This window comes from Actinoallomurus iriomotensis (genome assembly GCF_030269445.1).
Classification (GTDB): domain Bacteria; phylum Actinomycetota; class Actinomycetes; order Streptosporangiales; family Streptosporangiaceae; genus Actinoallomurus; species Actinoallomurus iriomotensis.
The window spans coordinates 1-55,963 of sequence record NZ_BSTJ01000014.1; the positions used below are offsets into that span (position 1 = coordinate 1).

General features: G+C 72.0%; 54 protein-coding genes and 1 riboswitch. Of the genes, 28 read left to right on the top strand and 26 right to left on the bottom strand.

The annotated features are described in order from the left end of the window. Window positions 1–166 precede the first annotated feature (166 nt). The 5 genes from QSK37_RS42400 to QSK37_RS42420 all read right to left on the bottom strand — a co-directional run bounded on the left by QSK37_RS42400 (window position 167) and on the right by QSK37_RS42420 (window position 5,257). Window positions 167–1,369, bottom strand: a complete 1,203-nt coding sequence (locus QSK37_RS42400) for an MFS transporter (RefSeq protein ID WP_285577914.1) — start codon at window positions 1,367–1,369, stop codon at window positions 167–169. Continuing rightward, window positions 1,366–2,541 (bottom strand): hypothetical protein, encoded by a 1,176-nt coding sequence (locus QSK37_RS42405; protein ID WP_285632946.1) that lies wholly within the window; start codon window positions 2,539–2,541, stop codon window positions 1,366–1,368. Before QSK37_RS42405 ends, QSK37_RS42400 begins: the two co-directional genes overlap by 4 nt. After that, window positions 2,538–4,166 (bottom strand): DUF4135 domain-containing protein, encoded by a 1,629-nt coding sequence (locus QSK37_RS42410; RefSeq protein ID WP_285632948.1) that lies wholly within the window; start codon window positions 4,164–4,166, stop codon window positions 2,538–2,540. The genes QSK37_RS42405 and QSK37_RS42410 overlap by 4 nt, the downstream gene beginning before the upstream one ends. A 78-nt stretch (window positions 4,167–4,244) precedes the next feature. Beyond that, complete coding sequence (locus tag QSK37_RS42415) at window positions 4,245–4,571, bottom strand: hypothetical protein (RefSeq protein WP_285632950.1); 327 nt, start codon at window positions 4,569–4,571, stop codon at window positions 4,245–4,247. Between the two features lie 89 nt (window positions 4,572–4,660). Then, on the bottom strand, window positions 4,661–5,257 hold the full coding sequence (locus QSK37_RS42420) for a protoglobin domain-containing protein (protein WP_285632951.1): 597 nt from the start codon (window positions 5,255–5,257) through the stop codon (window positions 4,661–4,663). A gap of 137 nt (window positions 5,258–5,394) precedes the next feature. Here QSK37_RS42420 and QSK37_RS42425 point away from each other — a divergent pair, with 137 nt between their 5' ends. The 3 genes from QSK37_RS42425 to QSK37_RS42435 all read left to right on the top strand — a co-directional run bounded on the left by QSK37_RS42425 (window position 5,395) and on the right by QSK37_RS42435 (window position 8,729). Then, complete coding sequence (locus tag QSK37_RS42425) at window positions 5,395–6,966, top strand: alpha/beta fold hydrolase (protein WP_285632953.1); 1,572 nt, start codon at window positions 5,395–5,397, stop codon at window positions 6,964–6,966. 28 nt (window positions 6,967–6,994) lie between these two features. Then, entirely contained in the window at window positions 6,995–7,486 is a 492-nt protein-coding gene (locus QSK37_RS42430; protein ID WP_285632956.1) for a hypothetical protein, read from the top strand. A 160-nt stretch (window positions 7,487–7,646) separates the two neighbouring features. Then, on the top strand, window positions 7,647–8,729 hold the full coding sequence (locus QSK37_RS42435) for a calcium:cation antiporter (protein WP_285632959.1): 1,083 nt from the start codon (window positions 7,647–7,649) through the stop codon (window positions 8,727–8,729). Between the two features lie 54 nt (window positions 8,730–8,783). Here the strand turns inward: QSK37_RS42435 and QSK37_RS42440 are convergent, their stop codons facing one another. The 3 genes from QSK37_RS42440 to QSK37_RS42450 all read right to left on the bottom strand — a co-directional run bounded on the left by QSK37_RS42440 (window position 8,784) and on the right by QSK37_RS42450 (window position 13,365). Beyond that, window positions 8,784–9,464, bottom strand: a complete 681-nt coding sequence (locus tag QSK37_RS42440; protein WP_285632962.1) for an esterase/lipase family protein — start codon at window positions 9,462–9,464, stop codon at window positions 8,784–8,786. 92 nt (window positions 9,465–9,556) lie between these two features. Beyond that, on the bottom strand, window positions 9,557–12,367 hold the full coding sequence (locus QSK37_RS42445) for an AAA family ATPase (RefSeq protein ID WP_285632965.1): 2,811 nt from the start codon (window positions 12,365–12,367) through the stop codon (window positions 9,557–9,559). A gap of 116 nt (window positions 12,368–12,483) precedes the next feature. After that, entirely contained in the window at window positions 12,484–13,365 is an 882-nt protein-coding gene (locus QSK37_RS42450) for an RpnC/YadD family protein (protein ID WP_285632968.1), read from the bottom strand. A 587-nt stretch (window positions 13,366–13,952) separates the two neighbouring features. Between QSK37_RS42450 and QSK37_RS42455 the strand changes: the two genes are divergently transcribed. Beyond that, a complete protein-coding gene (locus QSK37_RS42455) occupies window positions 13,953–15,284 on the top strand; it encodes an MFS transporter (protein ID WP_285632971.1) in 1,332 nt (443 codons plus the stop codon). 10 nt (window positions 15,285–15,294) lie between these two features. On the opposite strand, the gene QSK37_RS42460 is transcribed toward QSK37_RS42455, so the two are convergent. Together QSK37_RS42460 and QSK37_RS42465 are read right to left on the bottom strand one after the other, a co-directional pair. After that, entirely contained in the window at window positions 15,295–15,477 is a 183-nt protein-coding gene (locus tag QSK37_RS42460; RefSeq protein ID WP_285632974.1) for a hypothetical protein, read from the bottom strand. Between the two features lie 130 nt (window positions 15,478–15,607). Beyond that, window positions 15,608–16,375, bottom strand: a complete 768-nt coding sequence (locus tag QSK37_RS42465; protein WP_285577889.1) for an acetate uptake transporter family protein — start codon at window positions 16,373–16,375, stop codon at window positions 15,608–15,610. A gap of 437 nt (window positions 16,376–16,812) precedes the next feature. On the opposite strand from QSK37_RS42465, the gene QSK37_RS42470 reads away from it, so the two are divergent. Continuing rightward, window positions 16,813–17,259, top strand: coding sequence for an SPW repeat protein (locus tag QSK37_RS42470; RefSeq protein WP_285632977.1), 447 nt, complete (start codon window positions 16,813–16,815; stop codon window positions 17,257–17,259). A gap of 26 nt (window positions 17,260–17,285) precedes the next feature. Here the strand turns inward: QSK37_RS42470 and QSK37_RS42475 are convergent, their stop codons facing one another. Continuing rightward, window positions 17,286–17,807: a MarR family winged helix-turn-helix transcriptional regulator gene (locus tag QSK37_RS42475; RefSeq protein WP_285575360.1), complete on the bottom strand. Its 522-nt coding sequence runs from the start codon at window positions 17,805–17,807 to the stop codon at window positions 17,286–17,288. 280 nt (window positions 17,808–18,087) lie between these two features. Between QSK37_RS42475 and QSK37_RS42480 the strand changes: the two genes are divergently transcribed. Next, complete coding sequence (locus tag QSK37_RS42480; RefSeq protein WP_285632980.1) at window positions 18,088–19,110, top strand: alpha/beta hydrolase; 1,023 nt, start codon at window positions 18,088–18,090, stop codon at window positions 19,108–19,110. Then, complete coding sequence (locus QSK37_RS42485; protein ID WP_285632983.1) at window positions 19,107–19,409, top strand: hypothetical protein; 303 nt, start codon at window positions 19,107–19,109, stop codon at window positions 19,407–19,409. The genes QSK37_RS42480 and QSK37_RS42485 overlap by 4 nt, the downstream gene beginning before the upstream one ends. On the opposite strand, the gene QSK37_RS42490 is transcribed toward QSK37_RS42485, so the two are convergent. Together QSK37_RS42490 and QSK37_RS42495 are read right to left on the bottom strand one after the other, a co-directional pair. Continuing rightward, on the bottom strand, window positions 19,303–20,538 hold the full coding sequence (locus tag QSK37_RS42490) for a GAF domain-containing sensor histidine kinase (protein ID WP_285633512.1): 1,236 nt from the start codon (window positions 20,536–20,538) through the stop codon (window positions 19,303–19,305). The two genes, QSK37_RS42485 and QSK37_RS42490, sit on opposite strands and share 107 nt — an antisense overlap. Window positions 20,539–20,730: 192 nt before the next feature. Continuing rightward, the gene (locus tag QSK37_RS42495; protein ID WP_285575352.1) at window positions 20,731–20,919 is read right to left on the bottom strand and encodes a hypothetical protein; all 189 of its coding nucleotides are present in this window, start codon (window positions 20,917–20,919) and stop codon (window positions 20,731–20,733) included. A gap of 348 nt (window positions 20,920–21,267) precedes the next feature. On the opposite strand from QSK37_RS42495, the gene QSK37_RS42500 reads away from it, so the two are divergent. Together QSK37_RS42500 and mgtA are read left to right on the top strand one after the other, a co-directional pair. Continuing rightward, the gene (locus QSK37_RS42500) at window positions 21,268–21,621 is read left to right on the top strand and encodes an ArsR/SmtB family transcription factor (protein WP_285632985.1); all 354 of its coding nucleotides are present in this window, start codon (window positions 21,268–21,270) and stop codon (window positions 21,619–21,621) included. Then, entirely contained in the window at window positions 21,605–24,334 is a 2,730-nt protein-coding gene (gene mgtA / locus QSK37_RS42505; protein ID WP_285632988.1) for a magnesium-translocating P-type ATPase, read from the top strand. The genes QSK37_RS42500 and mgtA overlap by 17 nt, the downstream gene beginning before the upstream one ends. On the opposite strand, the gene QSK37_RS42510 is transcribed toward mgtA, so the two are convergent. Continuing rightward, window positions 24,294–25,286 carry a dipeptidase gene (locus tag QSK37_RS42510; protein WP_285632991.1) on the bottom strand — a complete coding sequence of 331 codons (993 nt, stop codon included), beginning with the start codon at window positions 25,284–25,286 and terminating at the stop codon, window positions 24,294–24,296. The two genes, mgtA and QSK37_RS42510, sit on opposite strands and share 41 nt — an antisense overlap. 307 nt (window positions 25,287–25,593) lie before the next feature. On the opposite strand from QSK37_RS42510, the gene QSK37_RS42515 reads away from it, so the two are divergent. The 3 genes from QSK37_RS42515 to QSK37_RS42525 are packed head-to-tail and all read left to right on the top strand — an operon-like array spanning window position 25,594 to window position 29,296. Beyond that, on the top strand, window positions 25,594–26,931 hold the full coding sequence (locus QSK37_RS42515; RefSeq protein ID WP_285632994.1) for a hemolysin family protein: 1,338 nt from the start codon (window positions 25,594–25,596) through the stop codon (window positions 26,929–26,931). Beyond that, a complete protein-coding gene (locus QSK37_RS42520; protein WP_285632997.1) occupies window positions 26,928–27,944 on the top strand; it encodes a hemolysin family protein in 1,017 nt (338 codons plus the stop codon). The genes QSK37_RS42515 and QSK37_RS42520 overlap by 4 nt, the downstream gene beginning before the upstream one ends. 14 nt (window positions 27,945–27,958) lie before the next feature. Beyond that, window positions 27,959–29,296 carry an acyltransferase family protein gene (locus QSK37_RS42525; RefSeq protein ID WP_285633000.1) on the top strand — a complete coding sequence of 446 codons (1,338 nt, stop codon included), beginning with the start codon at window positions 27,959–27,961 and terminating at the stop codon, window positions 29,294–29,296. A 24-nt stretch (window positions 29,297–29,320) separates the two neighbouring features. Here QSK37_RS42525 and QSK37_RS42530 read toward each other — a convergent pair whose 3' ends face one another. Further along, complete coding sequence (locus tag QSK37_RS42530) at window positions 29,321–29,596, bottom strand: hypothetical protein (RefSeq protein WP_285633003.1); 276 nt, start codon at window positions 29,594–29,596, stop codon at window positions 29,321–29,323. Window positions 29,597–29,744: 148 nt separating this feature from the next. On the opposite strand from QSK37_RS42530, the gene QSK37_RS42535 reads away from it, so the two are divergent. Both QSK37_RS42535 and QSK37_RS42540 read left to right on the top strand, forming a co-directional pair. Next, the gene (locus tag QSK37_RS42535) at window positions 29,745–30,368 is read left to right on the top strand and encodes a TetR/AcrR family transcriptional regulator (RefSeq protein WP_285633006.1); all 624 of its coding nucleotides are present in this window, start codon (window positions 29,745–29,747) and stop codon (window positions 30,366–30,368) included. Between the two features lie 46 nt (window positions 30,369–30,414). Beyond that, a complete protein-coding gene (locus QSK37_RS42540; protein ID WP_285633009.1) occupies window positions 30,415–31,611 on the top strand; it encodes an acyltransferase family protein in 1,197 nt (398 codons plus the stop codon). 16 nt (window positions 31,612–31,627) lie between these two features. Here QSK37_RS42540 and QSK37_RS42545 read toward each other — a convergent pair whose 3' ends face one another. After that, window positions 31,628–32,839, bottom strand: a complete 1,212-nt coding sequence (locus QSK37_RS42545) for an RNA polymerase sigma factor (protein ID WP_285633012.1) — start codon at window positions 32,837–32,839, stop codon at window positions 31,628–31,630. Next, a complete protein-coding gene (locus tag QSK37_RS42550; RefSeq protein ID WP_285575335.1) occupies window positions 32,836–33,207 on the bottom strand; it encodes a YciI family protein in 372 nt (123 codons plus the stop codon). The genes QSK37_RS42545 and QSK37_RS42550 overlap by 4 nt, the downstream gene beginning before the upstream one ends. Before the next feature lie 217 nt (window positions 33,208–33,424). On the opposite strand from QSK37_RS42550, the gene QSK37_RS42555 reads away from it, so the two are divergent. The 5 genes from QSK37_RS42555 (at window position 33,425) to QSK37_RS42575 (ending at window position 39,050) form a co-directional block, all read left to right on the top strand. Further along, on the top strand, window positions 33,425–34,918 hold the full coding sequence (locus tag QSK37_RS42555; RefSeq protein ID WP_285633015.1) for an MFS transporter: 1,494 nt from the start codon (window positions 33,425–33,427) through the stop codon (window positions 34,916–34,918). Between the two features lie 123 nt (window positions 34,919–35,041). After that, the gene (locus QSK37_RS42560; protein WP_285633017.1) at window positions 35,042–35,794 is read left to right on the top strand and encodes a GntR family transcriptional regulator; all 753 of its coding nucleotides are present in this window, start codon (window positions 35,042–35,044) and stop codon (window positions 35,792–35,794) included. A 69-nt stretch (window positions 35,795–35,863) separates the two neighbouring features. Continuing rightward, complete coding sequence (locus QSK37_RS42565; protein WP_285633019.1) at window positions 35,864–36,631, top strand: sulfite exporter TauE/SafE family protein; 768 nt, start codon at window positions 35,864–35,866, stop codon at window positions 36,629–36,631. A gap of 202 nt (window positions 36,632–36,833) precedes the next feature. Further along, window positions 36,834–38,024 carry a cytochrome P450 family protein gene (locus tag QSK37_RS42570; protein WP_285633021.1) on the top strand — a complete coding sequence of 397 codons (1,191 nt, stop codon included), beginning with the start codon at window positions 36,834–36,836 and terminating at the stop codon, window positions 38,022–38,024. Window positions 38,025–38,204: 180 nt separating this feature from the next. Beyond that, the gene (locus tag QSK37_RS42575) at window positions 38,205–39,050 is read left to right on the top strand and encodes a helix-turn-helix domain-containing protein (protein ID WP_285633023.1); all 846 of its coding nucleotides are present in this window, start codon (window positions 38,205–38,207) and stop codon (window positions 39,048–39,050) included. On the opposite strand, the gene QSK37_RS42580 is transcribed toward QSK37_RS42575, so the two are convergent. Then, window positions 39,047–40,189 carry an FAD-dependent oxidoreductase gene (locus tag QSK37_RS42580; protein WP_285633025.1) on the bottom strand — a complete coding sequence of 381 codons (1,143 nt, stop codon included), beginning with the start codon at window positions 40,187–40,189 and terminating at the stop codon, window positions 39,047–39,049. The two genes, QSK37_RS42575 and QSK37_RS42580, sit on opposite strands and share 4 nt — an antisense overlap. 44 nt (window positions 40,190–40,233) lie before the next feature. Continuing rightward, a complete protein-coding gene (locus QSK37_RS42585; RefSeq protein WP_285633027.1) occupies window positions 40,234–40,923 on the bottom strand; it encodes a TetR/AcrR family transcriptional regulator in 690 nt (229 codons plus the stop codon). 470 nt (window positions 40,924–41,393) lie between these two features. Here QSK37_RS42585 and QSK37_RS42590 point away from each other — a divergent pair, with 470 nt between their 5' ends. Together QSK37_RS42590 and QSK37_RS42595 are read left to right on the top strand one after the other, a co-directional pair. Then, window positions 41,394–41,858, top strand: a complete 465-nt coding sequence (locus QSK37_RS42590; RefSeq protein ID WP_285633029.1) for a TetR/AcrR family transcriptional regulator — start codon at window positions 41,394–41,396, stop codon at window positions 41,856–41,858. Window position 41,859: 1 nt separating this feature from the next. After that, a complete protein-coding gene (locus tag QSK37_RS42595; protein WP_285633031.1) occupies window positions 41,860–42,213 on the top strand; it encodes a hypothetical protein in 354 nt (117 codons plus the stop codon). Window positions 42,214–42,261: 48 nt separating this feature from the next. On the opposite strand, the gene QSK37_RS42600 is transcribed toward QSK37_RS42595, so the two are convergent. From QSK37_RS42600 to QSK37_RS51935, 3 genes are all read right to left on the bottom strand, one after another. Further along, window positions 42,262–42,384 carry a hypothetical protein gene (locus QSK37_RS42600; RefSeq protein ID WP_285633033.1) on the bottom strand — a complete coding sequence of 41 codons (123 nt, stop codon included), beginning with the start codon at window positions 42,382–42,384 and terminating at the stop codon, window positions 42,262–42,264. Window positions 42,385–42,572: 188 nt separating this feature from the next. Next, on the bottom strand, window positions 42,573–43,391 hold the full coding sequence (locus QSK37_RS42605) for a YceI family protein (protein WP_285633035.1): 819 nt from the start codon (window positions 43,389–43,391) through the stop codon (window positions 42,573–42,575). A gap of 90 nt (window positions 43,392–43,481) precedes the next feature. Continuing rightward, window positions 43,482–45,821: an MFS transporter gene (locus QSK37_RS51935; protein ID WP_432705654.1), complete on the bottom strand. Its 2,340-nt coding sequence runs from the start codon at window positions 45,819–45,821 to the stop codon at window positions 43,482–43,484. 347 nt (window positions 45,822–46,168) lie between these two features. Here QSK37_RS51935 and QSK37_RS42620 point away from each other — a divergent pair, with 347 nt between their 5' ends. Then, a complete protein-coding gene (locus QSK37_RS42620) occupies window positions 46,169–46,828 on the top strand; it encodes a TetR/AcrR family transcriptional regulator (protein ID WP_285633037.1) in 660 nt (219 codons plus the stop codon). 13 nt (window positions 46,829–46,841) lie between these two features. On the opposite strand, the gene QSK37_RS42625 is transcribed toward QSK37_RS42620, so the two are convergent. Beyond that, the gene (locus QSK37_RS42625; protein WP_285633040.1) at window positions 46,842–47,876 is read right to left on the bottom strand and encodes an ArsR/SmtB family transcription factor; all 1,035 of its coding nucleotides are present in this window, start codon (window positions 47,874–47,876) and stop codon (window positions 46,842–46,844) included. Between QSK37_RS42625 and QSK37_RS42630 the strand changes: the two genes are divergently transcribed. The 4 genes from QSK37_RS42630 (at window position 47,860) to QSK37_RS42645 (ending at window position 51,342) form a co-directional block, all read left to right on the top strand. Beyond that, the gene (locus QSK37_RS42630; protein WP_285633042.1) at window positions 47,860–48,363 is read left to right on the top strand and encodes a hypothetical protein; all 504 of its coding nucleotides are present in this window, start codon (window positions 47,860–47,862) and stop codon (window positions 48,361–48,363) included. The genes QSK37_RS42625 and QSK37_RS42630 overlap by 17 nt on opposite strands. A gap of 53 nt (window positions 48,364–48,416) precedes the next feature. Continuing rightward, window positions 48,417–50,240 (top strand): chloride channel protein, encoded by a 1,824-nt coding sequence (locus tag QSK37_RS42635; RefSeq protein WP_285633044.1) that lies wholly within the window; start codon window positions 48,417–48,419, stop codon window positions 50,238–50,240. Window positions 50,241–50,405: 165 nt separating this feature from the next. Then, window positions 50,406–50,681 (top strand): hypothetical protein, encoded by a 276-nt coding sequence (locus tag QSK37_RS42640; RefSeq protein ID WP_285633046.1) that lies wholly within the window; start codon window positions 50,406–50,408, stop codon window positions 50,679–50,681. Between the two features lie 25 nt (window positions 50,682–50,706). Further along, window positions 50,707–51,342, top strand: coding sequence for a protein-L-isoaspartate(D-aspartate) O-methyltransferase (locus tag QSK37_RS42645; protein WP_285633049.1), 636 nt, complete (start codon window positions 50,707–50,709; stop codon window positions 51,340–51,342). Window positions 51,343–51,355: 13 nt separating this feature from the next. Here the strand turns inward: QSK37_RS42645 and QSK37_RS42650 are convergent, their stop codons facing one another. Next, window positions 51,356–51,754 (bottom strand): VOC family protein, encoded by a 399-nt coding sequence (locus QSK37_RS42650; RefSeq protein WP_285633052.1) that lies wholly within the window; start codon window positions 51,752–51,754, stop codon window positions 51,356–51,358. Between the two features lie 82 nt (window positions 51,755–51,836). Here QSK37_RS42650 and QSK37_RS42655 point away from each other — a divergent pair, with 82 nt between their 5' ends. After that, window positions 51,837–53,066 (top strand): MFS transporter, encoded by a 1,230-nt coding sequence (locus QSK37_RS42655; RefSeq protein ID WP_285633055.1) that lies wholly within the window; start codon window positions 51,837–51,839, stop codon window positions 53,064–53,066. On the opposite strand, the gene QSK37_RS42660 is transcribed toward QSK37_RS42655, so the two are convergent. Next, window positions 53,017–53,382, bottom strand: a complete 366-nt coding sequence (locus tag QSK37_RS42660; RefSeq protein WP_285575294.1) for an ArsR/SmtB family transcription factor — start codon at window positions 53,380–53,382, stop codon at window positions 53,017–53,019. The genes QSK37_RS42655 and QSK37_RS42660 overlap by 50 nt on opposite strands. 80 nt (window positions 53,383–53,462) lie before the next feature. Then, a riboswitch (cobalamin riboswitch) is annotated at window positions 53,463–53,631 on the top strand. A 31-nt stretch (window positions 53,632–53,662) separates the two neighbouring features. Between QSK37_RS42660 and nicT the strand changes: the two genes are divergently transcribed. Further along, on the top strand, window positions 53,663–54,754 hold the full coding sequence (gene nicT, locus QSK37_RS42665) for a Nickel transporter NicT (protein ID WP_285633058.1): 1,092 nt from the start codon (window positions 53,663–53,665) through the stop codon (window positions 54,752–54,754). Between the two features lie 14 nt (window positions 54,755–54,768). Here the strand turns inward: nicT and QSK37_RS42670 are convergent, their stop codons facing one another. Beyond that, window positions 54,769–55,926 (bottom strand): low temperature requirement protein A, encoded by a 1,158-nt coding sequence (locus QSK37_RS42670; protein WP_285633061.1) that lies wholly within the window; start codon window positions 55,924–55,926, stop codon window positions 54,769–54,771. Window positions 55,927–55,963: the final 37 nt, after the last annotated feature.

The window sequence follows — 55,963 nt, forward strand, 5'->3', positions numbered from 1 at the left end:
TACTAGGGCCTGTCTCGAAGTCCCCGTCCGTAGCGAGCGGCGTCCAGGCGGCGCGTCGCAAGGCGGAGGAGGGAGTCAGCCTGGTGTTGGCTGGCGACCGACGACAACGCGGCGAGGCGTCGTCTGGGCGCCGCGCAGTAGGACAGCGGGGCTTTGAGACAGGCCCCTAGAGCGCGTCAACGCGCAGACGCCGTACGCCGGGGACCGCGGCCGTGCCGGCGCAGGTCGCCGCCACGATCGCCGCCGTGGCGACGAGCGGAACGCCCGGGCCGGTCGCCGCGGCCAGTGTCGGGGCCAGGGCCACGCCGAGCGGCTGCGCGCCGAGCGACAGCACCAGCTCGTAGGCGGTGACGCGGGCGAGGACGTGCTCGGGCATGAGGGCCTGCACGGTGCTGTCCCAGATCGGGTCCATCAACCCCGCGAGTGCCATCGCCACCCCGTACGCGCCGATCACCACGGGTGCGGTCGCCCCGGCCGCGAGCAGCAGCAGCGGCGCGGCGTACACGCAGAAGCCCAGGTTTCCGGTCAGCACCGGGCGGCGCAGCCGGACCCTCGTCGCCAGCGCGGACCCGGCGAGCAGCCCGATCCCGCCTGCCTGGAGCAGGACCACCCACACGGTCCGGCCGCCCATCCGGTGGATGACGACCGAGGGGCCGATCGTCACCAGGACGCCCGAGGCGAAGTTCCACGACGCGTGTGCCACCAGGCTCGTCCAGTACCAGTCGCGGGCGCGCACCTCGGCCCACCCGGCGCGCAGGTCCGCCCACAGCGACCGGCCGGCGTGCCCGGTACGGCCGGTCCGCACCCGCGACAGGAGCGCGGCCCCGGCCGCGAACGCCGACGCGTCGATGACGAACACCGCGGCGGGCCCCGTGGTGAGGATCAGCGTGCCGGCGATCGTCGGGCCGAGCAGCAGGGCGACGCTGCGTCCGATGCTCAGCAGCGAGTTGGCGCGCTGCCGTTCGGGCGGCGGCACCACGGCGATGAGCAGCGGCCACGTGGTGGGCAGTGAGCAGGCGGCGGCCGAGCCCGCCACCACCTGCGCGCCCGCGATGACCGCGACGTCGGGCGACGAGGCGGTCAGTTCCAGGGCGATGAGCGCCTGGGTGACCACCCGTACGGCGTCGGCGGCGATGGCGGCCCGCCGGGCGTCGAACCGGTCGGCCAGCGCGCCGCCGAACGGCAGGAGCACGACCTTCGGCACGAGCGCGCACGCCAGCACCAGCCCCAGCTCGCCCGGCGTACCGCCCCGGTCCACGATCGCGATGGCCAGCGCGGCCGGCACCATGAAGTCGCTGAGCGCCGAGATCGTCCGTGCCCACAGCAGCAGCCGGAACGCCGTACGCGCCGACCTGGCACCGGCGCTCACGCCCCGGCGACGGCGGAGCCCGCGACCAGCCACGCCGCGAGGGCGCAGTGCGCGGCGCCGGACGGGACCTCGCAGGAGCCGCCCACCGGCAGCCGTCCGACCTCGGCGAGCCAGGAGGCCACCGTCGCGGCGAACCGCGCGGACCGGCCGTGCGTCGCGACCGTGACGTGGTCCTCCTCGGCACACCACAGCAGGGGCGCGTGGGTGACGGCCACGACCTTCGCCGGCGGCTCACCGGCCGGTGTACGGGGCGGTGCGCCCTCGATGCCGAACGCGGACGCGGCGGCCAGCGCCGCGTCGGAGCCGGGCGGCGCGCCGTACGGCGTGTCGAGGTAGGACCGGTACGCCTCCACCCAGTCCCGTGTCACCCGGCCTTCCTCCGTCGCCTCCAGCGTGAACGGCGCCTCGTCGGCGTCGAACGACGCCATGTAGGAGGCCAGGTTGAGGCCGACGGCCGGTCCCTCCGTCTCGCCGATGTGCCACAGGCCGTTCACCCAGGCGAACACCTGCCCGGCTGACGCGCGTAGCACGCGGCTCGACGCGTCGGCGGCGGCCGGATCCGGCAGGGACAGGTGTTCCTCGCCGACGCCCGGCAGAAACCCGGTGGTGTGCCGGCGCTCGGCTCCGGCCGGGATCCAGTCGTCCCCGGGCCACATGTGCATCGCCTTCGTGCCGGCGAGCACGAAGTGCCGGTTCACCGAGTACTCCCGGTGCACACCGCCGGGCGTACGGCGGTAGTCGCCGCCGAAGACCTCGACGTCAAGACGGTTGCGCGGCAGCGGGAACGCGTCCGGTGAGCCGCCGATCGCCGACAGAACGACCTCGAACAGGTCGCGGTCGTGGCGGGCGAGGTCGCGCGCGTAGAACAGCACGGGCGTGCCGGACCCGTACGCGGCCTCCACGCGGGCGTACCAGCCCGCGAAGCCGTCGTCGTCCTCGGCGGGCAGCGCCGCACCGTCCTCGTGCCGCCGGGTGTCGACCACCCGGCCGTCGAGCACCGTCCACGTGACCCGGCCACCGGTCCGGCCCTCCTCCTGCGCGCGGATGGCACGCAGCGCGGCGTGCCAGGCCGCCTCCTGGGTCAGCGAGGGACAGGTCCAGTCCCAGACGGCGTAACGCGGGGTACGCGGGCCGGTCGTGCGCAGCGTCATCGGCGCCAGTTCCATGGTCACGCCAATCCGGTCGGGGTGGGAGTGAGCCGGTCGCCGAGGAGCCGGACGTCGTCCGGGCTCAGCGACACGTCGTCGGGCGGGGTGCTCAGGTGCTCGGTGAGGAACGCCGCCTGCGCGGCGGCGAACTCCTCGCCCAGGTCCGCGATGTTCGCGCGCACCTGGCTCAGCGCCGAGGTACGGAAGAACGCCGGGTGCGTACGGGTGTGCGCCCGCAGCGCCGTGCCGGACACCGGATGCCGGAAGTACGGAACGTCGTGGGCGAGCAGCGCGCTCACCTCATCGGCGACGAGCGCGTCGTACCGGGACCCTTCGGGCGTCTCCAGGCGGCGGGCCAGCTCCGCCGCGACGCCGTCGCGCGAGGTCGCGTACGCGGGCTGCTCGGCCAGGCGCAGCAGCCGGGTGTAGTACGCGGTCTCGCGGATGATCTGGCGGCTCTCCTGCGCGGCGACCCGGTCCCAGAAGGCGCCGTCGGCGAGGATCGCTGCCCGTCGCTCGCGGCACCGGGCGAAGACCGCGCGGAACCCGGTGAGGAGCTCCTGCAGGTGGCCGGCCGCGGGCTGGAACCTGCCCTCCAGCACGGGCAGGTTCACGGGCGGCTCGTGCCCGAGCCGGCTGAAGCCGACGGTCATCGTGTCGGTTCCGTCGCCGGCCGGGACCGGGTCGAGCGAGTACTGCCGCGCGCCGCCGAGCACCTGGAAGGCCGAGAACGCGCCCCGGCCGGGCGCGTCCGGGTCGGCGTGCTGCACCAGCCCGGTGTCGACCACCGACTCCAGCCGCCCGCTCGGGTTGCGCCAGGAGTAGTTCTGCAGCAGCGTCTCGGTGTCCACCAGCACGGGGTGCTCGCCGCAGGCGACCAGGTTCTCGAAGTGGCCGTCGGTGAAGTTCAGCAGGCAGCAGACCGCCAGCAGGACACCGCACCGCGCCCAGTACCGCCGGACCTCCGCGGCACTCGCGCAGGGCGCGAACCGGGCCTCCTCCTGCCAGCCGTACGTCCCGCGCGTCACCACCGCCGGACGCCGCAGCCGCAGCTCGTCGGGAAGGTCGAGCAGGTCCGCGAAGTCGTGCAGCAGGATCGTGGCCGCGAGCGGCACCGGCTTGTAGTACACCCGCCGGCCGCTCCGCAGGACGAACGCGACGACCTGCCCGCCACCGGCGTGGCGGTCGCTGCCGACCGGCGTGACCGACCGCGGTCCGTACGGGCGGTGATTGGGCTGCTCGATGCCGGCCGCGAGGAGTTCCGGCAGGTCGGCGGCGAGGCGCCGGACCGCGTGGGCGATGGTCGCGGCGCCGGTCGACGCGATCACGGACAGGCCCGCGGCCACGACCGGGTACCGGTCGGCCAGCAGCTCGGGGGTCAGCCGTCCCCGCGCCCAGAAGTCCTCGTACCGTTCGACCGGCGTCCGGCCGGAGAGGGCGCCCGCCTCGCGTGCCAGGGTCAGCTCGTGGCAGACGACGGGCAGGACCGTACGGTCGAGCTGCCGCGCGAGCGCGTCGCGCGCGGCGCGCAGGCGGTCCGCCGCGGGTTCGCCGGGCGGTGATGGGAAGGACTCGGCGACGGCCGTCTCCAGGACGGTCTCCGCCGCCTGGAGCTCCGCCGCGTACAGGGCACCGCGCGCACCGCTCAACGAGAGACTCCGTTCCGCCGTGAGTGGACCAGCACGAGCCGGGGCGCCCTGGCCCGGCGCCCCGGCCTCTCGCGTCCGCTAGCGCGCGGCGGCGACCACCGTCGTGGTCTTCACCGGCGCGGCGGCCACCACCGTCGTCGTCTTCACCGGCGCGGCGACCACGGTGGTCGTCTTGACCGGCGCGGCGGCCACCACCGTCGTCGTCTTCACCGGCGCGGCGACCACGGTGGTCGTCTTGACCGGCGCGGCGGCCACCACCGTCGTCGTCTTCACCGGCGCGGCGACCACGGTGGTCGTCTTGACCGGCGCGGCGGCCACCACCGTGGTCGTCTTCACCGGCGCGGCGGCGTCCACCAGGCCACGGTTGTCGGGGATGAGGTCGAGCTCTGCGAGTCCGGTGTTCATGAGCGGTTCCCTTCGTCCGGCGATTCCGCTGTGACGGTAGGAAGGCGGCGTACAGACTCCCGTACAGGCCACGTACAGGCGGGCTCGCGTCACCAGCCGGCGGCGCCGGTGCAGGCCCGGGTCCACACGGTGACGTGGAGCATGACGGACTTGGTGAAGGCCGCGTGCATCCGGTCGACCCGCTCGGCGGTGGCCCCCGTGGCGGCGAGGTACTCGCGTGCCGTGGTGATCACGACGGCGGTGAAGGCGAGCAGGTAACGCATCGGAATGTGGTCGAGCGAGTCGGCGTGGTCGGTCCGGTTCTTCTTGGCGCGGGTGTGGCGCAGGCCGATCTCGTGCTGATAGTTCAGCCAGTCCCGGTCCAGCGGGCGGGTGCAGGCGTCGATGATGAAGCGGTCGAACCTCGGCTTGCTCGCGGCGCCGTACTCCGGGTTGGGCGTCCCGTCCGGGTGACCCGAGTAGGGCCGCATGAACGACAGCTCGCCGAGCCGGGCGCGCCACGCGGTGACCATGTCGCCGGCCTGCCCGGCGAGGATCCCGGCGGCCTCGCGCAGGGCCTCCTCGTCCTCCGGCGTGAGCCCGGCCACCGCCTTCAGCCGCTCCAGGTCCTCCAGGCTCAGCGGCGACCGCGCGGCCTCATCGGTGCCGTAGGTGTAGCCGGGAATCCCGGGCGTGTGCTCACTCATCGTCAGTCCTCCCTGGTCGGGCCGTATCTCCGCACGTTAGGCGCAGGACGGTTCCACGACGGTCGAAGCGTTTCGCGTACGGACGACCGCCTGCGGCGGGATGATCGTCGTCGGCCTCGACCGGCAGGGAGCGAATCGTGCGGACCGTGGAAGACGTCCGGCCGCGTGCCGAGCGGCGACCGGCGCTCCGCGTCGTGGCCCTGCTGCTCGCCCTGGTGTGCGCCGCGATCGGCGCGGCCGGCCTGGCCACCGCGGACCGGGGCGTCGAGCGGCACTCCACCGCGGTGGCCGGGGTGCCGCTGGAGGTGGTCCGGCCGGCGGGGGCGACGGGCCGGCTGCCCGGCGTGGTGGTCGCGCACGGTCTGGCCGCGAGCAGGCAGCTCATGCGAGGGTTCGCGGACACGCTCGCGCGTCGCGGGTACGCCGTGGAGCTGGTGGACCTGGCGGGACACGGGGCGAGCACCGCCCGGCTGCCGGGCGCGGGCGACGGCCTCGCCGCCGACGCGCGGCTCGACCGCGACCTGGACATCGCCGTCGGTCACCTGCGCTCCATGCCGTGGGTGGACGCCGCGCGGATCGGCCTGCTCGGCCACTCGATGGGCGCCGCCGCGGTCCTGCGGTACGCCACCGCGCACCCGGAGATCAGCGCCACGGTGTCGATCTCCCAGGGGCCGACGTCATCGACCGGATCCGCGGCGCGCCCGCGGAACCTGCTCCTGCTCGCCGGGGGTCTGGAGTTCGCCGGGTTCCGCGACGGCGCCCTCGGCGCGCTGCGGGCCGCCTACCCGCGGGGACGCGCCGGCGTCACGTACGGTGATCCCCGCGCCGGCACCGCTCGCCGGGCGGTGCTCGTCCCCGGTGTCGAGCACGTCGGCGTCCTGTTCCACCCGCGCACCCACCGCGAGGTCGCGACCTGGTTCGACGGGACGCTCGGTTCCTCCTCCGGCGGGCCGCACGGGGCAGGCCTCCGACCTGTGTGGCGCGCCGGTTCCGCGATGCTGCTGCATCTGGCCGCGGTGCTGAGCTTCGGCGCGATCGCCGCGGCCGTCCTGCGGCCTGTGGCGTCCGGTCGCGAACGCCGCCGGGTCCCGCTTCCGCTCGCGCTCGGGGTGCCGGCGGGCGCCGTCCTGGCGGCGGTGCCGGTGATGGCGGTGGTCCCGCGCGGCCTGCTGCCGCTCGCGGTGGCCGCCCCGGTCGCCGGGTTCTTCGGGGTCATCGGCGTGGTGCTCCTGGCCACCGCACTGTTCACCGGGCGCACCGGCGTGACCCGCGCCGGCCGGTCGTCGGTCGTGGCGGCCGTGGTCCTGGTGGCGCTGACGGTGGTCTCCTTCGCCGTACCGGCCCAGCTCGGCTGGGCGCACGCCGTTCCGGTCGGGCCGCGAGCCTGGGCGCTCCTCCCGATCGCCGCGTGCGCGACGGCGTTCTTCGGCGGGATCGAGGCCCTGTGCGGCGGGTACGGCCGGCGAGCCGCGATCCTGATCCACGCCTGGATCGCGGGAGGCGCCCTGGCCGGCCTCGGAGTCGCCGCGCTCGTCGGCGCCGCGTCGTCGTTCGTCCTGCTGGTGGCGCCGCTGCTGGCCGGACTGCTGGTCTGGCAGGGCGTCCAGGCCGCGGCCCTGCGCGCGGTCCGGGCACCGGCATGGCTGACCGCCGTCGTCGGCGGCGTCCTGCTCGCCTGGCCGATCGCCGTGACCATGCCGATCATCTAGCGCTCACCGGCTCGTCTATGCTCCCGGCGTGACAGCGGAGAATCCGGAGGCCATCCTCGATGACCTCCTCGCCCGCCCCTTCCCGCAGGAGGACGTGCGGGACGGCGATCGGCGCAGCGGCCCGGGCCATCACGTGCAGGTTCTCCAGGCCAGCCAGGACTTCTGGGATGACCGTGGTGAGGATGTCGTGGAGGCGGCCGAGGAGGAGATCGACGCCGCCTTCCAGGCACTCGTTGCCGCGTTGACGGAGCGCTGGGGCGAGCCGGAGCCGGTCGATCTGTCGCCGTACCTGGAGAGGGGACTCGTCCAGCGACCGGTCATCGATCGGCTCGGCCGCCGGACGCCTCCCGCGCCGGACCCGGTCCCAGAGCCGATCAACCAGTTGTGCATGCTCAGCAGCACGATGCTCCTGTGGCGGCGGCCCGAGTCCGGCCGATGGGTCGCCCTCACCGTCGCACAGGCCGACCCGGAATTCCCGATCCAGCTGCTGGCCGCGGTCGGCGAGGCACCGATCCCCTAGTCGCGCCTTCCGCTTGCCGAGCCGCTGGGGGCTTATCGCCGGTCACGTTGTCGCTTGTCCGGGTCGTCCCGAGTCGTCCGTGGCCGCTGGTCCGCGTCGCCCGGCGGCGTACGCTTCCGCAGGTGATCGGTAGCGGAACCGGGTCGTGTGGCGCCCACGCGTGAGGTCGTGGGCGGCGCACTGGACCTGGCTCGCTCCGATACTCGCGGTCGCCGTGCTGTCCCTCGTCTGGGGACGCGCCGTGTCACCGGCGGTCGCCATCGGGGTGGGGGTGGTCCTGGCCGTCTCGGTCCTGGCGGCCGTGCATCACGCGGAGGTCGTGTCGCATCGCGTCGGTGAGCCGTTCGGCTCGCTGGTCCTCGCGGTCGCCGTCACGGTGATCGAGGTGGCGCTGATCGTGGCACTGATGATCTCCGGGGGCAGGAAGACGGAGTCACTCGCCCGCGACACGGTGTTCGCCGCCGTGATGATCACCTGTAACGGCATCGTGGGCATCGCCCTGGTGATCGGGACCGTACGCCACCGGGTGGTGGCGTTCAACGCGGAGGGCATCGGCGCCGCGCTGGCCACGGTCGCGGCGCTCGCGACGCTCAGCCTGGCGCTGCCGACGTTCACCACCACCCGTCCCGGCCCGACGGCCAGCCCGGGCCAGCTCGCCTTCGCGGCGGTGGCCTCCCTGGCGCTGTACGCCCTGTTCGTGCTGACCCAGACCGTCCGCCATCGCGACTACTTCCTGCCCCCGCAGGACGCCGCGACGGGCGCCGAAGAGCACCTCGCCCGTCCCTCGGCGCGCCGTACGCTGTCGAGCATCGTGCTGCTGCTGGTGGCCCTGGTGGCGGTGGTGGGACTGGCCAAGGCGGTGTCGCCGGCGATCGAGTCCGCGCTCGCGGCGGCCGGCCTTCCGCAGAAAGTGGTGGGCGTCGTCATCGCGCTGCTCGTGCTGCTGCCCGAGACCATCGCCGCGGTACGCGCGGCGTACCGCGACCGCATCCAGATCAGCCTCAACCTCGCCCTCGGGTCGGCGATGGCCAGCATCGGGCTCACCATCCCGGCCATCGCGATGGCCGGGATCTGGCTGAGCGGACCTCTCGTCCTCGGTCTGGGCCCCACGCACCTGATCCTGCTGGGGCTCACGGTCGCGGTCGCGACCCTGACCGTGGTGCCGGGCCGCGCGACCCTCCTCCAGGGCGGCGTGCACCTGACCGTGTTCGCCGCCTTCCTCGCTCTCGCGATCAGCCCGTGAACCACGGTGCCGGGCCCCGGCGGTGCCGGGGCCCGGGCTCTCACGGGGGCGGGGTCAGGTCGACAGGAACGTGCGCACCGCGGTGAGGGTCACCGTGTCGGTCAGGTACCCGATGTGGGTCTGGCACGCCACGTTGTTGTTCGTCGCGCCGTTCAGCTCGGTGCTGGTGTAGGGAATGATCACGCCGTCACACGCGGAGTACCAAGTCGCGTACTTCGTGTTGCCCGGCGTCTCGTCGCCCGAGGTCACGGTCTGGATGAACGACGAGCCCGGGTACATCTCCTGGCACGAGGGGTTGGTCAGGCAGGCGCCGGCGTACGTCGTGCCGTGGTTGGCGCCGGCGATGGAGGCGAGGTGCCGCACGTACGGCTGGCCGCCGAGCTCCTTGATGTACCAGTCGCTCACCAGTCCGCCCATGGAGTGGTTCACGATGTCGACCTGGGAGGCTCCCGTCTGGGCCAGGACCTGCTGAACGTACGTCGCCAGCCCGGCGGCGCTGGTCTTGTTGGACTGGGCCCAGTTGTACTGGTAGGCGAACATCTCGTTGGTGCTGTAGCCGCCCGCCGCGAAGACCGCCTCGGCGGTGGTCCAGTTGGACGCGCTGCCGGTGTAGCCGTGGACGAAGACGACGGGCACGTGGGTGGCGGCGTTCGCGGTGCCCGTCTGCCCTGCGGACAGCAGGCAGGCGACGGCGGCGAGAACGGCCGCGAGGAAGGTGCCGAGCGATCGGCGCATGGTTCCCTCCTGGCTGGGGGACTGGGACGGATGGCCGAAGTCTCATCCGGCGCCCGGCGCGGCGCATCGGCGAAATCACCAGTCCGAGGGGCTCAGCTGAAGAACCGCGCCAGTTCCACGCGGGAGCGGATGCCGAGCCGTACGAAGACGTTCCGCAGGTGGTGGTCGACGGTGCGGTGGCTGAGGAACAGCCGCGCCGCGATCTCCCGGTTGGTGGCGCCCTCGGCGGCCAGCCGGGCGATCTGGTGCTGTTGCGTGGTGAGTTCCTCGGCTCCCTTGGGCACCGAGGCCGGGGCGGTCTCCCCCGCCGCGCGCAGTTCGGCGCGCGCGCTCTCGGTCCAGTGCTCCGCCTCGTAGTACTCGAAGATCTGCAGGGCGTTGCGCAGGTGTTCGCGGGCCGCGCGCGGCTTGCGCCCGCGGCGCAGCCGACGCCCGTACAGCAGCTCCGTCCGCGCCATCTCGAACGCCGAGTCGCCGCGCTGGTGCAGCCGGAGCGCCTCGCGGAAGTGCTCGTCCGCCTCGGCGTCGTCCCCGGCCAGCAGCGCGTGGCAGCGGTGGGACAGGGCGAGGCGTACGGCGTTGCGCGTGCTGGCGGCCCACCGGTCGAAGACCTCCAGCGCCTGCCGCGCGCCCGTCCTCTCGTCGCAGCGGACCGCGGCCTCCACGAAGTGCGGGGTCGCCATCACGTGCACGACCGGATGGGCGTGCCAGGTCCGGGCCATGAGCGAGTCGGAGCGAGCGAATCGACAAGCACGCGCTCCGGGCCACTCCTCCGACGAAGGAGGGCTCATGAGCCGGAGGCGCCCCGCGGCGTCCGCCGGACGTTCCTCGATCAGCTCCAGGCAGGCGAGCGCCCAGGTGGTGAACGCGCCCGGCCGGGCGAGCACGCGCCGGGCCGCCGCGTCCGACACGGCGTCGAGGCGTACGCGGGCGGTGTCCTTGTCGCCCTGGAGCGCGGCGAGCAGCGCCATCGTCGCGAGATGGTCGATCGCGTGGTTCTCCTGACCGGCGGCGCGGGCCAGCCGGAGGCCTTCCATGGAGTGCGCCGTGGCGGAGGGATAGCGGCCGAGCCACAGATCGGCGAGGGCGAGGTAGGCCAGCGCCCACGGCTTCACGGCGGCGTCCGGGCCGATGCTGAGCCGGACCGCCTCACCGGCCAGCTCGTGCGTCCGCTGGTCGTCGCCGAGCATCTGCGCCGCCATGCCCGCCCACACCTTGGCCGCGCAGTCGTCCGTCGCGTCCGCCAGCCGTACCGTACGGCGCAGCGGCTCGACCGCCTCCTGATGGCGGCCGCGGTAGGTCGCGGACATGCCCTCGAAATGGGCGAAGAGCAGCTCGGTGTCGGGCGGCTCGTGCCGGCCGCGCAGGGCCGCGGCGCGCTCCGCGATCGCCAGGTACCGGCGCAGGTCACCGTTCAGGCAACTCGCCTCGCCCGCGTACGCCAGCGCCACCACCGCGCTGCGGCGGTCGTGACCGGCCAGCCGGTCCGCCGCGTCGAGGAGCAGCCGACGGCCGGCGGCCGGCCGGCCGTCGCGCAGCTCGATCTCGCCGCGCAGCAGGTCGGCGCGGCCGCGGAGCGGTCCCTGCCGCGCCGCGGGCGCGAGCCGCCGGACCAGGGAGCGTGCGCGCCTGCTCCGCCCGGCCAGCCACGCGTCCGTCGCCGCCGCGAGCAGTACGTTCGCCTGCTCGTCCGGGTCGCGGGTCAGAGTCGCGGCCCGCTGCCAGGCGCGCGAGGAGTCGGTGTACCGCCCGGCCGCGCCGGCCTCGGCCGCCGCCGCGCACAGCTCGGCGGCGAGCGCGTCGTTCGCCTCGCAGGCCAGCGCGGCCCGGTGCCAGACCCGCCGGGCCCGCTGCCGGTCGTCGTCGAGCACGCTCGCCAGCAGCTCGTGCACGGCGTTCCGCTCGCACAGGGGCGCGTCGGCGTACAGGGCGCCGCGGATCACCGGGCTCGGCACCGTGATCGACTCGCCGTCCACCCGTACCAGCCCCCATGCGCGTACCGCCTCCAGCTCGCGCAGGTCCAGGCGGGCGACCGCGGCGGCCCTGGTCAGCGTCCGGCCGTCGAGACGATCGTCGGCGACGGCGAGCAGCGCCAGCCGGCGCGCGTCGGGCGACAGGCGGAAGAACCTCCGCCGGTACACGGCCCGCAGCCGGCTCCCCGGCGGCAGCGTCTCCGGAGGCGGTTCGTCCCCGGAGAGCTGGCCGGGCGTCAGCGCCGCGGCCATCTCGACGAGCGCGAGCGGGTTGCCTCCGGTCAGCTCGGTCAGCCCCGCCGCCAGGTCCTCGGTGACGCCGATGAGGCACCGGTCGGCGAGGACCTGCGTGCTCGCGGTCTCATCCAGCGGCGGCAGCGGCAGCCGGGGAATCCCGGCGAGCCGGTCGCGCTCGGGCGTGGTCACGTGCTCGTTGTGCGCGGCGAACAGCATCACCACCGGCGCGTCACCGAGCCGGCGCGCGGCGAACGCCATCGCGTCGAGCGACGGGCGGTCGAGCCAGTGCACGTCGTCGATCCAGCACAGGAGGGGCCCGTCGCCTGCGGCCCGGGCCAGCAGGGCGTGCACGGCGGTGCAGAGCGTGAACGCGTCGGCGGTGCCGTCCCCGTCGAACACGCGGCGAAGCACCTCGGCCTGACGGCCGGGCAGGCACCCGATCCGGTCCGCGACGGGCCCGAGCAGGCGATGCAGCCCGGCGAGCGCGAGCGACGACTCCTGCCGGATCCCGCGGATACCGAGCGTCCGAAGGTCCGGGCCTGCCCGGTGGACGGCCCATTCGAGCAGGGCGGTCTTCCCCATGCCGGGCTCGGCCAGGACGGAGAGCGCCCCACCCCGCCCGGCCCGGGCCCTTGCGAGCAGGTCCTCCAGTACGGCGAGTTGGTCGTCACGACCACGCAAGACAACGGACACATCGCCAGTTTTACTCGCCAGTAATGAAAGGCAAGGTGCGGATGTCAGGCAAGTCCGGTAACGGCCAGCCGAGCGCGGACGTCACCTCGCCGGCCGCGCCCGACCACCCCGAAAGGTCAGTCGAAGATCTCCGCCGCCGTGGAGACGACGGCCGCGCGCTCAGCCAGCTCCTCCAGCTGAGCAAGGTCACCGCACCCGATGATGCGAGCGCGGACGTCAGGCGAAACACAGACACCACGCGCCGACAGCACCTTCAAGATGGTCTTGGCCACCGCCTCGACCGCCCCCTCGGCCTTACCCTCCGCCTTGCCCTCCGCCTTGCCCTCCGCCTTGCCTTTGGCTTCGCCTTCGCCGAAGTAGTGGCGGGCGAACTCGCTCTGGTACTCGTAGTTCTTGAGCTTCATCAGCGTCTCCAGGTAGTGCTGGGCGGCCTGCGGAAGCACTGCCGATACAACATCATGGTAGAGCGCCCGGTGATCGTCATCGAGCACTCCGTAAGCGTCGACGAGCGGCTCAAGGGTCTTTTCCCCGCCCGGTCGGGCGCCATGCGCCAGGGCCGACAGCACGGCGAGTTCCGGGGTGCGGACGGCCTCTTCCGGCTCGACCACCTGGGGGATCTGCTCGGGGCCGAGAACGATCGGTTTCAGCGTCATTCCCGGATGGCCGAGATCGATCGTGCGTGAGGCCCACGCCGCGGTGGCGCGCGCGGGGCAGACCACCAGCAGCTTGACCGGGCACTTCAGGCGATACCGCAGACCCATGAGATAGAACGGCCAGCTGTAGGGCTTGTCCTCATCATCGCGGCCCTGGACTTCGACGATCACGGCGAAGCTCCTCTTCGCCTCCCAGTACTCGACCACCGCGTCGGCGCGTAACTCGGCGAGCCGATCGTCCGTGACGCTCTCGGATCTGAGCCGGGCCTCACGGTAGCGAGGAAGGGAAAGGCCGAGTGCGCCACCGACGATCTCGGCGGCCAGCTCTGGGCGGCTGCGAAACATCTCGCAGATAACCTCATGCTTACTTGAGGGGGGCATGAGCAAGGATACTAGCGGTAACCCAGTGACTACGCTAAGCGATGTGGAAAACCGTAATGCGGCGTCGACCGGGTCGAACGCAGGCGAGCCGCCGTACAGCGGAACCTGCCCCCTCGGCGATCATCCGCCCACATCGAGTGCGGGAACTCTGAGCGCGACGGAGGCCGACGGCCTCCCGAACCGTGTCAGGAGCGGTTGCTCGGGTGACGCGCCGAGCCTCAAGCCCGGCAGTGTCGGCGGCGAGGGCGGGAACGGGCTCCCCGGTTGCGGTCACCCGCTGGTCCGACAGCGGCAAGGGCGAAGACGGCGCGGCGGGCGGCGCCTTCAGCGCCTACCCCGGCGATGCCGGGCCCAACGGCTGCGTCGTTCTTCCCTGGTGAGCCGGGAAACGCCGGAGAACCCGCTCAAGCGCTTCTCCCGTTCGCCGCGGCGGACGGGGTATGCCCTGAGCATGGAAAACGCACCCACCGGTTCAGATGATCATGCACCGGTGGGGCGAGGCGGGGAGACGGTGGCTCCTGCGGGCCGTGGGCGGTCCGGCCAGGTTGCGGGTGATCGCCATTCTCGCGTGCGTGCTGGCGCTCGACTCCGCGGACAAGGGCACGGTCGGCGCCCTCGGGCCGGAGCTCAAGCAGAGCCTCCACCTGTCCAACACCGAGCTCGGTTCACTGATCGCCGTCTCCTCCGCGATGGGCGGCCTCGCGGCGATCCCCGTCGGCATTCTCACCGACCGGGTCCGGCGGACCGGTCTGCTGGCCGTGAGCATCGCCGTCTGGAGCCTGGCGACGGTGGCCGGCGGGTTCGCCGGCTCGTTCGCCTGGCTGCTGCCGGCCCGGCTCGTGCTCGGGGCCGCCACCGCCACGGCGGGCCCGACGCTCGCGTCGCTGGTCGGCGACTACTTCCCGTCCGCCGAACGCGCGCGGATCTACGGCTTCATCCTGAGCGGCGAGCTGCTCGGCGCGGGCGCCGGCCTGCTGGTCGGCGGGAATCTCGGCCGGGTGCTGGGCTGGCGATCGGCGTTCTGGGCGCTCGGCCTCACCGGCATCGCGCTCATCGTGGTGATCCGGCGGAAGCTGCCGGAACCGGCGCGCGGCGGTCACCCCTCCGGCGTACGAGAGGGTGACGCGCGGCCGCCCGATCCGGCGCGGTCGGCGTTGCGCGACGGTTCCGTGGCGCCCGACCCCGCCCGTCTCCTCCGGCGCGACCCGGCGCGGATGTCGATCTGGGAGGTGACGCGGTACATCCTCGCGATCCCCACCAACGTCGTCCTGATCACCGCGTCGGCGATGGGCTACTTCTTCTACGCCGGGCTGCGAACGTTCGGGGTCGTCTTCGTCGAGCGGCAGTACCACCTCGCCCAGGGAACCCTCAGCGGCCTGGCCGTGCTCGTCGGCGCCGGGGCGCTGGCCGGTACGCTCGCCGGCGGGCGCATCGCCGATCGGCTCATCCGCCGCGGACGGATCGACGCCCGCCTGACCGTACCGGCGGCGGCGTTCCTCGTCTCCGCCGGCCTGTTCGTCCCGGCGCTGCTGACCGCGTCCGTGGCGATCGCCCTGCCTCTGTTCACGCTCGCGGCCGCCGCGCTGGCGGCGTCCAACCCCCCGGTGGACGCCGCCCGGCTCGACGTCGTCCCCTTCCGGCTCTGGGGGCGGGCGGAGAGCGTACGCACGGTTCTGCGGATGGCCGCCGAGTCCATCGCCCCGGTGACCTTCGGTTTCCTCGCCGACCTGCTGTCCACGGGGAAGGCGCTCAGCGCGACCGGGCTGCGGTGGGCGTTCCTCATCACCCTGGTGCCCCTGGTGGTGAGCGCCGGCATTCTCCTACTGGGCCGGCGGACCTATCCCCGCGACGTCGCCACGGCCCAGGCCGCCGGCGGGCTGTGACGCCGGCCGGTCAGAGCACGTGGGGACGGTGCCGCGACACGTCCGCGGCGTCCAGGAGTACGACGTCGCACTCGTCGCACACCCACACGCCGTCGGGCACGGCGAACCGATGACTCGCCGCGTCGTCACGCGCGCAGACGATGTGGTAGGCGCGACTGGTCCGGCGCGCCAACGACCGGCAGAAACTGGTCACTCTTGACACTCTGTGCTCCCGCGGGGGGCCAACGACTCGGGCAGGCGTTGAGCCTAGCGGACACAGAAGTGGTCTTTGACCAGCGGTTCCTCTGCCGGCCGTACGGCGGGCCGGACGGTGCGGCGGCCGGCTACTGCCCGATCTTGAGGCCGGGCTGACCGTGCCGGTACTCCAGCGGGCGGGCCGCGCGGCCGGGGATCTTCTCCGCCATACCGCGGGTCCGGATCAGCGGCAGCATGGTGCGCCGGAAACTGCCCTCCAGCATGAGGGCCGCCGCGACGTACAGCGCGATCGCCGAGGCGATCACGAAGATCCAGCCCGCCACGCGGACGGGCCAGGACAGGCCGGCGAAGAAGCCGGCGGCGCCGAACCCGCATGCCAGGGTCAGCGCTCCGAGCACGGCGGCCATGCCGAGGTTCTCGCCGAGCGCGGCGAGCGCGCACAGTCCGGTGATCGCGCACATGGCGATGAGCCAGAACGCGAACGCCGGATCGGCTGCTCCGATCCGCGGCGCGACCAGCACCGTCGGGAACGCCAGGAGGGCCAGGATCAACAGCAGGCCGAAGCCGACCCAGAAGGCGCCCCACATCCCGTGCACCGCCGTGGCCAGGCCGTCGCGGGCGCGGTAGCTCCACCGTGCCGCCATGAACTGCGCCAGACCCGCGGTCAGCACGAACGGGTAGAGGGTCAGCGGTGTCAGGGCGGTGCCGTACCAGCGCGCCATCCATGCGCCGACCATCATGGTCGCCGCCGCCAGCCCGAACAGGCCGAGGATCGAAGGTGCGGCGATCGGCTGCAGGAAGACCCGGCTGCGGTCGTGCCAGAACGAGAACTCCCGCTCATCGCTCTCGGCCTCGCCCGGCGGCGGGCGCATCGGTTCTCGCATCGGTTCCCGCATCGATTCTTCTCCGGGTCCCTCTGCCCTGGGCCCCGCTCCGGATGATCTGCCGAAGCCGTGACGCCCACGTGGTTCCGTCATCGCATCCTCCCCCGTGATTGACGGATGCTTACCGGGCCCATTACCGCAGCTCAATAGGTCCAAACGCGCCTTTAATATATTTTGCCGCCATCGCATCAATTAGCGCTTTTATCCCAAATGTTGCTATGGCCTCACCGGTGCCAGGATTCTCAGCGGTGTCGGATCAACAGCATGGCGGCGGCCGTAGCAGCACCTTCTGGGCGACCTCGGCGACCGTCCGTACGTCGGCGAGCTCCCGCTCGCGCTGCTGCCGGACCGCCCGGCCCGAATTATTCTTGCACTGTGCGGGAATCAACGGGCACGGGGCGGGAAGGGTCAGTAGTGAGCAGGCTCGATCACGAAAGGTGGTGTGCGCGATGTCGACACGTCCGATGATGGAACGCCATCCTGACATCGCCGAGCTTCGTGCTCGCTACGACCTCGCGGCGGAGCGGCCGACGGCCCAGGCGGTCGACGGGCTGACGTTCCTGAGTGGCCTCTACCTGGCCATGTCCCCATGGATCGTGGGGTTCGGCGGTCGTACGACGTTGACGATCAACAACCTGATCAGCGGCATCGCCGTGGCGTTGCTGGCGGTCGCGTTCGTTTCGGCGTACGGCCGCACGCACGGTGTCACATGGGTCGTGCCACTGATCGGCGTATGGACGATCATCGCCCCATGGGTCGTGAGCGGGCACCCGGCCACGACCGCGACGATCTGCAGCAACGTGGTCGTCGGTGCGCTGATTGTGATCTTTGGGGCGCTGGCGGCCGGGGTCGGCCTGGCCTCCCGCCGGACGACCATGGGCGAACGCCGCTTCTGACGGCGTCTCTCCCCGGCCTCCGCCGATCACTGCCAGCCGAGCGTCAGAGTGTCGTAGACCGGTTCACCGAGCGCGGGCTCACCGCCCGCCTCGGTGAACGCCTGTAGCGCGGCGATCAGCCCGGCCCGCTGGCCGGGCGCCATCGCGGCGACGATGGCCGCGATCTCCTCCCGCCGCCGGGCGGTGACCTCGTCCACGATCTGTGCCCCCGCGTCCGTCAGGCGCAGCAGGATCTCGCGGCGGCTCTCCGGGTTCACCCGCCGGTCGACCAGGCCGGCGGCCACCAGGCGCTCGACCATCCGCATCGCGGTCGAGGGGTTGACCGCGAGCTGTTCGGCAAGCGTCACGAGCTTCATCCGCGGCCGGCTCGCGAGCACGACCAGCATCCGGAACTGCGGCAGGGTCACCCGCTCCTCCACCGCGGCGAGCGAGCGCGCGGAGATGGCGACCAGGAGCCGCGACGCGGTCAACACGGCCGTCGTCACCGCGTTCACGTCCTCGCCGCTCGGCTCGGTCGCCGGCGAGGACCACACCGCATGCTCTGCCATGGACCAGTTCTACCCGTTTCCCCGGCCGCCCGCGAACGTTGCACAGGGCAAATGTGGGCGTCGGCAAACGTCGTTGTTCGAGCCCGGAAAAGGATGTGGCGTATCCTGGCCAAAGTTTGCCCAGCTCAGAAACCGGGCATAAATGATGGCATAGTGCAATAGTTCGCAATCCGGTTCCCGCCTCAGGCGAACGTGTGGATCTCCCGGCCCGTTGACGCCGGTGCTCCGAGTACCGCACGGACATTCCCTACCACGCAGACCTGATCGGTGGTGCGGCGCAATGAGCGCTTCCCAGAACCAGGCCGCGGCGGACCTCCATGACCAGGCCGCGGTCGATCTTCCTTCCCCGGGCCGGCAGGCCCGGATCCTGACCGAGATGATGCGCCTCGGATGGCGCCCGTTGCTCGATCACATCCCGGGCCGGCTCATGACCCCCTTGATGATCCGGACCGCCTTCGCGACCGGCGCGCTCCTGGTCCGCCCGGACTCCCGTGCCCGGGTGCGGCGGTTCAGCGCCACGGCGCACGGGCCCGGATCGACGGCCCCGCGCACGATCACCGGGGAATGGGTCCGCCCCCGCGATCCGGACGAGGGAGTCGTGCTCTACCTGCACGGCGGCGGTTACAGCTTCTGCTCCCCGCGGACCCACCGGGTGATCACCGGGCGGCTGGCGGCGACGTTCGGGCTCCGCGTTCTCGCCCCCCGCTACCGGCTCGCTCCCGAGCATCCCTACCCGGCGGCGTTCGACGACGCCATGGACTGCTACCTCTGGCTCCTGGACCAGGGAGTGCCGGCCGGACGGGTCGTCATCGCCGGTGACTCCTCCGGCGGCCATCTCGCCGCCGCGGTCGCCATCGAGGCCTGCCGGTCGGACACGCCCGTACCGGCCGGCGTCGTGCTGTTCTCCCCCTGGGTGGACCTCAGCTGCGAGCGGCTGGCACAGATCGACCGGTCCAAGCGGGACCCCTTCATCAGCCCGGTCGTGGCACAGCGGTGCGGACTGCAGTACGCGGGCGGCCACGGCTGGTCCGGTCCGGGGCTCTCGCTCCTGAACTGCGACGGCCTGACACTGCCGCCGTTCCTCATCCAGGCGGGTGGCGCGGAGGCCATGCGCGAGGAGATCGAGCAGTTCGCCGGGGTCCTGACCGAGGCCGGCACGTCATGTGAACTCCAGGTCTGGCCCGGCCAGATCCACGTCTTCCAGGCCTTCAACCGCCTGCTGCCGGCCGCGCGGGAGGCGATGAACGACGCGGCCCGGTTCATCCGGACGTCAGTGGAGACACCCCAGGAGACGGAGACATGAGGTCGCTGAGATTCCGTGCGCTCGTCACCCTCGACCCGGACACCGAACGGACGTCGAGTGCCGTCCGCAGGCTCGTCGTACGGGCTCACCGCCACCGGCCGGAAGGCGTGAGAGCCTTCAACGCCGTGGTCATCACCGACGACCAGGAGCCGCTGCGGGCGGGAGACACCCACCACGTCGTCACCATGACGATCACCGAGGAGGAGGCACTCGACCTCCTTCGCCCCGGCGACCGCTTCGAGCTGTGGAGCGACCACCGGCTCGGGCACGGCGTCGTCTCACGGCGGGTCTTCGTCTGACCGTGCTCGCGGCCCCGGACGGCCCGGATAACCCGGCGTCGATCGGGATCGAGGCGGTGAACGTCGTGCCACGGCCCGGCGGGCTCGTGAGGCACATGCTGCCCCCGAGCGCCTCGACCCGGTCGCGCAGGCCGATGAGCCCCGTTCCCCGCACGGGGTCGGCGCCGCCGACCCCGTCGTCGTGGACCGACAGCCGCAGGACCGCGCCGTCCGTACGGAGATCGACCTCGATCCGGCTCGGGTTCGCGTGCTTCACCGCGTTGGTCAGCGCCTCGCAGACCGAGTAGTACACCGTCACCTCGACGCGGTCTCCGAGTCTCCGGCCGACCTCCACGGTGACGATGACCGGCACGGCCGAACGACGGGCGAGCGTGTTCAGGGCCGCCTCCAGTCCGCCCCGCGACAGGATCGCCGGGTGGATGCCCCGCGCGATCTCCCGCAGGTCGTCGACGATGCTCATCAGGCTCCGCACCGCCTGTGACAGGCGTTCCCGCAGGCATTCGTCCGCCGGGGACACGTCGGACTCGGCGAGCCGCAGTTCGACGCCGAGGGCGATGAGCCGCTGCTGTACGCCGTCGTGCAGGTCGCGCTCGAGGCGGCGCCGGGCCTCGTCGCCGGCGGCGACGACGCGGGCGCGCGAGGCCGTGAGCTCGGCGCGACTCTCGCTGCTGGTGATCGCGGTGGCCACGAGGACGGCGAAGTCGTACATCCACTCCTCCACCTCGTCCCGCGGTTCACCGCCGTCCCAGCAGGCGACCAGCAGACCCCACACGCTTCCCCCGGCCACGATGGGACTGCCGATCGCCGAGCGGATGCGCCGGTTCCGTCTCGACCGGACGGTCGAACCGTCCGCTGGGTCGTACGTCCCGATCTGCGCCATGGCGCGGCCGGTCCGGAGCACTCGGTCCGGGATGCTCCCCTCCCGCAGCGGCCGGCGCTCGCCGACCGCCGGCCACACCTCCGGGTCGCGGTGCCGGCTCCAGGAGCCGACGACGATCGTGGACTCGTCGTTCTCGTAGCGCTGTACGGCCGCGTACTCCACCTTCAGCAGCGGGCCCATCTCGTTCGCGAGTTCGTTGAAGACCTGGAACGCCGGTGTCCCGCGGGCGACGAGTGGAACGGGACGCACGACGCTCAAGTTCTCCCCCTTCACGCGGCAGTGGAGGACTCGCGGGTACGGGAGAGCGGACGCCGCCACCCTCGTCCGCGTCCTGAAGAGCCGCGGCCTGCGCCGTGCTCGCCGGTCGTTGCGCCGGCGCCGGTGAGCGGCGCAGGCCGCGTCACCTCGTCACTCGCGGTGCGCCGGGCACCGCGGAGCGGATCAGCGGCGGTACAGAGTGACCCAGGCGTGCTCGAGAAGGTCACCGATGACGAGCAGGCCGTTGAAGATCCAGAAGGTCATCGCGGCACGGACGTTACGCTGCCGTCGCACGGCGGATCGCCACGCGAGGCTGGGTCGCGGCTCCGCCCACGACCGGTGGGAGAACTCCTCCACCTGAGTGCTCGGCACGATCGACTCGCCCCCTTTCACAGAGTCTCGTGGTGGCCAGGCGGTACACGTAGGAACGTTGCTGAGGTGGTCCTCGGATGCGTCGCGGTCGCGACGCCGATGAGTCGTGGTGCTCGGTTGTCTCGCTGGTCTGATACCCGTATGAGCCGTCGGCGGCCGTCTCCCCGTGTCGCAAAGACGATCTCGTCTATCTATGACGGTCACGCCCTGCTGATGGTTCAGTCTATTTTCGACACTTGCACAAGTCGACAAGTATTCGGACCGCCGCTCCGTGCGGTCCGGTTGCGCCGCTCCGGTCCGCTCCGGAAGGCTGGTCACCGGCACAGCACGGGCGTGGGAGGTGGGGTCGTGGCGGACACCGAGACCGGCGAGCCGCCGTACCTGTCGCCCGAGCTGCTTCAGGACATGGCGGGCACGTTCGGTCTGCTCGCCTCGACGATGCGGCTGCACATCGTGTGGGTGCTCGCCCACGGAGAGTGCGACGTGGGCACCATCGCGGCGCAGGTCGGCGGCACCGTGCCCACGGTGAGCCACCACCTGGCGAAGCTGAAGCTCGCCGGTCTGGTCCGGTCCCGCCGCGAGGGACGTCACCAGGTCTACCTCGTCGACGACCCGCACATCGTGACGATCGTGCGGCAGATGGTCGACCGGATGAGGGACCAGACCGCGGGCACGAGGCGCCGTCGTGGCGTCGGCGCCTGAGCCTCTCGCCGCCCTTCCCACACCGGCCGGCGCGGCCGGTGCGTCTCGGCTGCCCACCGTGCGCGGCCGGCTCGCCGACTTCGCCTCGATGCCGGTGCACCAGGTGCTGCGCCGGCTGGAGACCGGACCGCGCGGCCTCCTGGAGGAGGCGGCCCAGGCCCGGCTCGAACACTACGGCGACAACGTCATCACCGGGACGGGACGGCCGCGCCGGGCACCCCAGGTCCTGCGCGCGCTCACGAACCCGTTCGTGATGATCCTGTACGTCCTCGGCGCCGTGTCAGCGGCACTGGGCGCATACGGCGCGACCACGGTGATCAGCGTCATGGTGCTGATCAGCTGCTGGCTGCAGGTCCGCCAGGAACACCGCTTCGACCGGGTCGCCGCCACGTTGCGGGCGATGGTGGTCACCACGGCCACGGTCGTACGCCGCGCGTCGGCGCAGGCGCCGCCGGTGGCGCGGGAGCTCCCGGTCGATCAGCTCGTCCCCGGCGACGTCGTGCGCCTCGGCCCGGGAGACATGGTGCCCGCCGACGTACGCGTGCTGCGGTCGACGGACCTGCGGGTGGACCAGGCGGTGCTGACCGGGGAGTCGGTCCCCGTGGTCAAGCAGGCCGCGTACGGCACCGGCGCGCCGTACCGGGAGCAGGACGGCGACCTGGGCACCTTCGACTGCCCGGTGCTGGGCTTCATGGGCAGCACGGTCAGCGCCGGAACGGCGACGGCGGTGGTGATGGCGACCGGCGGGTCGACCTACTTCGGCGCGATGCACGCGCAGCTGGCCCCGCGCCGGGCCGAGACCGCGTTCGACCGTGGCGTCAAGGGCGTGTCCCGCGCGCTGATCGGGCTGATGCTCGTGTGCGCGCCGCTGGTGTTCGCCGTGAACGCCGGCGTGCACGGGGTCCGGCTCGCCGCGCTGTGGTTCGCGATCTCCGTCGCGGTGGGGCTGACGCCGGAGATGTTGCCGGTCATGGTCAGCACGGCCCTCGCCCGGGGAGCCAAGGCCGGCCTCCGCCACAAAGTGGTCATCAAGCGGCTGCCCGCGCTGCACAACCTCGGCGCCGTCGGCGTGCTGTGCATGGACAAGACCGGCACTCTCACCCACGACCAGCTCGGCATCGAGTGCCACGTCGACCCGTACGGCCGCCCCGACGACGACGTGCTGCGGTGGGCGGCGATCAACAGTGTCGGCACCACCCAGACCGAGGAGGCCTGGCCGGTCAACGACCTCGACGAGGCCCTCCTGGCCCATGCCGAACAGGCGGGCGTGCCCACGGAGGGCTGGATCGCCACCGAGGCCGTCCCGTTCGACGCGGCGCGCCGCAGCAGCAGCGTCGTGGTGCGGCACGGTCACCGGCCCGGCACCGAGACGCTCATCACCAAGGGCGCGGTCGAACAGGTCCTGCCGCAGTGCACGCGCCTGCGCGTGGCCGGCGACGACCTGCCGATGCGCGCGGCGGACCACCGCCGCCTGCGCGAACTCGCCGACCGCCACGCCGCCGACGGCGTACGGATGCTCGCCGTCGCCATCGCCGACCGCCGGCCGTTCCGGCCGGCGCCCGACCAGGACCTGACGCTGGTCGGGTTCGTCGGCTTCCGCGACCAGCCGCGGGACTCCGCCCGCGCCGCGCTGGCCGCCCTGGCCGAGCGGGGCGTCGCCGTGAAGGTGCTCACCGGCGACCATCCGCTGGTCGCGGCGCGGATCTGCCGGGACGCGGGCATCGCCCCGGGCCGTACCGTGCTCGGCGAGGAGATCGCCGGCCTCGACGAGCCGGTGCTGAGCGAACTCGCCGCGCGCACCACGGTCTTCGCCCGCATCGACCCGGAGCAGAAGGCCCGCATCGTCCGCGCCCTACGGGCGTCCGGGCACGTCGTGGGCTTCCTCGGCGACGGCGTCAACGACGCGGGCGCGCTGCGGGACGCCGACGTGGGGATCACCGTCGAGAGCGCCGTCGACATCGCACGAGAGTCGGCGGACGTGGTGCTCCTGGGCGACGACCTGCACGCGGTGGCCGAGGCCGTCACCGAGGGACGGCGCACGTTCGGCAACATCAAGAAGTACCTGGAGATCACCATCTCCTCGAACTTCGGCAACGTGCTGTCGATGCTGGCGGCGAGCATCCTGCTCCCGTTCCTGCCGATGCTGCCGATGCAGATCCTGGTCCAGAACCTGTGCTTCGACCTGTGCCTGCTCCCGCTCGCCTTCGACCACGTCGACCGGCGCGCCCTCCGCCGCCCGCAGACCTTCGACCCCCGCCGTCTCACCCGGTTCGTCCTGCTCCTGGGCCCGGCCAACACCTTGGCCGACCTCACCGCGTTCGCGATCCTGCTGCACGTCACCGGCGGCCATCCCGGCTCGGCCGCCCAGGCGCTGTTCCACACCGGCTGGTTCTTCGAGAACCTGCTGACCCAGGCGGCGGCCGTCCACCTCCTGCGCGACCGCCGCCCACCGTCCCACCGCAACCGCGCGGCGCTGCCGGTGTTCGCGGGCACGGTGGCCATCACGACGGTCGCGACCTGCCTGCCGCTGTCCCCGCTCGCCGCACCGCTGGCGATGCGTTCCCTGCCGGGGTTCTGCCTGCTGTCGCTGACGCTCGTCGTGGCCCTGTACTGCGTCCTGATCAGCGCGGCGAAAGCGCTGTGGCACAAGATCGACGCAAGGCAGTCCGGGTCTACTCCTGCGGGTTCCATGCCTGACGTGCGACGCGCATGAAGTTGCCGCCGAGGATGCCGGTGATCGCCTCGTCGGGATAGCCGCGGTCGGCGAGGACGGCCGCGAGCGGGGACAGCGTCTCGGGTTCGACGAAACGAATCGGCCCCCAGCGCGTGTAGCTCTCGGGGAACAGGTCCGCGTTCTCGGTGAACTCGCGGTTGAAATCGCCGATGTCGAAGGGGTAGTCGGTGCCGATGCCGACGTGGTCCGGTCCAACGAGTTCGACCGCGTACTCCACGTGGCGGAGCAGCGCATCGAGGCTGATGTCGTTGGGACCGAGGAAGATACCCACGCCGGTGATGCCGATCACCCCGCCGGTCGCGGCACAGGCCCTGGCCTGTTCGTCGGTGATGTTGCGCTCGTGCTCCCAGACCGACCGCATGCACGTGTGGCTGTAGATGACCGGCCCGGTGGAGACCTCGCACAGGTCGAGCCCGGTCCGGATGCTGGAGTGCGAACCGTCGGCGACCATGCCCACCCGGTTCATCTCTCGCACCATCGCTCGCCCGTACGCGGTCAGGCCCTGATCGTCGGCGTCCATGCATCCTGATCCAGCCGCGTTCCGGTAGTTGTAGGCGGGAACCAGCGTCCGGACCCCCAGCCGGTGATAGCGCTCGACCATGTCGAGCCGGCCGTCGAGGGGGTTGGCGTCCTCCAGATCGAAGGCGACGGCCAGCCGGCCGGACTCCTGTGCGGTGACCACGTCCGCCGCCGATCCGGCGAGCACGAAACGCTGGTCGGCGGAGAGTTGCCGCCGGAACGACTCGAGGATCGCAAGCGTCGAGCCGGCGTCATTCGGTGCGTAGCCGACGTTGACGGAGACGAAACTCGCTCCGATCTCCAGGAACCGCAGGAGGTCGCGGACGTCGGCATCGGGCGTCAGCGGGAGGCAGCAGTGCTGATCCCACAGCCCCGGCAGGTCACTCGACATTTCGTCTCTCGCGTTGGTCACCTGATCCATCCTGCCCCGACCACGCTCGCCGGTGGGCGGAGGAGGGAGCCGGCCCGGGGGCGTCGACGCCCGACGCTTGAACAGTTGCGCAACCGTACAATAAATTGCGACGCTGATCAGGTGGCCCCCCGCGTGCGGTCCTCCCCGGGCTGCTCGACACCCCCGGGGCCTGGTGACCTGCGAGGATGAGCTCTCACGGCGGTACGCTGCAAAGGAATCACCTGCCGCTCCGCCGTCGAACGGCTCTGGACAGGAGGAGTTCGGTGTCCGCTTCGTCGGACCCCGGTCATAGACCCGGGACCGGGTCATGCTGAGCGCGCTGACCGGGCTCGCCGCAGTGCTGGCCCTGACCGTCGCCACGGGCTACTTCGTGGCGCAGGAGTTCTCGTTCGTCACCGCCGACCGGGCCCGGCTCGCCGCGGACGCCGGGCGCGGCGACACGCGGGCACGGCGGGCCCTGGCCGTGATGGGGCGGCTGTCGTTCATGCTGTCCGGCGCGCAGCTGGGCATCACCATCACCGCGCTGGTCGTCGGGTTCATCGCCGAGCCCGCGACGTCGGCGCTGATCGAACCGGTCCTTGACGGGCTGGGCGTGCCGGACACGGCCGCGGGTCCCGCCGCGCTGGCCCTCGGCTTCGTCCTGGCCACCATCGTGCAGATGGTCCTCGGCGAGCTTCTGCCCAAGAACCTGGCGCTCGCCCGCGCCGAACCCCTGGCCAAGGCCCTGGCCGCCTCGACGCTGGCCTACCTGGCGATCGCGGGGCCGGTGATCCGGCTGTTCGACACCGCCTCCACCCGGCTGCTGCGCCTGGCCGGAGTGGAACCGGTGGAAGAGCTCTCGCACGGGGCGACGCTGACCGAGCTGGGCGACATCATCGGCGAGTCGCACCGGTCCGGCCGGATCCCCGCCGACCTGTCGGTGCTGCTGGAACGCGCGCTGACCTTCGGGGAGCGCACCGCCGCCGAGGTCATGGTGCCGCGCCCCGACGTCGTCGCCGTCCCCGCCGACGCCACCGTCGGCCGTCTCAAGGAGCTGATCGCCGAGACCGGCCACACGAACTACCCCGTCTACGACCGCGACATCGACGACGTGATCGGGATCGCCGGGGTCCGGGAGATCGCGCCGCCCGGCACCTCCGACGACCGGCTCGTCACCGACCTCGTACGTCCCGCGCTCCTGCTGCCCGCGACCGTCCCTCTGCACCTCGTCCTCGGCCGGATGCGCGAGGCGCACGAGGAGTTCGCCGCCGTCGTCGACGAGTACGGCGGGCTCGCCGGCATCCTGACGTTCGAGGACATCGCGGAGCAGCTCGTCGGCCAGATCGCCGACGAGAACGACGCCCTGATGCCCGCCCCGACCCCGGCCGGGGGCGTCTGGAGGCTGCCGGCCGCGCTGCGGATCGCCCAGGTACGCGACGTCACCGGCCTGGCGCTGCCCGACGACCCGGCCTACGACAGTCTCAGCGGGCTCTTCATGGCGCATCTGGGCCGGCTGCCAGGGGTCGGCGACCGCGTCGAGGTCGAGGTGGAGCCGCGGCACGGTCCGCCGTCGCACGCCGAGCTCGAGGTGCTGAGCGTCCGCCGGCGCGTGCCCCGCACCATCGCGATGCGTCTGCTCACCACGGCGCGGGAGGAGCGCCGATGAACCTGCCGGCCTCCCTCGCGATCACGATCCTGCTGCTGGCGGGCAACGCGTTCTTCGTCGGCGCGGAGTTCGCGCTCGTCGCCGCCCGGCGCGTACGGCTCGAACGCGACGCCGCCCGCGGCAGCCGTACGGCCAGGGCCGCCGTCGCCGGGATCGACGAGCTGTCCCTCATGCTCGCCGGCGCCCAGCTCGGCATCACCATGTGCTCGCTCGGCCTCGGCGCCGTCACCGAACCGGCGTTCGAGCACATCCTCGACCCGCCGCTGGAGGCCGTCGGCGCGCCCGGGGCGGTACGTCATCCGATCGCGTTCGTCGTCGCGCTGGCCGTCGTGACCTTCCTGCACATGGTCGTCGGTGAGATGGTGCCCAAGTCCTGGGCCATCACCGACCCCGAGCGTTCCGCCCGGACGCTCGCCGTGCCCTTCCGCGCCTTCACCCGGGTCGCCCGGCCGTTGATCGCCGCGCTCAACGGCGTCACGAACGCGCTGCTGCGGCTGGTCCGCGTCCGTCCGACGGCCGAGGCCGACTCTCACGCCGACCCGCAACGCCTGTCCCACCTGATCACCGAGTCGCGTCGCCTCGGCCTCATCGGCCGGGCCGAGCACGCCCTTCTCGGCCGGGCCATCGCCACGCACGAGGCGACCATCACCCACCTGGTCGTCCCGGCGGACGACGTCGCCGCCGTGCCCGCCGACGCCGACGCCGAGCGGATCCGCCGTACCTCCGCCGACCACGGGCACACCCGGATCCTCGTCCGCGCCGACGGCCGGGGCATCGCCGGCATGCTCCACGTACGCGAGGCCGTCACCGGTCCGACCGCGGGCGGGCGCGCCGCCGACATGATGTACCCCGTTCCCACGCTCCCTCCGGACTGCGGCGTGCTCGACGCCCTCACCACCATGCGGAACGCCCGCGCCCAGCTCGCCGTCGTCGCCACCGCCGACAACCCCTTCGTCGGCCTGGTGAGCCTCGATGACCTGCTCAGCGAGCTGCTGACCGCCAACCCCCACTGACGGGAACGCCGCCGATGAGCCGAGTTCCTGTCTTTTCTCGCCCCTTCCGTCGCGCCGGGCCGGCCGCCGCGGGCGGGCCGAAGCGCCTGGTCTGGCTGGACCTGCTCCGCGGGATCGCCGCGATGGTCGTCGCCCTGCACCACGCCACCTACTACTTCACGCCCGGATGGCGCGCGGGCCTGCGACTGTGGTTCGACCCCGGCCTGTACGGCGTGCTGGTGTTCTTCCTGGTCAGCGGCTACATCATTCCCGCGTCCCTCGAACGGCACGGTCAGGTGCGGGGCTTTTGGATCAGCCGGCTGCTGCGCATCTACCCGCTGCTGACGGTCGCGTGCGTGATCACGGTGCTGCCGTTCCTGCTGGGCGTCCGCGGGTTGCGGGCCGGGCTGGAGCAGTACCGGCCCGCGACCGCCGTCCTGGCGCATCTGACGATGCTGCAGGACGTGCTCGCCGTGCCGAACGTCATCAACGTCCTGTGGACGCTGTCGTACGAGATGGCCTTCTACCTGCTGGTCGTCGCGCTGTTCGTGGTCGGCGCGCACCGGCGCTCGGCGCCCGTCGCCGTCGTGCTGGTGGCCGGCGCCGTGGTGGCCGGCGGGCTGCTGCCGATGGCCGCCCTGTCGACGAGAGCAGGCGTCGGGCCGATCGTCGCGCTCGCCGCGCTGACCATGGCCGCCGCCGTCCTCGCGGCCGTCTCGTCCCGGCCGGCCCTGCGCACCGCGGGCGGGCTGCTCGGCGGCGCGCTGGCCCTCACCTTGGTCAGCGTGAACAGCCGGGTCGGCGCGTGGCAGGGGCTGGCCATCCTCGCGGTGATGTTCACCGGCACCGTCCTCTACCGCGCCGAGCACGGCCAGATCCGCCGGCGTACGGCCGCGGCGGCGACCGCCCTCGTTCTGGCCGGCGCCGTCGCCGCGGCCGTATGGCACGCCGACGTCAGCATGTCGGAGGCGCAGGCGGACGCGTTCGGCGCCTACTGGACCTGGTCGATCGTGCTGGCGGGCGTCACGTTCGCGGCGGGGTGGGCGCTGCGGCACCGCCGCATTCCTCGCGGGCTCGCCGGGCTGGGGAAGATCAGCTTCTCCCTGTACCTCCTCCATCCCGTGCTGCTGATGGTCTCCGACCAGCTCGGCGGCACCCCCGACCACGACGACGTGCTTCGTCTCCTCGTCTTCGTCCTCGTGCTGATCGGGGCCAGCACGCTGACCTACCACTACGTCGAAGTGCCCTTCCAGCGCCTCGGACGGCGTCTGGGCCGCCGCTCGCGCGACGCCCGTCCGAGGTCGACCGCCACGCCCGCGCCACCGCCGGCGGAGTCACGGCCGACCCCGGAACCTCCCGTCACCAGCAGATGATCTACGGCGCCGGTGAAAGCCGATTCACTCCTTTTCCTGCGGGCTGAACAGGAGACAGAACAGGGCGGCGGCCAACAGGACCACGGCGCATGCCACGAGGGTGGTCTGCATGGCGTTGACGAAGCCGATGGCGAAGGTGCCGGTGGTGACGCGCTCGTACAGGCCGGCCGTGGCGGGGTTCAGGCCGCCGGGCGGCGTGGGCGGACCGTAGTGTCGCGCGGCGGCGGTGGTGTCGTCGATGAGCCGGGCCCGCAGATTCTCCGGTAGCCGACCGGCGCGCTTTTCGGCCTCTCTGGGCAAGACGGAGGAGAGGCGGGCCGCCAGCAGGGCGCCCAGGCGGCCACCAGCAGGCCGGCGGCCGGCAGTGTCATCCCGGCCGTCACGATGTACTTGCCGCCGAACCTGTCCGACGGCCGGCCGGTGGTCTAGCAGCCGATAATCTGCGGGCATGCGGGCGCCGGCGAAGGCTGATCTGACGGGACGAGCGCGGCTGCGCCAGGCGGCGCTGGAGCTGTTCGCCGAGCACGGGTTCGAGGCGACCTCGACGCGTGCGGTGGCGGCCGCCGCCGGGCTGTCGCCGGCGCTGGTGACGCGACACTTCGGCTCCAAAGAGGGGCTGCGTGCCGCGGTCGACGAGCACGTGCTCGACCAGATGACCGAGGCGCTGCGCGGGCTCGCGGCCGAGGGGGCGGAGAAGCGCGACCTGATGACCTCGCTGGGCGAGGTCTCCGCCCGGCTGTTCGGCTCGGATCCGGTGCTGCGCGGCTACCTGCGGCACGCCCTGCTGGAGGACGGGGGCACGGGCTCCGTCCTGTTCGGGCACCTCCTGCGTGGCGCCCGCCGGGAGTTGGAGCGGCTGTCGGCGGCGCACGGCGGACAGGCGCCGCCGGATGACGAGTGGGCGCCGTTCCAGATCCTGTTCCTGGTGCTGGGTCCGCTCCTGCTGGAGCCGGTGATGCGGCCCAACCTCGAAGAACCGCTGTTCGCGCCCGAGGTCCTCGCCCGCCGCAGCGCGGCCAACCAGCGGTTGCTGCTGCGCGGCCTCTACGGCCACCCGGAGGAGGAAAGCTAGGGTTGACCCCAGCGCGTGGTGTACAGCTGTTTACTAGCGTGAACGCATGTACACCTCGACCAAAGCGCCGCCGCGATCGGCGGTCCGCCCTCGCCTCGCCTGGCTGGACAACCTCCGCGTCGCGCTGACCGTACTCGTCGTCCTCCACCACGCCGCCCAGGCGTACGGCCCCGCCGACTGGTGGTACGTCCGCGACCAGCCGCGCAGCGGGATACTCGCGACGCTGTCCGCCCTGGACGGCGCCTTCTTCATGAGCCTCTTCTTCTTCGTGTCCGCGGTGTTCGTCCCGGGCTCCCACGACCGCCGTGGCGGGTGGGCCTTCTTCCGGGGGCGGCTGCTCCGGCTCGGCGTCCCACTGGTCGTCGGCGCGCTGACGATCGTGCCGGGGCTGATGTACGCCTACTACCGGCACTACCGCGGCTATCCGCCGATCTCCTACCCGCGCTACTTCGCCGACGTCTACCTCGGCCTGGGCGACCGGCCCGCGGACTGGAGCGGGCCGAGCTGGCCCGACCTGCAGTTCGGCCACCTGTGGTTCATCCAGAACCTGCTCGCCTACAGCCTCCTGTACCTGCTGTGCCGCCAGGCCGCCCGGCTGCTGTCGCGGGGTCGCCGTGGCGCCCGCCCGGCGCGACCGGTCCCCGGCCACCGGTCGCTGGTCCTGCTCACCCTGGCGGTGGCCGCGGCCACGTACGTCATCCGGATCCACTACCCGCTGGACACCTGGGTGCCGGTGCTCGACCTCCTTCAGGTCGAGCCGGCCCGGGTGCCGCAGTACGCGGCCTTCTTCATCCTCGGCGTGCTCGCCGACCGGTACGGCTGGCTGGAGCGCTTCCCCGCCCGTACGGGATGGGTCTGGCTGGCCGGCGGCCTCGGCGGAGCCGTCGTGCTGTTCGCCGTCGGATCGGACGCCTCGTGCTTCGGCGCGGGCGGCGTCACCTGGCCGGCCGCGCTGTGGGCGCTGGTGGACAGCGCGCTGTGCGTGTCGCTGTGCGTCGGGCTGCTCACGCTCTTCCGCGAGACGCTGGGCGGCACCGGCCCGCTCCGCCGGGAACTGGCCGCCGGCTCGTACACCGTCTACATCGTCCATCTCCCCGTGGTGGTGATCCTGCAGTACGCGCTGGCCGACCGGCGGCCGTCCGCGCTCGTCGCCTGGGTGGTGGTGTCGGGAACCGCCGTGCTCGCCGCCTTCCCGCTCGCGGCGGCGCTGCGCCGCCTTCCGGGCGCCCGGCGGGTGCTGTGACCGGTGGCGGGCGGATTCAGGTTCGCACCCGGCCGGCCCGGGACTCCAGGTAGCGCTGCTCGGCGATGCTGGCGGTGGCCTTCGCGGCGCGCCGGTAGTGCTCGTAGGCCCCGGCCGTGTCGCCGATCTTCTCCAGCAGATGCGCCCGTACGGACAGCAGCCGGTGATGCCCGGCCATCCGCTCGTCACCGTCCAGTGTGGACAGCAGGGACAGCCCGGCCTGCGCGCCCTCGGTCTCGGCGAGCGCGATCGCCCGGTTGAGGGTGACCATCGGGTTGGGCGCGATCCGTTCCAGGATCAGGTAGAGGGCGTGCACCTGTGGCCAGTTGGTCTCCTCGGCGGTGGCCGCGTCGGCGTGCGTGGCGGCGATGGCCGCCTGCAGTTGGTAGGGCCCCAGCGCCGGACCGGCCAGCGACGTCTTGACCAGCTCCAGCCCCTCGTCGATCAGCCCGCGGTCCCACTTCGTACGGTCCTGCTCGTCCAGCGGCACCAGGTCGCCGGCCGCCGTCGTGCGGGTCTCCCGGCGGGCGTGGGTCAACAGCATCAGCGCGAGCAACCCGGTCACCTCGCCGTCCTCGGGCAGCTGCGCGTGCACCATCCTGGTCAGCCGGATCGCCTCGCGCGCGAGGTCGGCGCGGTGCAGCTCGCTGCCCGAGGAGGCGGTGTAGCCCTCGTTGAAGATCAGGTAGAGCACGTGCAGGACGACCTGTAGCCGCTCCTCGCGCTCAGCGCCGTCCGGCAGGCTGAACGAGCTGCCGACGGCCTTGATGCGCTGCTTGGCGCGGCTGATCCGGGCCGCCATCGTGGCCTCCGGCACCAGGAACGCCCGGGCGATCTCGGCCGTGGTCAGGCCGCCGACGGCCCGCAGCGTCAGGGCCGTCTGCGAGGCCGCGGTCAGCGTCGGATGGCAGCACAGGAAGAGCAGGACGAGCGTGTCGTCGGTGTCCGGCACCTCTCCGAGCTCCACCTCGGTGGCCTGCGCGGCCTCCCGCTCACGGCGCGCCTGCTCACTGCGCATCTGGTCGATGAGCCGCCGGGACGCGACCGTCACCAGCCAGCCCCGTGGGTTGTCCGGCACGCCCTCGGCGGGCCACTGCACGGTGGCGGCGAGGACGGCCTCCTGCACGGCGTCCTCGCAGGCTTCGAACTGTCCGTGCCGCCGTACCAACGCGCTGAGGACCTGCGGCGTGAGTTCACGCAGCAGGTCCTCGATCGATGGAGCCGTCATGCTTCCAATTGTCCGTCGGCGAACATCACCTGGCGCACCTCGACTCCCAGGCCCTCGATCGCGGCGTCCGGGATCTGCGCCGCCAGCTCGATCGCCCGCTCCTTGCTCTCACAGTCGATCAGGTAGAACCCGCCCAGGAACTCCTTGGCCTCCAGGAAAGGGCCGTCGCTCACCACCGGCTGGCCGTTGCGGACGGACACCACGGCGGCCTGTGACGGGTCGACCAGCGCCTGCGTGGTGATCATCTCGCCGGACTCCTTCAGCGCCTCCATGAACCTGCCGTGGCCCTCTCCGATCGCGGCCTTCTCCTCGTCGGTCAGCGCGTCCAGCACGGCCGGGTTGATGTGCATGCTGATCAAGAACTTCATCTCGTGCTCCTTGTGATTCGCAGGCCCCGTCCGGGCCCTTCGACGGTTGGTCGGGGCCGCCGTCGCCGTCTTGACATCGCCGCCGAGATTTTTTTCATCGCATCGCCCTCACCGCGTCTCGCCTGGCGGACGCAGGAATTTCCACCGTACCGATGTCAAGAAGCTCTCGGCCGCTCCGACCAACCGGTGAACCTCGAGACGACAGGGAGTTCTGGATATGCGAATCAACCGGGCATGGCTGGGAGCGGCCCTCCTCATGCTGCCGACATTGCTCGTCGCGATGGACACGACGGCGCTGCTCCTCGCGCTCCCACGGCTGAGTGCCGACCTGGGGGCCACCAACGTCCAGCAGCTGTGGATCAGTGACGCCTATGGATTCCTGGTGGCCGGCACGGTCATCACGATGGGCACGCTCGGCGACCGGATCGGCCGCCGGCGGCTGCTGCTCATCGGCGCGGCGGCGTTCGCGGTGCTGTCGGTCGTGGCCGCCTTCGCGGTCGACCCGCTGATGCTGATCATCGTGCGCGCGCTGCTCGGCGTCGCCGGCGCGACCCTGGCTCCGTCCACCCTCGCCCTGCTCACCAACATGTTCCGCGACGAACAGCAGCGGGGGAAGGCCATCGCGATCTGGGCGACCTGTCAGTTCACCGGCGGCGCGATCGGGCCGGTACTCGCCGGCTTCCTGCTCCAGCAGTTCTGGTGGGGATCGGTGTTCCTGGCCGCCGTACCGGCGATGGTGCTGCTGGTGCTCGCCGGGCCCGTCCTGCTGCCGGAGTTCCGCAGCGACCAGACCGGCCGGCTGGACCTGGTCAGTGTCGGTCTGTCGCTCGTGGCGGTGCTGTTGATGGTCTACGGCATCAAGCAGCTGACCGTCGACGGTGCGCCGGTCGTGCCGGCGGCGGCCCTCATCGTCGGCGCGGCCATCGGATTCGTGTTCGTCCGCCGGCAGCTGCGGATGGCGACGCCGCTGCTGGACCTGCGGCTGTTCCGCAACCGCCCGTTCACGGCCGTACTCGTCGGGCTGGTCCTCGCCGGCGTCGCCATGGCCGGTACGGGCCTGCTGGTGACGCAGTACCTCCAGAGCGTGCTGGGCTTCTCGCCGTTCGCGTCGGCGGTGCTGTTCGCACCGATGGGCCTGGGCGTGGCGGTCGGCACCATGGCCGCGCCGGCGCTGGCCCGGCGGATGAAGCAGACGACCGCGATCGCCGGCGGGCTGGTGACGTCGGCGCTGGGCAGCCTGCTGCTGGTCGGCGTCGACGGTACGGGCGACCTGCCGCTGGTGATGATCGGCATCGCCGTACTGGCGCTGGGCACCGGCCCGTTGTTCGCGTTGGGCACCGGGATGGTCGTCGGGTCCGTACCGCCGGAGCGCGCCGGCTCGGCGGCGTCCATGTCGGAGACCGGCAACTACTTCGGCGGTTCGCTCGGCTTCGGGCTGCTCGGAGTGGTGGCCGCGGTGGTCTACCGCAGCCGCATGGACGGCAGGTCCGACTCGCTGGCCGGCGCGGTCGCCGCCAGCCGGCACCTTCCCGCCGGCCAGGGCGCGGCCCTGCTGCACAGCGCGCGGCAGGCGTTCACCGCCGGCCTGCACGTCACCGGCGTCGTCGGCGCGGTCCTCTTCGCCGGGCTGGCCGTCCTGGTCCTCACCATGCGCCCGGCGACTCCGGCCGTCCCGGCCGCACTCCCCGACTATGAGGCGACTCGCGCCTAGAGCGGTGACGACGGGTGGCGGAACTCCTCGCCCTCGTCCTGGGACCTCATGGTCACAGGTTTGTGCAGGTCAACTTGGGTGGCGTAACTCTGGCGTAATGCGGCGCGGCTAGGGTCGGGGGCCATGGAGAACGGGGTGTCCTCCCGGCCCCGCGCCGAACGGGCGCGGCGGGCGGCCGACGTGCTGCGGCAGCAGATCACCAGCCAGGCGTTCGAGGGTGGCAGGTTGCCCGACGAGCACACGCTCGCCGGGCAACTGGGAGCCTCGCGCAACGCGATCCGGGAGGCGCTCGGGCTGCTGCGCGCCGAGGGGCTGATCACCCGGCGGCGCGGAGTCGGCACGGTCGTGGCCCAGCAGCGCTACGGCCACAGCCTCGACCGGCTGTCCGGGCTGGCCGAAACCCTCCTCGGGCGCGGCACGATCACCAACGAGGTGCGCGCCGCTCACCCGGTCGCCGGCGTGCCGGACGCCGTCGCGCGCCGGCTGGAGCTTCCTCCCGACGCGGGCGCGGTCTACCTGGAACGACTCCGCCGGCTCGACGGCGAACCCCTCTCGCTGGACGCCACCTACCTGCCCCTGGACCTCGGCCGCCCCCTGCTGGAGTGCGAGCTGACCGACCAGGACGTCTTCGTGCTGCTGGAGCGGATCAGCGGGCAGCCGCTGGGCCGCGCCGACGTGGCCGTGCACGCGATGACCGCCGGCGCGGACACCGCGGCCCTGCTGGGCATCCCCGCCGGGGCGGCCGTCTTCGCCATCGACCGGCTCACCCGGCTGGCCGACGGGCGTCCCGTGGACGCCGAGACCGTTCACATCCGCGCGGACCGGCTCGTCCTGCAGGCCACTCTGCACCGCGGCGCCGCACCCTCGGCGCCCTGACCCTGTCGTCGCCGACCCTTCATGGAGGTCTGTCGTGGTGTTCCCGTGCGCCCGTACGGTGATCTCCCGGTGAGCGGCCTGGAGGCGCCCACGCTGATCGCGCTGGCCGTGCTCGGGCTGGCGGCCGGAGTGGGGATCACCGCGATCGGCCCCGGTGGGGTGCTGGCCACCATCGGATTGTTCGCCCTGACCGCCCTCACCCCGGCGCAGGTCGCCGGCACCGCGATCGTCACCCACGTCGCGACGGGCGCGCTGGCCACCGCCGCGTACACACGGTCCGGCCACTTGCGGGACCCGCACACCCGCCGTACCGCGCTGACACTGGCCGCCGCGGCCGTCGCCGGCACGCCGCTGGGTGTGCTGATCAACAGCGTCGTCTCCGGGAGGGCGTTCGGCATCGTGCTCGGCGTCTTCTCCGCCGGCATCGCCGCGCTGGTGTGGTACCGCGACCGCCGCCCGCGGCCCGACCCGGCCGGCCACCACCTCCGCACCGAGGTGGTCGCGGCGGTCGGCTTCGGTGTCGCGGCGGCCAGCGGCCTGGTCGGCGTCGGTGGCCCCCTCCTGGCCGTCCCGCTGCTGGTCACGCTCGGCGCCCCGGTACTGTCCGCCCTCGCCGCCGCCCAGGTCCAGTCCGTGGTCATCGCCGGCGTCGGCACGCTGGGCTACCTCACCGCCGGCGCCATCGACTGGCCCCTCGCCGCCCTGGTCGGCGTGCCCGAACTCGCGGGAGTCCTCCTCGGCTGGGTGATCGCCCGCCGCCTGCCCGCCCCCACGCTCAAGTACGCCCTCATCGTCAGCCTCGTCGGGCTGGCGCCCTATCTGGCGCTCCATGGCTGACCGCCACATACGTGAAGCCCCCCACGGCTCGATGCCGGGGCCGCTTCAGGAGGAGAGGCTCTTCCAGAACGCCGTGTCGTGCTCGGCACCGACCTCATCGGTGACCCTGGAGCACTGCCACATCGCCGGGCGTTGCCGCCCGCGCAGCATCGGGATACCGTCATCATCTGGATGTTGTGAACCTATGATGGGAGCATCTGAGATGCCGGAGATCGATCTGAGCGACCCGGAGGTCGTCCGGGACCCCTTCGCCGCGTACGGGCGCGTCCGTGAGCAGGCCCCCCTGGCGCGACTCCGGATCCCCGGCCTCTCGCCGTGGTGGGTGGTGACCCGCCACGAAGCGGCGCGCGCGATGCTCGCCGACCCGCGCCTGGAGATCCGAGCCGACAGCTTCATGCGGCCCGGTGTCCCCGACGACTGCCTGCCCTACATGCGGACCATGTCCGAGCTGAACGGGTCGGAGCACGCCCGGATGCGCAAACTGGTCGCGCCCGCGTTCACCCCGCGCCGGGCCGCCGAGTTCCGGCCGCGGATCGAGCGGATCGTCGACCGGCTCCTCGACGACGTGGAGAAGAACGCCGCCGCGGACGGGACGGTGGACCTGCTGCCGCACTTCGCCCGCCCGCTGCCGATGGACGTCATCTGCGAGCTGGTCGGCGTCCCCGGCTCCGACCGGTCGCGCTGGCGTGCGTACGGCGCCACCGTCGCGGCCGGCGCGGGCGGCGAGTTCGCCGAGGCCATCCCGGGCATCATGGACGGCGCCAAGGCCGCGATCGCCCGCCGCCGCGCCGAACCGGGTGACGACCTGCTCGCCGACCTCATCACCGCCCAGGCCGAGGACGGCGACCGGCTCACCGACGCCGAGATGGTGACCCTGGTCTGGCACCTGGTCATCGCCGGCCAGACTCCTGCCAACCTCATCGCCAACGCCGTCGTCGCCCTGCTGACCCACCCCGGCCGGCGCGAGGCGCTGCGCGACGACCCGGACCTCATGCCCGGCGCGGTCGAGGAGCTCATCCGCTGGTGCGGCCCGACGCTGCTGTCGATCCCGCGTTACGCGCGCGAGGACGTCGAACTCTGCGGCGTACGGGTGCGCGCGGGCGAGGCCGTGACCGCCGCCGTCGCCGCCGCCAATCGCGACCCGCGCGTCTTCACCGACCCCGAACGCCTCGACGTCACCCGCCCGAAGGGGCCGTACGGCCATTTGGGCTTCGCCCACGGACCGCACTTCTGCGTGGGCGCCTCGATCGCCCGCGTGCAGACGCAGGTGGCGCTCACCGCCCTGCTGCGCCGCCACCCGTCACTGGGGCTCGCCGCGGAACCGGAGGAACTGCGCGCTCCCGACCCCGGCACGTGGCGCCTCACCGCCCTCCCCGTGACCCTCGGCGAGTGACGCAGGCCACTTCGGCCACCTGAGCGTTAAAAGATCAATGAGAAGGGTTCTTGTGAGGGCGGAGAATTCCGCTCTCACAAGAACCCGGCGTTCCGCCGAATGCGGCGATCACGGGCTTCGCCGGGGCCACGAGTGGCATATTGGGTCCACACCGCACGACAATGGGAGCGGGAGATCCTCATGCCTACAGACCATGGCGAACCGAACATCAATGCGCGTCGGTTGGGGCTTTACTTACGGACAATTCGGGAATTCCTCGAATTGTCGTATGACGAGGCGGCGGTTCAACTCGGGTGCCAGTCGAACTGGCTGGTCCGGGTGGAGACCGGGTTCGAATGGCCTTCGCCGGTCGAGGTGGAGCGGATGATGGAGCGCTACCAGGTCCGGGGCTCCATGGTGGCCGAGGTGGTGATCGACCTGGCGTCCCGGCCGAACGGGCCCGACTGGCTGAGCGCCCACGCCGAACGCCTGAAACCCTCCACCCGCGACGTACTGATCATGGAGTCGGAGGCCTCGGTCATCCACACCTACGGCGTGCTGACCGTCCCGTACCTCGCACGCGCGGAGGCCTACGTCCGCCATATCGCCCCCCGCATCGACCCCGACTGCGACGTCGACGCCGAATGGGACCTGCTCGACAACCGCCAGCGCCACCGCCCCGGCGGCCGGCGACGCGACCTCGACGTGATCGTCGACGAGGGCGCGCTGACGCTCCAGCTCTCCGAGCCCGAGGTCATGGTGGACCAGCTGCGCCACCTGCTCGACCTGAGCATGCGCCCGGACACCACGATCCGGGTGGTCCCCCGTGGCGCGCTGTTCTACGAGGCGCGCGCGAACCCCTTCGACCTGCTGGAATTCCCCGAGGTCAGCGACCGGCTCGCGCTCGTGCACAGCGCGCTGGGCACTCACTTCACCCCGGTGGACCTCACCGACACGTGGAACCGCATCGAGGAGGGCGACGCCCTCGCACCGGAGGAGAGCCGCGCCCTCCTCCGGCGTCTGATCAACGAGCCCCCCGCGAGTTAGCCGGCCTGAGCGGCGAACTGGGCGACCAGGCCGTGGGGCGCGTCGCCGGCGAGGCAGAGCTCGAGGTTCGCGGCCGAGTCGGCGGCGGCGACCTCGGCGCGGGAGAACATCGCGTCCTCGTAGGCGGCGAGCGCGGTCTCGGTGTCGCCGGGGTGGCCGATGAGGGCCTGGGCGAGTTCGGCGGCGTCCTGCATGGCGATGTTGGCGCCCTCGCCGGCGAACGGCGACATCACGTGCGCCGCGTCGCCCAGCAGGGTCACCCCCGGCACCCGGTCCCAGCGGTGGCCGACGGGCAGGGCGACGATCGAACGCGGCACCAGCTCGCCGTCGGCGTCGGCGACCAGGGCGCGGAGCCCCGGATGCCAGTCGGCGAACTCCTCCAGCACGGCCTTCTTCGCCGTCTCGGTGTCGGCGAAGTCGATGCCGTCGAGCCACGACCGGCCGGTCCTGACGGTGGCGTAGACGTGGAGGCTGCCGTCGGACTCCCGGTGGCCGAGAAAGCCCCTGGCGTCGGAGAGGGCGAAGAGCATGCCACCGCCGACCACGGCCGCGGCCTCCGGGTGGCGCGCGGCCGCGTCCTGAAAATCGCACTCGACCATGGACACTCCGGTGTAGGCGGGCCGGGCGTCGGAGACGAGCGGGCGGACCCTCGACCAGGCGCCGTCCGCCCCGATCAGCAGGTCCGTGGTGAAGACGGTGCCGTCGGCGAGGGTGACCTCGTGCCGGCCGTCGCCGAGGGTGCGGGTCGCGACGACCTTGGAGTCCCAGCGCACCGTCCCGTCCGGCAGGGAGTCCAGCAGCAGGTCGCGCAGCTGCCCGCGATCGACCTCCGGACGGGCGTGGGAGGAGTCCTCGTCACTCTGCTCCAGCAGGACGGTGGCGCGCTTGTCCAGGATCCGCATGGCCTCACCGCCGGGGAGCACCAGCGCGCGGAAGTCGTCGTGGAGCCCGGCGGCGCGCAGGGCGGCCTGGCCGGACTCCTCGTGGATGTCGAGCATGCCGCCCTGGGTACGGGCGTGCCGGTCGGCGTCGAGGTCGAAGACGGGCGTCTCGACGCCGCCCACGTGCAGGACGCGGGCGAGGGTCAGCCCGCCGAGGCCGGCGCCGATGACGGCCATGGGGTGATGTGTTCCGGTCATGGGAAAGCCCTTCGTTGCTGAGGGCGGGACGTACGGACGGGGTGTCAGTCCGGCGTCCGCGCGGTGGTACGCGCGCCGTTGATGACGGCGCGGAAGGTCCAGGCCAGTCGCTGTTCGGGAGTGCCGGAGACGAGGTCGCCGGCGAGGGCGGCGATCCGCGGATACGTCTCGGCCGGGACCGCGCGCAGGGCTGCGACGAGCGCGAGGTGCTCGTCCTCGGCGGCGGCGTCGCGGTCGCGCGCGGACTGCTCGGCCGCGGTCGCGGTGGCCACCTGGAGCAGCACGTCCACGCCCCACGCGGCCTGCCCGTCCGGCACGCCGCCCTCGTGGAGGAGGGCGAGCACCGCCTCGACGAGCGCCAGGTAGTTCGGCCCCGACGGGCGGGCGACCAGCGCGGAGTGGGCGAGGTCGGGGTGCTGGAACAGGACCTCGGTGTAGGAGCCGAGCACGCCGGCGAGCCGGTCGCGCCAGTCTCCCGGCGCGCCGACCGGCGTCAGGTCGACGGCGCCGAGCAGCTCTTCGAGGATCGCCGCGTGCAGCTCAGCGGTGTTGGCCACGTACACGTACAGCGACGCGGGCCCGGTGTCGAGCTCCTGCGCCAGGCGCCGCATGGTGACCCGTCGCAGTCCCTCGTCCCTCATGAGCCGGACCGCGGTGGCGACGATGCCGTCGTAGGTGAGGGCCGGCTTGGCGGGCCGCTCACGGCGGCTGCGGGGCGCGTTTCTCGGAGCCATGACCCAAGTATGACGAACATGTTCGTTACAGACAAGTTCGTAACGAACATGTTCGCCTCTCCAGACCGGGGAACGAGGAATCCCGTCGCCGCCTCTACCGGCTCACCCCGTACGGCGTCGAGACCGCCCGCCAGGAGCCGACGATTCTCGCCGTATCCGATCCCGGCCCGGATGGGCCGCTCGACAAGGTGGTGGCCGAGGAGCATGACGACCTGCGAGCGTTGACGACCCGCGATGCGAACATCCTCTTCGGACAGCTCACGTGGTGCTCGCGGGGGCGACCGCCAGCGCATACGCGGCGCCGCGTTGCTCCAGGTCACCGTGCGGTGTCGGGTTGCTGCCGTCGCCATGCCCTCGTGGGTGCCGGTCCAGCACCTGTGGCGCGTCGCGTTTTTTAGGAACACTCGTTCTTGACTGATCGTTCCTCAAAACCCTAGAGTCGTCGTATGGGACGACGAAGGTCTTTCGATGTGGACGAGGCCGTGGGGGCGGCGGCGGATCTGTTCGCCCGCCGCGCCTACGACGGTGTCTCGATCGACGACCTGGTCACTCGACTCGGAGTGCACCGCAACAGCCTCTACGGCGTGTTCGGCAGTAAACGCGGGCTGTATCTGGCGGCGTTGCGTCATCACATCGATCGCGACGTCCGTCCGCAGTTGGCTCACGTGGCCCAGTCGGAACACGTGCCGGTATGGGACCTGCTGTTGGTCGCCGCGGTCGATCGGGCGCCCGACGATCTGGAGGTCGCCGACCTGGTGTCGTCGGTCTTCGCCGAACTCGACGAAGCGACAGGTGATCCACGCGCCACCGCGGCGCTTCTGGGGCAGTGGCTGCGCCGACGGCCAGATGTCGCGCGCCACCTGGAGACCGCGTCCGACCGTGACGTCCCCAGAGCCAATGATGTGCAGGAAACGTTGCCTAGTAAGGAGATCTGATATGGCAGTCATCAGTGTGCAAGGTCGGGACCTGATTGTGGAAATGGAGGGAATGGACAAGTTGTGGGCTTTGAAGAGCAAGCTGACCATTCCACTCGCGCACGTGCGGGGCGCCACGGTGGACCCAGGGATCTTGGGTGAGCCGAAGGGGATTCGGGCGTCGGGCACGCACGTGCCCGGGGTGATCACGGCGGGCACTTTCCACCGGGACGGCGAAAAGGTCTTCTGGGCGGTACATGACGCGCTCAAGGCCGTGGTCGTGGAGCTGACCGACGAACGTTATACCCGCCTGGTAGTCGAAGTCGACGACCCTCGCGCGGCCGTGGCCTTGGTCGAACAGGCCACGAGCCGATAATCGCCAGAGTCGCGTTCGCACTCGCGGCGGCGGCCTCCACCGCCGCCGTCACGGTCGCGTCTCCGCCGCCAGCGCCACCCTGGCGGCCGGGTTCACCGCCGACGGCCACCACGACTCCGCGACCTGGTTGCCCGCACGCGACGAGCAGGTGTCCTTCGTCGTAGAAGGCACGACTGCCTACGGGACGCTCCACGTGCCAGGCGGCGCCGCCCCGACGGCCTTCCTCACCCTCGGCCTCGTCATCCGGTTGGCGCCCGGGCTCTTCGGGTCGTTCTGGGTCTCGAGCACCGTCATCCTCGTGCCGTTGCCGGTGGTCCTGGCGCGGCGTCACCGGGGCCGGGCGGGATGAGCCCCGGCGTTCACGCCGCCGGCAGGGTCTCCCCCTGCACCGCCTGGATGTCGAGTTCCACCTTCAGCGTGGTGCCGACCATCGCCATCCCGGTCTGGAGGACCTGGTTGTAGTTGATCGCGAAGTCTTCGCGGCGCAGCTCGGTCGTGGCGCGGAAGGCGGCGCGGACGCCGCCCCAGGGGTCGGGGCCGGTGCCGAGGTAGACGAGGTCCAGGTCGACGAGGCGGGTGACGCCGCGCAGGCCGAGTTCGCCGTGGACGGTCCAGCGGTCGGGACCGGCGGGCGTCAGGCCGGTCGAGCGGTAGGTGATCTCCGGGTACTGCTCGGCGGCCAGGAAGTCGCCCGACCTGAGGTGGTCGTCGCGCATGCCGTTGCGGGTGTCGATCGAGGCGGTGCGGATCACCGCCTCGACCCGGGACTTGTCGGCGTCCGGGGCCACCTCGATGCGCCCGCCGAAGTCGGTGAAGTGGCCGCGCACGCTGGACAGGCCCAGGTGCTGGGCCACCGCCGCCACGGACGAGTGCGCCGGGTCGATGGTCCACGGGCCCGGTGGGGGCAGCTCGGCGCCGCCCTGGCGGCCGAGCACGATCTGGCCGAGTTCGGCGCGGCCGCTCGTGGTGACGAGCGCGGTCGACGCGGCGGGCGTGTACCCGGGGGCGGTGACGATGACGGTGTAGCGGCCCGGGGCCAGGGGCGCGTCGTCGGCGACGGCGCCCTCGGTGTCGGCCTCCGCACGCATGATCTGCGCGCCGGTCATGTCGGTCACCGTGAGCACCGCGTTGGGCACGGCCCAGCCGTTGCGGGCGCGAACTCGCGCGCTGAGTGGCATGGCGTTTCTCTTCTCTTCCGTACGGCCGGGGACGCGAGCGGCGCGCCCCCGGCGAGGAGGGCGCCCCACGTCGGGGCGCCCGCGGGGCCGCTACTCGTCGCCTGGGGCGAGTTCGAGGTCGTGGCCGTCGACGTCGCCGCCGGTCACGACCACCTCGGCGGACTGCGGCCGGTAGCCGGTCGCGACGACCGTGTAGACGCCGCCGTCCAGGTCCGCGAAGGCGTACTCACCGTCGAGGCCGGTCGTGGTGGTGGCGACCACGTTGCCGGCGGCGTCGACCATCGTCACGCGCGCGTCCCTGAGCGGTGCGCCTCCCCCGCGGATCGTGCCCCGCACCTGCGCACCCGGCTGGAGCCGGACGTCGACGCGAGCGGTCTCGCCGCTCTCGATCTCGACGGGCAGGGCCAACGGCCGGTGCTTGGGCGAGTTGACCGCGAGGGTGACCGTCCCCGGCGCCAGGTCGCCGAGGGTGAACTCGCCCAGCGCGTCGGTCTGCCCGGTGGTCAGGACGTCACCGTGGACGTCGGTCGCGACGATGACCGCTCCGGCGACCGGTGCTCCGCTGTCCGCGGCCCGTACCGTACCGGCCAGGCCGCTGCCGCTCCCGAGCAGGATGTCGTACGGCAAAGGCGTGTCACCGACGACGATCGTCGAGGCGTGGGGCTGGTGGCCCGCCGCCGAGGCGATCAGGAAGTACGAACCCGCGCGGGGCACGCCGATGCCGTACGAGCCGTCGCCCTGCGCCAGCGACCGGCCGAGCTGCTGTCCCTCCAGCGAGATCAGCGTCACCGCGGCCCCGGTCACGGGCACGTTGTTCGGGCTGTGGACGCGCCCGCTCACCAGGATCCCGCCGCTCGCCCCGTCGCCCGGAACGGTTCCGGCGAAGGCGGGCGCGGGCGCGGCATGCCGGGAAGGCGCGCCATTCGCGTGGGGGCCGGACTGGGAGAAGGCGGGCGTGCGCGGCGCGGGCACGCCGGCGGGTTCGGGTGTCGGCACGGGCGCCGCGAGCCTGGCGGCGGCCGGCCGGCGGCCGGGCAGGAACAGAGCGAGCAGGAAGGCGAGCACGGCGGCGCCGCCGGCGACCGCCATCACGACGCGGAAGCCGTCCAGGGAGGGCAGCGCGACGTTGCCGAAGGTGGTGGTCATCTTGGCCAGTACGGCACCGGCGACGGCACTGGAGACCGACGTGCCGAGGGACCGCATCAGGGTGTTGAGGCTGTTGGCGGCGGCCGTCTCGGACGCGGGTACGGCGCCCATGATGAGCGCGGGCATCGCGCCGTAGGCGAAGCCGATGCCGGCGCCGATGACGCAGGAGGTCAGGATCAGTTCCCAGACGGCGTGCAGCAGCACGATGCTCAGTCCGTAGCCGACGCCCACGATCAGGACGCCGACCATCAGGGTCACCTTCGGGCCCATCCTCTTGGTGATGAGGGCGGACAGCGGAGCCATGGCCATCATGACCAGGCCCGTCGGCGCCAGCACCAGACCGGCGTGCAGCACGGACTGGCCCAGTCCGTACCCGGTGGCCTTGGGCAGTTCGAGGATCTGCGGCAGGATCAGGGACGTTCCGAACATCGCGAAGCCGGTGGCCACCGAGGCGAGGTTGGTGAACAGCACCTGACGGCGGGCGGTGGTGCGCAGGTCCACCAGCGGCTGCCGGGTGCGCAGCTCGAACCATCCCCACAGCAGCAGGATGACGACGGCCGCGGCGAACAGCCCGAGGATCGTCCCGCTGGTCCATCCCCAGTCGGCGCCCTTGGAGATCCCCAGCAGCAGGCAGACCAGGCCGGCCGCCATGCCGATGGCGCCGAGCAGGTCGAAACGCCCGCCGCTGCGTACCGCCGACTCGTGCACCAGCCCGAGCACGAGCAGGGTGACGAGGACGCCGAGCCCGGCGGAGACCCAGAACAGCACATGCCAGTCGTAATGGTCGGCGATGAGCGCGGCGGCGGGCAGACCGAGCGCTCCACCGATGCCCAGAGAGGCGCTCATCAGCGCGGTGGCGCCGGCGAGCCGCTCGGCGGGAACCTCGTCGCGCATGATGCTGATGCCCAGCGGGATGACGCCGGACGCCAACCCCTGGAGGACCCGCCCCACGATCATCGGGACCAGGGAGTCGCTCAGCCCGCACACGACCGACCCGACCACCAGCATGACGAGGCTGAACAGCAACATGAGGCGCTTGCCGTACATGTCGCCGAGGCGTCCCATCACCGGCGTGGCGACGGCCGCGGCCAGCAGCGTCGCGGTCACGGCCCAGGCGGCGTTCGAGGCGGTGGCGTGCAGCAGACGCGGAAGCTCCGGAACGATCGGGATCACGAGGGTCTGCATCAGCGAGACCACGATCCCGCCGAAGGCGAGGACCGCCACGACGACGTTCGCCCGCGGCGGCGCGGACGCCCCCGGCGCGGGGGGTTGGGCATGGGACATGGGTCGAGCCTCCGTACGTATGTCCAGGGGTGCCGGTGCGGCGGAAGTCCCGTCGATCGCTCGGCTCACGAGATGCGGAACCTCCGTCGGGAGCGTGTCCGGCGCGCTCGATTTAAATCAACTGATTGACTTAGCATAGCGGAAGAGCTTCACTGGAAACAGCAGGTCGGCGCCGGGCAGGACAGGAAGCGCGGACGCTCCCCCGCCTCGGGCAGGTGCTCGGCGTGTCTCCCGACCGGCTACGCTCCCTCGGACCCGCCGCCCTCGGCGGAGAAGCCGCGGCCGAGGCGAAGGACGGGCCACCGGAGGGCCGCACGGGCTGCCGGTGCGACGGTGAGGAGACGGACATGGCAGGCGGAACGGCACGCGCCGAGCGAGTACAGGCGACGCGAGAGGCGATCCTGACCGCGGCCGAGCGGCTGTTCGCCGAGCACGGGGTGTTCGCCGTGTCCAACCGCCAGATCAGCGAGGCCGCCGGCCAGGGCAACAACGCCGCCGTCAACTACCACTTCGGCACCAAGACCGACCTGGTCCGCGCGATCGTGCGCCGGCACAGCGATGAGATCGAGCAGATCCGCGTACGGATGGTGGCCGAGGCCGCCGACTCCACGGATCCTCGCGACTGGATCGCCTGCCTCGTACGCCCGAACGCCGAGCACCTGGCCACGCTGGAGAGCCCCAGCTGGTTCGCCCGCTTCGCCGCGCAGGTGATGACCGATCCGGAGCTGCGCGACATCATGACCGCCGAGTCGCTCGCGTCGCCGTCGCTGAACCGGGCCGTGGAGGGGCTGAAGCGGTGCCTGCCCGAGTTGCCGCCCGAGGTACGCGCCGAGCGCGACGAGATGATCCGCCAGCTGATGATGCACGTGACCGCCGAGCGTGAGCGCGCCTTGGCCGACGGACGACCCACCGCCCGCGCCAGCTGGCACGACGCGGCCACTGGACTGATCGACGCGATCGCCGGGCTACTGCAGGCACCGGTCACCCCGGCGCAGGGCGACTCCTGAGCGGAGCCCCCGCTTACTCCGCGTTGAGCAGGCGCAGGCCGAGCGGCGTGATCAGATGCGTGACCGCCCTGCCGGTGCGCCGTGTGACGACCAGCCCGCCGCGGCGCAGGGTCCGGGCATGTTCGGACGCCGACGCCCCGCTGATCCCCAGAGTTCCGGCGAGCTCGGTGGTCGTCCGTGGCGCGGTCAGTACGCGCAGGACGTCCGCGCGGGTTTGGCCGACCAGCGCGCCCAGGGTGTCGCCGTCCTCTGGTTCGATCAGCGGCATCGGAGTGAGCGCCGGATAGACCAACAGCATCGACCCGTCCGGATGAACGCTGGTCCGCGGCCCGCCCGTCCAGAACGGGGACGGCAGCAGGGTGAGGCCGCGTCCTTCCAGCAGCCGTTCGCCTTCCCACGGCACGTTCATCTCCAGCGTGGCGCCGTCCCATCTGGAGCCGGGACAGATGCTGACGAGGGCCGCGCGCAGCCCTTCCTGGGACAACAACATCTGCCGCCATGCGACGTCGGCATGGAAGCTCGCGCGGACCCGGGTCCACTCCGCTTCGATGAGGCCGTCGTACGCGCCGCGAAGCGCGCGCTCCAAGGTTTGCCAGGCGTCGCGTTCGCCGTCGATCAACCCCTTCGTCCAGGGCGTGGGCCGACAGCCCCGGGCGAGTTCCGCGCTCACGTCGTCGCGGGGGGTGGACAGCACTCTGTCCAAGCCGTCATCGAAATCCTCGCTCACCGGGTCGAGGAAAACGGGCCCGCCGGCGGTGGGCGGGATCAGTTCGAAGAGCGGCCGAGCGCTGCGAGGCAGCCGGATCCGGCGCGCCCAACGCCTGAACACGGCGTCGTCGCGCCGGAGCGTGGCGATGGCCATGCCCAGCTCCATCAGCGGGGCCGGGGCGGAGGCGATGCGCACCCGCAGAAGGTCTTCCGCCGTGAAACGAATTCGGAGCATTTCTCGGCCTTTCGCTCTACACCGAAACCCTCGCACGTGAAGGCGCTTCCTCCCGATGATGCGTTCACTTGTCGACGAAAGGATGGCAATGCGCCGTACGTTCACCATTGTCGCGGTCGCGGCATCGGCGGTGGGCCTGCTCGCCCCGGCCGCAGGCGCCGCCGGGAAGGGCGACTGGCACCCCGCTCCGACCGAGCCGTTCGTGACCTCCGGAGTCTGTTCCTTCACCATGAAGGGCGACATCGTCCGGGACACGACCGAGGCACGGACCCTCTCCACCTACCCGGACGGCTCGGTCGAGGTCGAAGAGGCCCGGGGACCCCTCGTGATCCGCTTCACCAACGCGAGCACAGGCCGTTCCGTCGTACGAGACGTGTCCGGTCATGCCCTCATCCGTTATCTCGAGGACGGCGGCAGGGAGTACCACTTCGACGGCGGGGGAAGCATCCCCGTCCGCGTCGCGAGTCCCGGCTTCCCGCCGGGCTGGTACATCCTGCACGGGCGGTTCACGGTCGTCGGGCACACCGACGGCACCCGGATCTTCAGCGACGTGCACGCCACGGTGGAGAACCTCTGCGAGACGCTGACCTGACTCCGCCCTGAAGGTGGTTCGCGTCACTACGGGCAACGTTGCATAATGCAATTATGTCCCCCGGCAAAGAACTCCGCACCTCCGCATGTCCTCCCGCCTCCTCCGCCGACGAAGGACACGGGCCGATCCGCGCGCGGAGGGGTCTCGCGGCCGTCGCCACGAGCCTGCGGGAGGCTCCGTCCGGGGTGCTGGTGACGGCACTGGTGGTCGGCGCGGGCGCCGGACTCGGCGCGATCGCGTTCCGCTGGCTGATCGTCACCTTCACCCACCTGTTCTCCGGACACGCCGACTACTCGGCGGCGGGACACGCGTCCAACCCACGTCTGCCCTGGCTGGGGCCCTGGTTCGTCCTGCTGGCCCCGGTCGTCGGCGGATTGCTGTACGGGCCGCTGGTGCAGCGGTTCGCGCGCGAGGCGCGGGGCCACGGGGTTCCCGAGGTCATGTTCGCGGTGGCCCAGCGCGGCGGACGGATCGCCCCACGGGTCGCGGTGGTCAAGTCCCTGGCCTCCGCGCTGTGCATCGGATCGGGTGGCTCGGTCGGCCGGGAGGGCCCGATCGTGCAGATCGGCTCCGCGCTCGGCTCCAGCATCGGCCAGGCCCTGCGGCTGACCGAGAACCGGCTCCGGATCCTGGTCGCCTGCGGTGCGGCCGGCGGGATCGCGGCAACGTTCAACGCGCCTCTGGCCGGTGTGTTCTTCGCGATGGAGCTGATCCTGCGCGACTTCACCGCGGAGTCCTTCGGCGCGGTCGTGCTGGCGAGCGTGACCGCCAGCGTCGTCGGCCGCGCCGCGCTCGGGGACACCGCGTTCCTGCAGCTGCCCGCCTTCCACGTGAGCCACCCGGCCGAGTACCTGCTGTACGCCGGTCTGGGAGTGCTCGCCGGAGCGGCCGGTGTGGGGTTCACGCGCGTTCTCTACCTCGTCGAGGACCTGTGCGACTGGGCCTGGCGCGGCCCCGAATGGCTCCGCCCGGCCGCCGGCGGCCTCGTCCTCGGCGGACTGCTTCTCGCGCTGCCCCAGATGTACGGCGTCGGCTACCCCGTCCTGGAGAACGCCATCGGCGGCCGGTACCTCATCGGCTTCCTGCTCCTTCTGCTCGCCGGCAAGGCCCTCGCGACGAGCCTCACCATCGGCATCGGTGGTTCGGGAGGCGTCTTCGCGCCCAGCCTGTTCATGGGCGCCATGGCCGGGAGCGCGTACGGCATCGTCGCGCACCATCTGGCTCCGGGCCTGGCCACCTCCCCCGGGGCGTACGGGCTGGTCGGCATGGGCGCGGTGTTCGCCGGAGCGGCCCGTGCGCCGATCACCGCGGTGATCATCATGTTCGAGCTCACCGGTGAGTACTCGATCATCCTGCCGCTCATGCTCGCCATCGTCCTGGCGACCGTCGTGAGCCGCGTGCTGTCCGGCGACACGATCTACACGCTCAAGCTCCGGCGCCGGGGCGTCGACCTCGATGCCCATGAGCCGGTGAACCCGCTGGCCACCACGCCGGTCGGCGAGGTGATGGAACCGGTTCCCCCGTCGCTTCCCGACACCACCGCGCTGGAAGAGGCGGCCCGCCTGCTGGTCACCTCCGACCACGGCGTCCTGCCCGTGACCGCGTCCGACGGCCGATACCGCGGCACGGTCACCGCCCGCGCCGCCGCGGAGGCGCTCACCGACGGCGACGGCCGGCCGGCCACGATCGGCGAGCTCGCCGAGCTGCCCACGCCCGTCATCGCCCACGACGCCCTCGCCGACGCCCTGCACGTACTCGTCACCACACAGGGCACGGGCGTCCCCGTGCTGGCCGACGACAGAACCGCCATCGTCGGCTGGATCACCCATCAGACGATCCTCGGCGCGCTCCGCACGCAAGACGCCGGCCACGGCTGACGTTCTGGGGCAAAGAGCGAGTAATCATCGACGCCCTGTATCACCCGCGCCGGTGATCACCGTACGGGCGCCGGGTATCAGCATCACATGGCCCACCACCACACTCCGGGACGGCTCGTCCGGACGGCCCGGGGCGCATTGGCCGGGGCGGCTACGGTCACGGTAGTGGCCTTGGCACCGCTGACCGGAGCGAACGCGGCCATGACGCCCACCGGAGGGGGATCCGGTCACGGCCAGTGGAACGGCGGCCACGTCAGCGGCGTCGGGAACGGCAAGTTCAACAAGAACGACCTGTCCGTCAACAGCCCCTCGTTCGTCAACGGAAACCAGCACGTGTTCAACCAGAACGTCGGTGGGCAGGCCGCCACGCAGAACGTGATCTGCAAGTGGAGACATACCCGTTGCAAGATCAACCAGCGGATGATCGTCCGGGACCCGTGACGCCGATCGGCGCCCGAAGGATGGGGTGACCGCGCGTCCCGAGGATCTCGTCCGGGCCGTGCGGGCGGCGGGGATCCGCGACGAGCGGGTGATCGAGGCCCTCCGGACGACGCCACGCGCCGCGTTCGTGCCCGCCGACCAGGTCGGGCGCGCCTATGACGACGTGCCCATCCCGATCGGTCACGGGCAGGTCACGACGCAGCCGTCGCTGTCGGCACGGATGATCGAGGGGCTCCGCCTCGACGGGCGCGAGCACGTGCTGGAGATCGGCACCGGCCTCGGCTTCCAGACCGCGCTGCTGGCACGCCTCGCCGGGGACGTGGTGAGCGTCGAGTACCGACCCGACCTGGCCCGGCGGGCCCGGCGGAACCTCGCCCGGCTGGGCGTCGCCAACGTCGAGCCGCGCGTCGGCGACGGCAGCGGCGGTGTACCGGAGCACGCGCCGTACGACGCCGTCATCGTGTCCGCCGCCTACCCCGAAGTGCCCGCGCCGCTGGCCGAACAGCTCCGGCCCGGCGGCCGGCTCGTGCAGCCCATCGGACCGGGCGGGCGGGAGGACGTGGTGCTGTTCGAGCGTACGGCGACCGGACTGGAGCGCCGGAGCACCCTGATCCCGGCCTGCTTCGTCCGGCTGCACGGCCGGTACGGTTTTCCCCACTGACCCTTGGGGCCGATCAGGTCGTCGGCGGCGCCAGAGTGCGCAGGACGTCGAACTCGTTGCCCTCGGGGTCGGCCATGACCACCCAGCTCCGGTCGGGGCCCTGGCCCACGTCCACCTTGACGGCGCCGAGGCCGAGCAACCTGGTCACTTCATCGTCGGTACCGCCGTCGATCGGGCTGACGTCGAGGTGAAGCCGGTTCTTCACCGTCTTGCCCTCGGGCACCCGGATGAACACCAGGGTGGGCGGCATCTGGCGGGCCCGGACCTCCTCGACGGTCGGCTCCCAGGAGCCGATCTCGACCTTGCCCTCGCTCCGGTCGATCACCGTGAAGTCCAGGACCGCGCACCAGAAGGCCGCGAGCCGCTCCGGATCGTGGCAGTCGACGACCAACTCGGTGAACCTGCTGGTCAAGACTTCCCCCAGACGCCGCGGACGGAGGCTCAGTCTAGGGGGCTAGGGTGCGAGGCCGGGATTCCGAGCCTCGGGAGTGGTCATGGCGCTGTCACGGGCGTTGGTCCGGCTGCTGGCGCTGACCTGCGGCGTCACGATCGCGAACATCTACTACGCGCAGCCGCTGGTCCACGGCATCGCCCACGACCTGGGGACGGCCGACTCCTCGGCCGGCGCGCTCGTCACCGCGACACAGCTCGGGTACGCCGCCGGGCTGCTGCTGGTCGTGCCGCTCGGCGACATCATCGCCCGCCGGCCCCTGCTCACCACGCTGCTGACGATCGACGCGGTGGCGCTCGCGGCCACCGCCGTCGCACCCGGACTGGCCCTGCTGAGCGTGCTGGCCGTGGTCATCGGCCTCTCCTCGGTCGTGGTGCAGATGCTCATCCCGTACGCCGCCACGCTCGCCGCTCCCCACCAGCGCGCCGGAATCATCGGCACGCTCATGGGCGCCCTGCTCCTCGGCATCCTGCTCTCCCGTACGTTCGCCGGCGTCGTGGCCGGTCTCGCCGGGTGGCGCGGTGTCTATGCCGTCGCGGCCGGGCTGATGGCCGTCACCGCGATCGTGGTGGGCCGCGTGCTGCCGGCCGAGGCCCGCGAGGTCGGGATCGGTTATCTCGCGCAGATGCGCGCCGTCGTACGGCTGGCGCGGAGCGAGCCGGTGCTGCGGCGGCGGTCGCTGGTCGGCGCGGCCCAGTTCGCGGCGTTCAGCTGCTTCTGGACGACGGTGACGTTCCTGCTGTCGGGCCGGTCGTTCGGTTACACGCAGACCGAGATCGGGCTGTTCGCGCTGGTCGGCGCGGCGGGCGCGAGCTGTGTGCTCGTCGGCGGACGGTTGCTGGACCGGCACCGGAACCTCGCGTGGCAGGTCACCGGAGCCGCCCTCGTCCTGATGCTGGCCTCCTTCGGCGTCCTCGCCGCCGGCACGTACGGGCTGGTCTGGCTGGTCGTCGGGGCACTGCTCATGGACGCCTGCAGCCAGGCCGTGCACGTGACCAACCAGGCGGTGCTCTACGACCTGGTGGACGGGGCCCGGTCCCGGATCACCACCGTGTACATGACCGTCTACTTCGTCGGCGGAGCACTCGGCACGACGACGGGCACGGCGGCGTACGGCCGCTGGGGCTGGGGCGGCGCCTGCGCGGCCGCGGCCGGGTTCTGCGTCCTGGCGGTGCTCGCCTGGTGGGCCGCCCGCCGGCACGAGCGGCCCGCGGCCTCCGGCGTCACGGAGCCTCGTGCGGAGGTCGCACGAGGTGGAGCAGGGAGTGGATGACCGGGTCGGCGAGCCGGTAGCGGATGACGCGTCCGGTGCGTTCGCCGGTCACCAGGCCGCCGGTGCGCAGGAGGCGTAGCGCCTGGGAGACGGCGGCGTCGTTCATGCCGGTGGCCACGGACAGGTCGGTCACGCTGATCGGTGCGGCGGCGTGGATCGCCAGGAGGAGGGCGAGCCGGTTCGGATCGGACAGCACCGCGAAGCGACCGGCCCACCGCGCGACGTCGCCCGAGTCTCCGACCGCCGCGATCGCGTCGCACACCCGGTGATCGTCGATGATGCGGCGCCCGGCCCGGTCGGCGGGTACGAGATGCATGATCCCATCTTCCCGCGCCTCACGCGTGCGGGCGCGACATCTGCATGATCAATCAGCCTTGCAGGCTTCGCGCTTCCGTCGTACGTTGTGAGCGCCGTGGTGTTCGGGAAGCCGGTGAAGGACCGGCGCGGCCCTCGCCACTGTGATCGGGTGCACCGCCCATGCACGCCACTGGGCCCCTCGGGGCCTGGGAAGGCGGGCGGTGCGAGACCCGTCAGCCAGGAGACCGGCCACGGCACCGACGCAGTCGTCCACGAGGTGCTGGAAGGCGATCTCCCCCATGAGCCCACGTTCGTTCTCCGTCCGGTCCGCGCTCGAACGGCGGGACTGGACGCGTCTCGCCGCGCTGCTCGGCGTCATCGTCGCGGTGCACATCGCCGCGTGGGGTGTGCTGATCCTGCTGGTCGCGCCGCAGCACTACGCCGTCGGCACCAAGGTGTTCGGCGTCGGGCTCGGCGTCACCGCCTACACGCTGGGCATGCGGCACGCCTTCGACGCCGACCACATCGCCGCGATCGACAACACCACCCGCAAGCTGATGGCCGACGGCAAGCGTCCGGTCTCGGTGGGGTTCTGGTTCGCGCTCGGTCACTCCAGCGTCGTCGTCCTGCTGACCGCGCTCATCTCGCTGGGCACGCACATCGCCGGCACCGTCATGGACCAGGGCTCGGGAACCCACCAGACGCTCGGCCTGATCGGCACCAGCGTCTCCGGCGGCTTCCTCTACCTGATCGCGTTCCTCAACCTGCTCGCCCTGCTGGGCATCCTCCGGGTCTGGCGGACGATGCGCCAAGGTCACTTCGACGAACGCGCCCTGCAGGCCGAGCTGGACCAGCGCGGCCTGTTCAACCGCTTCCTCGGCCGGCTGTTGCGCGCCATCACCCACCCGTGGCAGATGTTTCCGATCGGCCTGCTGTTCGGCGTCGGTTTCGACACGGCCACCGAGATCACCGTGCTCGTGCTGGCCGGCAGCGGCGCGGCCAGCGGCCTGCCCTGGTACGCGATCCTCATCCTGCCCGTGCTGTTCGCCGCCGGGATGAGCCTGTTCGACACCCTCGACGGCACGTTCATGAACTTCGCCTACCACTGGGCCTTCGCCAACCCGGTCCGCAAGGTCTACTACAACCTCACCATCACCGGCCTGTCGGTCGCCGTCGCGTTCGTCATCGGCACCGTCGAGATCGTCGGCCTGCTGCACGACGACGCGGGCCTGGACAGCCCGGTGACCAACTGGGTCGCCGGGCTGGACCTGGACAACGTCGGCTTCGTCATCGTCGGCCTGTTCGTCGTCGTCTGGGCCGTCGCGATCGCGTACTGGCGTCTCACGAACGTCGAACACCGCTGGGCCGTCGAGCCCGACGACACCCCGTGACCGCATCGGGCGCCCTACGCCGCCGGCCGGTCCCGCCCGGCCGCGATGGTGACGGCGACCAGCAGGACGCAGACGCCGGCGACGGCCGCGACCACGGCGGCCACGCCCATCGCCGGGGCCGCCAGCGGCAGGAGCGCGACGGCGACGACGCCGACCGCCACCCCACCGGGGTGCATCGCCCCCTCCGAGGCGATGGGCGCCTGCACCAGCCGGAGCAGGGTCAGGAAGACGGCGACGGGGATCGCGACGGCGTAACAGATGACCGTGGGCGACGGTTCGAGCTCGTGCCCGGTCTGCCCGACGGCCACTTCGAGCCCGGCGCCGAGGGCCCCGAGACTCGCGAAGATGGCGTAGTGGCCGTAGCCCCACAGGTACGACCGGTCGCGCCGGTCGCGGAGGCCTTCGCCGGCCGGGGCGAGGAAGTAGATCCACCACAGGGCGAACAGCAGGACGAGGCCGGAGAAGGCGATGGTGAGGAAGGGACCACTGATGGCGGTGCCCCGCAGCGCGCCCTCCACGCCCCGGGCCACGGCGAGGACGCTCTCGCCGAGCAGAATGATCACGAACAGCCCGTAGCGCTCGGCGATGTGGTGCGGGTGCCAGTTGGTGGACCTGACCCGCTCCGCCCACCGGGGCACCATCAGCTCCAGCACGACCAGGCAGGCGAACAGTGGAAGCCGGACGGACGAGGCGTCCCCGAAGAAGAGGCGGAGCACCCAGCCCACCTGCACGAGGGCGATGCCGGCGGCGTACCGCAGCGCGGTGCGACGGCTCGACGGGTCCTCGGCGCCGGCCCGCAGCCACTGGGCGACGAGCCCGACCCGCATGACGAAGTAACCGAGCGTGACGGCACGGTAGTCGGAGTGGTCGAACGCGGCCGGCACCCCCGCGGCGAGGACGAGCACTCCGGCCATCTGCACCATGGTCAGCAGCCGGTACGCGACGTCGTCGGTGTCGTACGACGACGCGAACCAGGTGAAGTTCATCCACGCCCACCAGATCGCGAAGAAGACCTGAAGGAACGGGACGAGCCTGGTCAGGCCGTGACCGCCTTCGACGCCGTGCGCGAGCTGGTCGGTGAGCGCCGCGACCGCCACCACGAAGGTGAGGTCGAACAGAAGCTCCAGGGGGCTCGAGACCCGGTGGGGCTCATCGATCGGACGCGCACTCATCCGGATCCAGACCCGGCTACTCGTACGTGCTGGTGGC

Coding starts and splice junctions, on each gene's coding strand:
- QSK37_RS42470 (WP_285632977.1), top strand. CDS start 16,813: ATGTCGACACGTCCGATGATGGAACGCCATCCTGACATCGCCGAGCTT.
- QSK37_RS42465 (WP_285577889.1), bottom strand. CDS start 16,375: ATGCGGGAACCGATGCGAGAACCGATGCGCCCGCCGCCGGGCGAGGCC.
- QSK37_RS42520 (WP_285632997.1), top strand. CDS start 26,928: ATGAACCTGCCGGCCTCCCTCGCGATCACGATCCTGCTGCTGGCGGGC.
- QSK37_RS42550 (WP_285575335.1), bottom strand. CDS start 33,207: ATGAAGTTCTTGATCAGCATGCACATCAACCCGGCCGTGCTGGACGCG.
- QSK37_RS42575 (WP_285633023.1), top strand. CDS start 38,205: ATGCCTACAGACCATGGCGAACCGAACATCAATGCGCGTCGGTTGGGG.
- QSK37_RS42475 (WP_285575360.1), bottom strand. CDS start 17,807: ATGGCAGAGCATGCGGTGTGGTCCTCGCCGGCGACCGAGCCGAGCGGC.
- QSK37_RS42585 (WP_285633027.1), bottom strand. CDS start 40,923: ATGGCTCCGAGAAACGCGCCCCGCAGCCGCCGTGAGCGGCCCGCCAAG.
- QSK37_RS42440 (WP_285632962.1), bottom strand. CDS start 9,464: ATGCGCCGATCGCTCGGCACCTTCCTCGCGGCCGTTCTCGCCGCCGTC.
- QSK37_RS42485 (WP_285632983.1), top strand. CDS start 19,107: ATGAGGTCGCTGAGATTCCGTGCGCTCGTCACCCTCGACCCGGACACC.
- QSK37_RS42450 (WP_285632968.1), bottom strand. CDS start 13,365: ATGTTTCGCAGCCGCCCAGAGCTGGCCGCCGAGATCGTCGGTGGCGCA.
- QSK37_RS42580 (WP_285633025.1), bottom strand. CDS start 40,189: ATGACCGGAACACATCACCCCATGGCCGTCATCGGCGCCGGCCTCGGC.
- QSK37_RS42545 (WP_285633012.1), bottom strand. CDS start 32,839: ATGACGGCTCCATCGATCGAGGACCTGCTGCGTGAACTCACGCCGCAG.
- QSK37_RS42555 (WP_285633015.1), top strand. CDS start 33,425: ATGCGAATCAACCGGGCATGGCTGGGAGCGGCCCTCCTCATGCTGCCG.
- QSK37_RS42670 (WP_285633061.1), bottom strand. CDS start 55,926: ATGAGTGCGCGTCCGATCGATGAGCCCCACCGGGTCTCGAGCCCCCTG.
- QSK37_RS42570 (WP_285633021.1), top strand. CDS start 36,834: ATGCCGGAGATCGATCTGAGCGACCCGGAGGTCGTCCGGGACCCCTTC.
- QSK37_RS42515 (WP_285632994.1), top strand. CDS start 25,594: ATGCTGAGCGCGCTGACCGGGCTCGCCGCAGTGCTGGCCCTGACCGTC.
- QSK37_RS42420 (WP_285632951.1), bottom strand. CDS start 5,257: ATGAGTGAGCACACGCCCGGGATTCCCGGCTACACCTACGGCACCGAT.
- QSK37_RS42415 (WP_285632950.1), bottom strand. CDS start 4,571: ATGAACACCGGACTCGCAGAGCTCGACCTCATCCCCGACAACCGTGGC.
- QSK37_RS51935 (WP_432705654.1), bottom strand. CDS start 45,821: ATGTCCCATGCCCAACCCCCCGCGCCGGGGGCGTCCGCGCCGCCGCGG.
- nicT (WP_285633058.1), top strand. CDS start 53,663: ATGAGCCCACGTTCGTTCTCCGTCCGGTCCGCGCTCGAACGGCGGGAC.
- QSK37_RS42560 (WP_285633017.1), top strand. CDS start 35,042: ATGGAGAACGGGGTGTCCTCCCGGCCCCGCGCCGAACGGGCGCGGCGG.
- QSK37_RS42660 (WP_285575294.1), bottom strand. CDS start 53,382: ATGCATCTCGTACCCGCCGACCGGGCCGGGCGCCGCATCATCGACGAT.
- QSK37_RS42655 (WP_285633055.1), top strand. CDS start 51,837: ATGGCGCTGTCACGGGCGTTGGTCCGGCTGCTGGCGCTGACCTGCGGC.
- QSK37_RS42620 (WP_285633037.1), top strand. CDS start 46,169: ATGGCAGGCGGAACGGCACGCGCCGAGCGAGTACAGGCGACGCGAGAG.
- QSK37_RS42595 (WP_285633031.1), top strand. CDS start 41,860: ATGGCAGTCATCAGTGTGCAAGGTCGGGACCTGATTGTGGAAATGGAG.
- QSK37_RS42630 (WP_285633042.1), top strand. CDS start 47,860: ATGCGCCGTACGTTCACCATTGTCGCGGTCGCGGCATCGGCGGTGGGC.
- QSK37_RS42535 (WP_285633006.1), top strand. CDS start 29,745: ATGCGGGCGCCGGCGAAGGCTGATCTGACGGGACGAGCGCGGCTGCGC.
- QSK37_RS42480 (WP_285632980.1), top strand. CDS start 18,088: ATGAGCGCTTCCCAGAACCAGGCCGCGGCGGACCTCCATGACCAGGCC.
- QSK37_RS42540 (WP_285633009.1), top strand. CDS start 30,415: ATGTACACCTCGACCAAAGCGCCGCCGCGATCGGCGGTCCGCCCTCGC.
- QSK37_RS42525 (WP_285633000.1), top strand. CDS start 27,959: ATGAGCCGAGTTCCTGTCTTTTCTCGCCCCTTCCGTCGCGCCGGGCCG.
- QSK37_RS42605 (WP_285633035.1), bottom strand. CDS start 43,391: ATGCCACTCAGCGCGCGAGTTCGCGCCCGCAACGGCTGGGCCGTGCCC.
- QSK37_RS42635 (WP_285633044.1), top strand. CDS start 48,417: ATGTCCCCCGGCAAAGAACTCCGCACCTCCGCATGTCCTCCCGCCTCC.